The sequence below is a fragment of the Pseudomonas sp. B19(2017) genome, from assembly GCF_002113165.1.
Taxonomy (GTDB): Bacteria; Pseudomonadota; Gammaproteobacteria; order Pseudomonadales; family Pseudomonadaceae; genus Aquipseudomonas.
On record NZ_NEJR01000025.1, the window covers coordinates 1 to 53,906 of the forward strand.

52 protein-coding genes, 6 tRNA genes and 2 pseudogenes are annotated in these 53,906 nt (G+C 62.9%); 33 read left to right on the forward strand and 27 right to left on the reverse strand.

Annotation, left to right across the window (positions count from 1 at the left end):
- Positions 1–171: 171 nt before the first annotated feature.
- Together CAF70_RS24135 and CAF70_RS24140 are read right to left on the reverse strand one after the other, a co-directional pair.
- Positions 172–954 carry a hypothetical protein gene (locus CAF70_RS24135; protein WP_085627114.1) on the reverse strand — a complete coding sequence of 261 codons (783 nt, stop codon included), beginning with the start codon at positions 952–954 and terminating at the stop codon, positions 172–174.
- A gap of 201 nt (positions 955–1,155) precedes the next feature.
- On the reverse strand, positions 1,156–2,118 hold the full coding sequence (locus CAF70_RS24140; RefSeq protein ID WP_085627116.1) for an alpha/beta hydrolase: 963 nt from the start codon (positions 2,116–2,118) through the stop codon (positions 1,156–1,158).
- A 236-nt stretch (positions 2,119–2,354) separates the two neighbouring features.
- On the opposite strand from CAF70_RS24140, the gene aroC reads away from it, so the two are divergent.
- The 3 genes from aroC to CAF70_RS24155 all read left to right on the forward strand — a co-directional run bounded on the left by aroC (position 2,355) and on the right by CAF70_RS24155 (position 5,270).
- The gene (gene aroC, locus CAF70_RS24145) at positions 2,355–3,446 is read left to right on the forward strand and encodes a chorismate synthase (RefSeq protein WP_085627118.1); all 1,092 of its coding nucleotides are present in this window, start codon (positions 2,355–2,357) and stop codon (positions 3,444–3,446) included.
- 133 nt (positions 3,447–3,579) lie between these two features.
- A complete protein-coding gene (locus CAF70_RS24150; RefSeq protein ID WP_085627120.1) occupies positions 3,580–4,734 on the forward strand; it encodes an MFS transporter in 1,155 nt (384 codons plus the stop codon).
- Entirely contained in the window at positions 4,734–5,270 is a 537-nt protein-coding gene (locus CAF70_RS24155) for an oxidase (protein WP_085627122.1), read from the forward strand. The genes CAF70_RS24150 and CAF70_RS24155 overlap by 1 nt, the downstream gene beginning before the upstream one ends.
- 62 nt (positions 5,271–5,332) lie before the next feature.
- Here CAF70_RS24155 and CAF70_RS24160 read toward each other — a convergent pair whose 3' ends face one another.
- On the reverse strand, positions 5,333–5,605 hold the full coding sequence (locus tag CAF70_RS24160) for a DUF3509 domain-containing protein (RefSeq protein WP_085627123.1): 273 nt from the start codon (positions 5,603–5,605) through the stop codon (positions 5,333–5,335).
- A gap of 265 nt (positions 5,606–5,870) precedes the next feature.
- Between CAF70_RS24160 and CAF70_RS24165 the strand changes: the two genes are divergently transcribed.
- Complete coding sequence (locus CAF70_RS24165; RefSeq protein WP_085627125.1) at positions 5,871–6,395, forward strand: ankyrin repeat domain-containing protein; 525 nt, start codon at positions 5,871–5,873, stop codon at positions 6,393–6,395.
- A gap of 60 nt (positions 6,396–6,455) precedes the next feature.
- The gene (locus tag CAF70_RS24170; RefSeq protein ID WP_085627126.1) at positions 6,456–6,986 is read left to right on the forward strand and encodes a hypothetical protein; all 531 of its coding nucleotides are present in this window, start codon (positions 6,456–6,458) and stop codon (positions 6,984–6,986) included.
- A 124-nt stretch (positions 6,987–7,110) separates the two neighbouring features.
- Here the strand turns inward: CAF70_RS24170 and CAF70_RS24175 are convergent, their stop codons facing one another.
- Positions 7,111–8,046, reverse strand: a complete 936-nt coding sequence (locus tag CAF70_RS24175) for a ZIP family metal transporter (protein ID WP_085627128.1) — start codon at positions 8,044–8,046, stop codon at positions 7,111–7,113.
- Positions 8,047–8,170: 124 nt separating this feature from the next.
- Between CAF70_RS24175 and CAF70_RS24180 the strand changes: the two genes are divergently transcribed.
- The 4 genes from CAF70_RS24180 to CAF70_RS24195 all read left to right on the forward strand — a co-directional run bounded on the left by CAF70_RS24180 (position 8,171) and on the right by CAF70_RS24195 (position 11,598).
- The gene (locus tag CAF70_RS24180; protein ID WP_012271091.1) at positions 8,171–8,362 is read left to right on the forward strand and encodes a PLDc N-terminal domain-containing protein; all 192 of its coding nucleotides are present in this window, start codon (positions 8,171–8,173) and stop codon (positions 8,360–8,362) included.
- A 227-nt stretch (positions 8,363–8,589) separates the two neighbouring features.
- Positions 8,590–10,665: an LTA synthase family protein gene (locus CAF70_RS24185; RefSeq protein ID WP_085627130.1), complete on the forward strand. Its 2,076-nt coding sequence runs from the start codon at positions 8,590–8,592 to the stop codon at positions 10,663–10,665.
- Between the two features lie 187 nt (positions 10,666–10,852).
- A complete protein-coding gene (locus tag CAF70_RS24190) occupies positions 10,853–11,089 on the forward strand; it encodes a hypothetical protein (RefSeq protein WP_085627132.1) in 237 nt (78 codons plus the stop codon).
- Positions 11,090–11,265: 176 nt separating this feature from the next.
- Entirely contained in the window at positions 11,266–11,598 is a 333-nt protein-coding gene (locus CAF70_RS24195) for a ribonuclease E inhibitor RraB (protein WP_085627134.1), read from the forward strand.
- 114 nt (positions 11,599–11,712) lie between these two features.
- On the opposite strand, the gene CAF70_RS24200 is transcribed toward CAF70_RS24195, so the two are convergent.
- Positions 11,713–12,513 (reverse strand): cytochrome c, encoded by an 801-nt coding sequence (locus CAF70_RS24200; RefSeq protein ID WP_085627136.1) that lies wholly within the window; start codon positions 12,511–12,513, stop codon positions 11,713–11,715.
- Between the two features lie 66 nt (positions 12,514–12,579).
- Positions 12,580–12,822: a hypothetical protein gene (locus CAF70_RS27435; RefSeq protein ID WP_128637193.1), complete on the reverse strand. Its 243-nt coding sequence runs from the start codon at positions 12,820–12,822 to the stop codon at positions 12,580–12,582.
- Positions 12,823–13,040: 218 nt separating this feature from the next.
- On the opposite strand from CAF70_RS27435, the gene CAF70_RS24205 reads away from it, so the two are divergent.
- On the forward strand, positions 13,041–13,772 hold the full coding sequence (locus tag CAF70_RS24205) for an amidotransferase (RefSeq protein ID WP_085627138.1): 732 nt from the start codon (positions 13,041–13,043) through the stop codon (positions 13,770–13,772).
- Between the two features lie 32 nt (positions 13,773–13,804).
- Here CAF70_RS24205 and CAF70_RS24210 read toward each other — a convergent pair whose 3' ends face one another.
- From CAF70_RS24210 to CAF70_RS24220, 3 genes are all read right to left on the reverse strand, one after another.
- Positions 13,805–14,776 (reverse strand): magnesium and cobalt transport protein CorA, encoded by a 972-nt coding sequence (locus tag CAF70_RS24210; RefSeq protein ID WP_015269363.1) that lies wholly within the window; start codon positions 14,774–14,776, stop codon positions 13,805–13,807.
- Between the two features lie 64 nt (positions 14,777–14,840).
- Positions 14,841–15,560, reverse strand: a complete 720-nt coding sequence (locus tag CAF70_RS24215) for a 1-acyl-sn-glycerol-3-phosphate acyltransferase (RefSeq protein ID WP_085627139.1) — start codon at positions 15,558–15,560, stop codon at positions 14,841–14,843.
- Positions 15,561–15,741: 181 nt separating this feature from the next.
- Positions 15,742–16,431, reverse strand: coding sequence for a crotonase/enoyl-CoA hydratase family protein (locus CAF70_RS24220; protein ID WP_085627141.1), 690 nt, complete (start codon positions 16,429–16,431; stop codon positions 15,742–15,744).
- A 198-nt stretch (positions 16,432–16,629) separates the two neighbouring features.
- Here CAF70_RS24220 and CAF70_RS24225 point away from each other — a divergent pair.
- Positions 16,630–16,719: transfer RNA gene (locus CAF70_RS24225), tRNA-Ser, on the forward strand.
- Between the two features lie 73 nt (positions 16,720–16,792).
- Here CAF70_RS24225 and CAF70_RS24230 read toward each other — a convergent pair.
- The 4 genes from CAF70_RS24230 to CAF70_RS24245 all read right to left on the reverse strand — a co-directional run bounded on the left by CAF70_RS24230 (position 16,793) and on the right by CAF70_RS24245 (position 21,628).
- Positions 16,793–18,925, reverse strand: a complete 2,133-nt coding sequence (locus CAF70_RS24230) for a TonB-dependent siderophore receptor (RefSeq protein ID WP_085627143.1) — start codon at positions 18,923–18,925, stop codon at positions 16,793–16,795.
- 140 nt (positions 18,926–19,065) lie between these two features.
- Positions 19,066–19,446, reverse strand: a complete 381-nt coding sequence (locus tag CAF70_RS24235; RefSeq protein ID WP_085627145.1) for a hypothetical protein — start codon at positions 19,444–19,446, stop codon at positions 19,066–19,068.
- 64 nt (positions 19,447–19,510) lie between these two features.
- Entirely contained in the window at positions 19,511–20,719 is a 1,209-nt protein-coding gene (locus CAF70_RS24240) for an MFS transporter (protein ID WP_085627146.1), read from the reverse strand.
- A 159-nt stretch (positions 20,720–20,878) separates the two neighbouring features.
- Complete coding sequence (locus CAF70_RS24245) at positions 20,879–21,628, reverse strand: 3-oxoacyl-ACP reductase family protein (protein WP_085627149.1); 750 nt, start codon at positions 21,626–21,628, stop codon at positions 20,879–20,881.
- Between the two features lie 118 nt (positions 21,629–21,746).
- On the opposite strand from CAF70_RS24245, the gene CAF70_RS24250 reads away from it, so the two are divergent.
- Positions 21,747–22,685: a LysR family transcriptional regulator gene (locus CAF70_RS24250; protein WP_085627151.1), complete on the forward strand. Its 939-nt coding sequence runs from the start codon at positions 21,747–21,749 to the stop codon at positions 22,683–22,685.
- Between the two features lie 115 nt (positions 22,686–22,800).
- On the opposite strand, the gene CAF70_RS24255 is transcribed toward CAF70_RS24250, so the two are convergent.
- Together CAF70_RS24255 and CAF70_RS24260 are read right to left on the reverse strand one after the other, a co-directional pair.
- Entirely contained in the window at positions 22,801–23,271 is a 471-nt protein-coding gene (locus CAF70_RS24255) for a GreA/GreB family elongation factor (protein ID WP_085627153.1), read from the reverse strand.
- Positions 23,272–23,273: 2 nt separating this feature from the next.
- Positions 23,274–23,672: a hypothetical protein gene (locus CAF70_RS24260; RefSeq protein WP_085627154.1), complete on the reverse strand. Its 399-nt coding sequence runs from the start codon at positions 23,670–23,672 to the stop codon at positions 23,274–23,276.
- 130 nt (positions 23,673–23,802) lie between these two features.
- Here CAF70_RS24260 and earP point away from each other — a divergent pair, with 130 nt between their 5' ends.
- Together earP and efp are read left to right on the forward strand one after the other, a co-directional pair.
- On the forward strand, positions 23,803–24,930 hold the full coding sequence (gene earP, locus CAF70_RS24265) for an elongation factor P maturation arginine rhamnosyltransferase EarP (RefSeq protein WP_085627156.1): 1,128 nt from the start codon (positions 23,803–23,805) through the stop codon (positions 24,928–24,930).
- A 48-nt stretch (positions 24,931–24,978) separates the two neighbouring features.
- Positions 24,979–25,548 carry an elongation factor P gene (gene efp / locus CAF70_RS24270; RefSeq protein WP_013971530.1) on the forward strand — a complete coding sequence of 190 codons (570 nt, stop codon included), beginning with the start codon at positions 24,979–24,981 and terminating at the stop codon, positions 25,546–25,548.
- 231 nt (positions 25,549–25,779) lie between these two features.
- On the opposite strand, the gene CAF70_RS24275 is transcribed toward efp, so the two are convergent.
- The 3 genes from CAF70_RS24275 to CAF70_RS24285 form a co-directional block, all read right to left on the reverse strand.
- A complete protein-coding gene (locus CAF70_RS24275; protein WP_085627158.1) occupies positions 25,780–26,208 on the reverse strand; it encodes an organic hydroperoxide resistance protein in 429 nt (142 codons plus the stop codon).
- A 141-nt stretch (positions 26,209–26,349) separates the two neighbouring features.
- Positions 26,350–26,805: a MarR family winged helix-turn-helix transcriptional regulator gene (locus CAF70_RS24280; protein ID WP_085627160.1), complete on the reverse strand. Its 456-nt coding sequence runs from the start codon at positions 26,803–26,805 to the stop codon at positions 26,350–26,352.
- Between the two features lie 56 nt (positions 26,806–26,861).
- Positions 26,862–27,815: a LysR family transcriptional regulator gene (locus tag CAF70_RS24285; protein WP_085627162.1), complete on the reverse strand. Its 954-nt coding sequence runs from the start codon at positions 27,813–27,815 to the stop codon at positions 26,862–26,864.
- A 113-nt stretch (positions 27,816–27,928) separates the two neighbouring features.
- On the opposite strand from CAF70_RS24285, the gene CAF70_RS24290 reads away from it, so the two are divergent.
- Positions 27,929–28,678 (forward strand): sulfite exporter TauE/SafE family protein, encoded by a 750-nt coding sequence (locus CAF70_RS24290; RefSeq protein ID WP_085627164.1) that lies wholly within the window; start codon positions 27,929–27,931, stop codon positions 28,676–28,678.
- A 29-nt stretch (positions 28,679–28,707) separates the two neighbouring features.
- On the opposite strand, the gene CAF70_RS24295 is transcribed toward CAF70_RS24290, so the two are convergent.
- On the reverse strand, positions 28,708–29,559 hold the full coding sequence (locus tag CAF70_RS24295; protein WP_085627195.1) for a LysR substrate-binding domain-containing protein: 852 nt from the start codon (positions 29,557–29,559) through the stop codon (positions 28,708–28,710).
- A gap of 96 nt (positions 29,560–29,655) precedes the next feature.
- Between CAF70_RS24295 and CAF70_RS24300 the strand changes: the two genes are divergently transcribed.
- Positions 29,656–29,874 (forward strand): DUF1127 domain-containing protein, encoded by a 219-nt coding sequence (locus CAF70_RS24300; RefSeq protein ID WP_085627166.1) that lies wholly within the window; start codon positions 29,656–29,658, stop codon positions 29,872–29,874.
- A gap of 60 nt (positions 29,875–29,934) precedes the next feature.
- On the opposite strand, the gene CAF70_RS24305 is transcribed toward CAF70_RS24300, so the two are convergent.
- A complete protein-coding gene (locus tag CAF70_RS24305) occupies positions 29,935–31,281 on the reverse strand; it encodes a class II 3-deoxy-7-phosphoheptulonate synthase (protein ID WP_085627167.1) in 1,347 nt (448 codons plus the stop codon).
- 114 nt (positions 31,282–31,395) lie between these two features.
- Between CAF70_RS24305 and CAF70_RS28000 the strand changes: the two genes are divergently transcribed.
- Positions 31,396–32,151, forward strand: coding sequence for a spermidine synthase (locus CAF70_RS28000; protein WP_085627169.1), 756 nt, complete (start codon positions 31,396–31,398; stop codon positions 32,149–32,151).
- 388 nt (positions 32,152–32,539) lie between these two features.
- Positions 32,540–34,253 (forward strand): annotated as a pseudogene (locus tag CAF70_RS24315) (DEAD/DEAH box helicase).
- A 151-nt stretch (positions 34,254–34,404) separates the two neighbouring features.
- On the opposite strand, the gene CAF70_RS24320 reads toward CAF70_RS24315, so the two are convergent.
- A complete protein-coding gene (locus CAF70_RS24320) occupies positions 34,405–35,172 on the reverse strand; it encodes a class III extradiol ring-cleavage dioxygenase (protein WP_085627173.1) in 768 nt (255 codons plus the stop codon).
- 101 nt (positions 35,173–35,273) lie between these two features.
- Between CAF70_RS24320 and CAF70_RS24325 the strand changes: the two genes are divergently transcribed.
- Positions 35,274–35,924: a thiopurine S-methyltransferase gene (locus CAF70_RS24325; RefSeq protein WP_085627175.1), complete on the forward strand. Its 651-nt coding sequence runs from the start codon at positions 35,274–35,276 to the stop codon at positions 35,922–35,924.
- A gap of 174 nt (positions 35,925–36,098) precedes the next feature.
- On the opposite strand, the gene htpX is transcribed toward CAF70_RS24325, so the two are convergent.
- Together htpX and CAF70_RS24335 are read right to left on the reverse strand one after the other, a co-directional pair.
- Positions 36,099–36,986: a protease HtpX gene (gene htpX / locus CAF70_RS24330; protein ID WP_003259721.1), complete on the reverse strand. Its 888-nt coding sequence runs from the start codon at positions 36,984–36,986 to the stop codon at positions 36,099–36,101.
- Between the two features lie 274 nt (positions 36,987–37,260).
- Positions 37,261–38,472 (reverse strand): pyridoxal phosphate-dependent aminotransferase, encoded by a 1,212-nt coding sequence (locus CAF70_RS24335; protein WP_085627177.1) that lies wholly within the window; start codon positions 38,470–38,472, stop codon positions 37,261–37,263.
- A gap of 167 nt (positions 38,473–38,639) precedes the next feature.
- On the opposite strand from CAF70_RS24335, the gene msrB reads away from it, so the two are divergent.
- Positions 38,640–39,035 (forward strand): peptide-methionine (R)-S-oxide reductase MsrB, encoded by a 396-nt coding sequence (gene msrB / locus CAF70_RS24340; RefSeq protein ID WP_075044107.1) that lies wholly within the window; start codon positions 38,640–38,642, stop codon positions 39,033–39,035.
- A 13-nt stretch (positions 39,036–39,048) separates the two neighbouring features.
- Entirely contained in the window at positions 39,049–39,537 is a 489-nt protein-coding gene (locus CAF70_RS24345) for a glutathione peroxidase (RefSeq protein ID WP_085627179.1), read from the forward strand.
- On the opposite strand, the gene CAF70_RS24350 is transcribed toward CAF70_RS24345, so the two are convergent.
- A complete protein-coding gene (locus CAF70_RS24350) occupies positions 39,527–41,884 on the reverse strand; it encodes a response regulator (RefSeq protein ID WP_085627181.1) in 2,358 nt (785 codons plus the stop codon). The genes CAF70_RS24345 and CAF70_RS24350 overlap by 11 nt on opposite strands.
- Positions 41,885–42,087: 203 nt before the next feature.
- Here CAF70_RS24350 and CAF70_RS24355 point away from each other — a divergent pair, with 203 nt between their 5' ends.
- Together CAF70_RS24355 and CAF70_RS24360 are read left to right on the forward strand one after the other, a co-directional pair.
- Complete coding sequence (locus tag CAF70_RS24355) at positions 42,088–42,975, forward strand: ATP-binding protein (protein ID WP_085627182.1); 888 nt, start codon at positions 42,088–42,090, stop codon at positions 42,973–42,975.
- Positions 42,976–43,458, forward strand: coding sequence for a GAF domain-containing protein (locus CAF70_RS24360; RefSeq protein ID WP_085627184.1), 483 nt, complete (start codon positions 42,976–42,978; stop codon positions 43,456–43,458).
- A 129-nt stretch (positions 43,459–43,587) separates the two neighbouring features.
- On the opposite strand, the gene CAF70_RS24365 is transcribed toward CAF70_RS24360, so the two are convergent.
- Positions 43,588–44,355 carry a hypothetical protein gene (locus CAF70_RS24365; protein ID WP_085627185.1) on the reverse strand — a complete coding sequence of 256 codons (768 nt, stop codon included), beginning with the start codon at positions 44,353–44,355 and terminating at the stop codon, positions 43,588–43,590.
- Positions 44,356–44,681: 326 nt separating this feature from the next.
- Here CAF70_RS24365 and CAF70_RS24370 point away from each other — a divergent pair.
- The 5 genes from CAF70_RS24370 (at position 44,682) to CAF70_RS24390 (ending at position 45,245) form a co-directional block, all read left to right on the forward strand.
- Positions 44,682–44,757 (forward strand) — tRNA-Glu (locus tag CAF70_RS24370).
- A 4-nt stretch (positions 44,758–44,761) separates the two neighbouring features.
- Positions 44,762–44,837, forward strand: a tRNA-Gly gene (locus tag CAF70_RS24375).
- Positions 44,838–44,928: 91 nt separating this feature from the next.
- Positions 44,929–45,004: transfer RNA gene (locus CAF70_RS24380), tRNA-Glu, on the forward strand.
- A 3-nt stretch (positions 45,005–45,007) separates the two neighbouring features.
- Positions 45,008–45,083, forward strand: a tRNA-Gly gene (locus CAF70_RS24385).
- An 86-nt stretch (positions 45,084–45,169) separates the two neighbouring features.
- A tRNA-Gly gene (locus CAF70_RS24390) sits at positions 45,170–45,245 on the forward strand.
- A gap of 109 nt (positions 45,246–45,354) precedes the next feature.
- On the opposite strand, the gene CAF70_RS24395 is transcribed toward CAF70_RS24390, so the two are convergent.
- Positions 45,355–46,437 (reverse strand): fimbrial protein, encoded by a 1,083-nt coding sequence (locus CAF70_RS24395; protein WP_085627186.1) that lies wholly within the window; start codon positions 46,435–46,437, stop codon positions 45,355–45,357.
- Complete coding sequence (locus CAF70_RS24400; RefSeq protein WP_085627187.1) at positions 46,434–48,959, reverse strand: fimbria/pilus outer membrane usher protein; 2,526 nt, start codon at positions 48,957–48,959, stop codon at positions 46,434–46,436. The genes CAF70_RS24395 and CAF70_RS24400 overlap by 4 nt, the downstream gene beginning before the upstream one ends.
- 507 nt (positions 48,960–49,466) lie before the next feature.
- Between CAF70_RS24400 and CAF70_RS24405 the strand changes: the two genes are divergently transcribed.
- The 5 genes and pseudogenes from CAF70_RS24405 to CAF70_RS24425 all read left to right on the forward strand — a co-directional run bounded on the left by CAF70_RS24405 (position 49,467) and on the right by CAF70_RS24425 (position 53,903).
- A complete protein-coding gene (locus CAF70_RS24405; RefSeq protein ID WP_085627188.1) occupies positions 49,467–50,531 on the forward strand; it encodes a hypothetical protein in 1,065 nt (354 codons plus the stop codon).
- Between the two features lie 287 nt (positions 50,532–50,818).
- On the forward strand, positions 50,819–51,184 hold the full coding sequence (locus CAF70_RS24410) for a hypothetical protein (RefSeq protein ID WP_085627189.1): 366 nt from the start codon (positions 50,819–50,821) through the stop codon (positions 51,182–51,184).
- Positions 51,185–51,373: 189 nt separating this feature from the next.
- Positions 51,374–51,919: a hypothetical protein gene (locus tag CAF70_RS27450; RefSeq protein ID WP_143491676.1), complete on the forward strand. Its 546-nt coding sequence runs from the start codon at positions 51,374–51,376 to the stop codon at positions 51,917–51,919.
- A pseudogene (locus CAF70_RS24420) lies at positions 51,858–52,400 on the forward strand (autotransporter outer membrane beta-barrel domain-containing protein); the annotation flags it as partial. The gene CAF70_RS27450 and the pseudogene CAF70_RS24420, both read left to right, overlap by 62 nt.
- 51 nt (positions 52,401–52,451) lie before the next feature.
- Positions 52,452–53,903, forward strand: coding sequence for a hypothetical protein (locus tag CAF70_RS24425; RefSeq protein WP_143491677.1), 1,452 nt, complete (start codon positions 52,452–52,454; stop codon positions 53,901–53,903).
- Positions 53,904–53,906 lie beyond the last annotated feature (3 nt).

Consider the following 53,906-nt stretch of genomic DNA (forward strand, 5'->3'; position numbering starts at 1 on the left):
TCTTTTTCAAAATGTCAGCGCTGCTGCAGAACTGAAGCCGTACATCTCATGTTTGCTGCGCGACAGCGCAGCCCGGAAGGGCTGGGTGATCTCCCACAGGTACAGCGCCGTCCTCAGGCTTTGCGCAATACCTGTGGGAGCGGGCGCGCCCGCGAAGCAGGCAACGCGGTGTCAGCGCGTGGCAATCCAGATCAGCAACCCCGCCTGGAACACTGCAAACGCCACCAGGCAGGTAATGGTAAAGCGCAACCCGCTGTCTTCACGCTGGTACTTGGCAACCCGTTCATCGCGCTCACGCAGTTGCCCTTCCTTTTCCTGCAACTGCTGGTCAGCCTGCTGCAGCAGGCCGGCAGCATCCAGTATCCCCACTCGCTGCAAGCGCTCGCTGTTCCATGCCCCCTTGAGCTCGCCCACCGTCATTTCCACGGTACGGCCCTTCAGATGCTGGCTGTCCTCGTACTCCACCTCGATACCCATCCCGCGCAGGCAGTGGTCACGACGCAGGCGTGAGTCTTCGTTCAGCGCATCCTTGCTCGGCAGCGCCATGCCCTCGATCCGGTAGTGCGACCACTTGCGCTGCAGCCACTGCGCGGCCTGAGCCAGCAGGAAGCGGCCGATGCCACGGTTCAGCGGCTCCAGTTGCAGGCCATGTTCATTGCCGATGCGCACCAGGCGCGCGGAGTGGTCGACGCGAATGTCCAGGCGGTTCTGTTCCTTGTGCACCTTCTGCCCGGGCAGCTGGATTTCCATGCGCAGCAGGCTGTGCGCCTTGTCGTGGCGCTCGGCATAGCCGAACTGCACAAAGCGCAGCGGCCGTGCGCCGGTGCTACGGTCAGTCGGCAGGGCGGCCAGGCGCAACAGCTGGAAATGTTCGGCGGCCAGCTCGGCCCAGGGCAGGGCGGTGCTTTCCTCGGGCTCTTCGGCCGGCTCTACGGCGGCGGGGGCGGTTGTCATCAGGGCTTGTCCTTGGGTTCGGGCATGCGGCAGGGGCTGCTGCGCAGCCCATCGCCGGCAAGCCAGCTCCCACAGGGACCGCACGGCATTCAGGCCTGTGGTATTCCTGTGGGAGCTGGCTTGCCGGCGATGGGGCGCGCCAGCGGCCCCAATGTTCCGCTATTACCGAAATTATCGGCCGTACCGGCCAAGACCTGAGGCTCAGGCAGAAGGCAAATGCTGGATAAACGTCACAATCTGCTCGCCAAGCTCCCTTGCCAGCGGCAGTTCCGGGTTCAGGTAGCTGTCGCGCTGCTGGCTCATCGCCTTGGGGCTGATACGCAGCATGTGGTTCATGCCATCGATCAGCACCAGCTGCGCATCCGGCTTGGCCGCCTTCAGCCGTTCGGCGTCGATCACGCCCACTTGCACGTCGTTGCGCCCTTGCACGATCAACGCGGGCATGGGCAGGCGGGCAAAGGCCGCCGCCGGGTTCTGCCGGAACAGTGAAATCAGGTAGGGCTGTACGCTGGGGCGAAACACCTGGCGCAGCGGTGCCGGCACTTCCAGGCTGGTCTGCCCGGCCTGCAGGCGGTCGAGCAGGGCGCTGCCACCCGCCAGTTGTGCCGGCGGCAGGCGCTGGGCCAGCTGTTCGCGCAGCACCTCGGCCAATGGCCGGCCGCTGCCGGCCAGGGTGATCACCGCACTGGCGCCGGCCTGCTCGGCGGCCAGGCTGGCGATCAGCGCGCCTTCGCTGTGGCCAACCAGTATCAACGGGCCGAAGCGTGGATCGGCCTTGAGCTTGTGGCTCCAGGCGACTACGTCGGCCACGTAACGCTCCACGCTGAGGTCACGCTCGTCGGGCGTGGCCGGCTGGCTGGCGGCCACCCCGCGCTTGTCGTAGCGCACGCTGGCGATGTGCGCGTTGGCCAGCAGCAGGGCCAGGCGCTTGAGGTTGTCGACCCGGCCTGACGCCGGGTTGTTGCCGTCACGGTCGGTGGGGCCCGAGCCTGCGATGATCAGCACTACCGGTGGCGGGGTGGCCTGTTGCGGCAGCAGCAGGCTGCCATGCAGCACGCCCTGGCCGGTGTCGAGGTCGATCGGGCGTTGCAGCACGGTGGGGGCGGCGGCCTGGGCCAGGCCGGTGCACAGCAGGAAGAAGAGGGCGACGAGGCGCGACATCATGCGGTACTACATGGGGAGATGACGGTTTGACCCAGTGTTTGCGGGAAGGTTCTCGGGCTTTGTATAGCAGGTTCGGCCCCTTCGCGGGTGAACCCGCTCCCACAGGTACCGCAAATTGCCCAGGCCTGTGGTGATCCTGTGGGAGCGGGTTTACCCGCGAAGAGGCCAGCACAGGCAACCCAACCATCTGTATACTGCCGCTTTCGTTCACTTCAGGCAGATCTCGCGGAGCGTCCATGTCCGGCAATACCTACGGCAAGCTGTTCACTGTCACCACCGCTGGCGAGAGCCATGGCCCGGCGTTGGTCGCCATTGTCGATGGATGCCCACCGGGCCTGGAAATTTCCCTCGCCGACCTGCAGCACGACCTCGACCGGCGCAAGCCCGGCACCAGCCGGCACACTACCCAGCGCCAGGAAGCCGACGAGGTGGAAATCCTCTCCGGCGTGTTCGAAGGCCGCACCACCGGCTGCTCGATCGGCCTGCTGATCCGCAACACCGACCAGAAGTCCAAGGACTACTCGGCGATCAAGGACCTGTTCCGCCCGGCTCACGCCGACTATACCTACCACCACAAGTACGGCATCCGCGACTACCGCGGCGGTGGCCGCAGTTCGGCCCGCGAAACCGCCATGCGCGTGGCCGCTGGCGCCATCGCCAAGAAGTACCTGGCCACCCAGGGCATCACCGTGCGCGGCTACATGAGCCAGCTGGGCCCGATCGAGATCCCGTTCAAGACCTGGGAGTCGGTGGAGCAGAACGCTTTCTTCAGCCCTGACCCAAGCAAAGTGCCGGAGCTGGAGGCCTACATGGACCAGCTGCGCCGTGACCAGGACTCGGTGGGTGCCAGGATTACAGTGGTCGCCGAAGGCGTGATGCCGGGCCTGGGCGAGCCGATCTTCGATCGCCTCGACGCCGAACTTGCCCACGCGCTGATGAGCATCAACGCGGTCAAGGGCGTGGAAATCGGCGCCGGCTTCGCCAGCGTGGCCCAGCGCGGCACCGAGCACCGTGACGAACTGACCCCGGAAGGCTTCCTCAGCAACAACGCTGGCGGCATCCTCGGCGGTATTTCTTCGGGCCAGCCGATCGTTGCCCACCTGGCACTGAAGCCGACCTCCAGCATCACCACCCCGGGCCGCTCCATCGACATCGACGGCAACCCGGTGGACGTCATCACCAAAGGCCGCCACGACCCGTGCGTGGGCATCCGCGCCACGCCGATCGCCGAGGCGATGATGGCCATCGTGCTGATGGACCACCTGCTGCGCCACCGCGCGCAGAATGCCGATGTGAAGGTGAATACCCCGGTGCTGGGCCAGCTCTGATTCGCCAGTACCGGCCTCTTCGCGGGCATGCCCGCTCCCACAGGTTCATCACCGCTGTCAGAATCTGTGGGTTCCCTTTGGGAGCGGGCGCGCCCGCGAAGAGGCCGGCACAGGTCCCCACAAGGCCACCCCCATGCAACCAATCCCCTACTGGCGCCTGTCCAGCTTCTACCTGTTCTACTTCGCCCTGCTCGGTTCCACCGCCCCGTTCCTGTCGCTGTACTTTGACCATCTGGGCTTCTCCCCGGCGCGTATCGGCGAGCTGGTGGCCATCCCCATGCTCATGCGCTGCATCGCCCCCAACCTGTGGGGCTGGCTGGGTGACCGCACCGGCCAGCGCCTGTTGATCGTGCGCCTGGGCGCGCTATCTACCCTGGCCACCTTCGCCCTGATCTTCCTGGGCAAAAGCTACGCCTGGCTGGCGCTGGTCATGGCCTTGCATGCCTTCTTCTGGCATGCGGTGCTGCCACAGTTCGAGGTCATCACCCTGGCCCACCTGCACGGGCAGACTGCGCGCTACAGCCAGGTGCGCCTGTGGGGCTCGATCGGCTTCATCCTCACCGTGGTCGGCCTGGGCCGGCTGTTCGAGTGGCTGAGCCTGGATATCTACCCGGTGGCGCTGGTCACGATCATGGCCGGCATCGTCGCCGCCAGCCTGTTCGTGCCCAATGCCCAGCCGGTGGAGCAGGGCGAGCGCAGCGGCGCGGGCGGCTTCCTGCAGCAGCTGCGGGCACCGGGGGTGATCGCGTTCTACGCCTGCGTGGCGCTGATGCAGCTCAGCCACGGGCCGTACTACACCTTCCTCACCCTGCACCTGGAACACCTGGGCTATGCCCGGGGTGCCATCGGCTTGCTGTGGGCACTGGGGGTGGTAGCCGAAGTGTTGGTGTTCATGGCCATGAGCCGCATCTTTGCGCGCTTTTCCGTGCAGCGGGTACTGCTGGCCAGCTTCGTGCTGGCGGCGCTGCGCTGGCTGTTGCTGGGCAACCTGGCCGGCGAGCCGGCGGTACTGGTGTTCGCCCAGGTACTGCACGCGGCCACCTTCGGCTGTTTCCATGCCGCCAGCATCGCATTCGTCCAGGCCAGCTTCGGTGCCCGTCAGCAGGGTCAGGGCCAGGCGCTGTATGCGGCGCTATCGGGCACCGGCGGTGCGTTGGGGGCATTGTATTCGGGCTACAGCTGGAAACTGTTGGGGCCCACCTTCACCTTTGGTATGGCCAGTGCCGCAGCCGTGGCTGCAACCGTTATCATTGCCCTTTGTTCGCAACCGACCAGGACCCGCCCCTGATGAGCATTCTCAGTGTTTTCCATTTCTCCAGCCCGGAACTGCCGAACAAGGTGCTGACCCACAACGACGACATCGCCGCTACCCTGGCCGAGCAGGGCGTGCACTTTGCCCATGCCGTGCATGGCCTGCGGGTGCGCCCGGGCACGGCTCAGGACGAGGTGCTGGAGGCCTGCCGCGGGTACCTGGACCAGTTGATGACGGCGCATGGCAGCAAGGCGTTCGTGGTGCTCAACCGTGACGGTGAGGCCCCGGCGCAGGTGGATGTGCGCGATGAGCATGTGCATGACACCGATGAGGTGTTCGCCGTGGTCAGCGGGCGGGCGCAAGTTGGCCTGCGGGTGGGGGAGTGGGTGTATTCGGTGCTGTGCGAGAAGGGTGACCAGTTGGTGGTGCCGGCGGGTACCCGGCGCTGGGTTGAGCTGGGCGATGTGCCATTTTGCCTGGCGTTGCGGTTGTATGGCAGCGAGCAGGGCATGCAGCCGAGGTTTACCGGAGACGTGACTGCGCGGGCGTTCCTGGGCGTTGATGAGCTGTAATTGCTTTGCCGGCCTCTTCGCAGCCTTGCGCTGCGAAGAGGCCAGATCAGCCAACACAGAACTCAGCGATAAGTCGGCAAGGCAAACCGCTGCTGGCTCTGCAGCATCGAAATCACCGGCAATTCACTGGCCTGTTCGGCCAAGTCCCGGCGAATCGCACTGATCGCCCACGAAAGCTGCTCGGCACTGTGCAGTTGCGCATAGGTCAGCACCCGGCGGGTGACCTTGCCGTCAGCGGCGCGCAGGGTCAGCATGACACCGCCGTCGGGGCGGGCCTGGGTATTCACCTGATAGGCCGAAAATACCGAAACGAACTTTTCCTGGATGAGGTCCATATCAACTCCTGGCTGTTGCGTGGCAGACATGAGTTGATGTTTGCAGTGACCGTGCCAGAACGCATTTTTCGAAAAAATCCTTTAAATACAGTTGGTTAAGTGTGTATTCCGAAGGCGTTGTCGTGCAACCTGCACGGTCGTGCATTTTGCACAGTGCATATTGCACGACCTGGCGCCAGCTATCGGCCCGATAGAATCTGAACCTTTGACCCGGCAGCCTTGCCTGACAAAGACTTGGGCAACGATTTCTGCCAGGAGGTTCCAGATGTCCAGCCAACCCACGCCCGCCACCATGACCGCCGACGAAACCGCTGCCTTCGCCGAGCAGGTATTCGAACGTGCCCGCCAAGGCGATGCCGAGATGCTCGGGCGCCTGTTGGCCAGCGGCCTGCCACCCAACTTGCGCAACCACAAGGGCGACACCCTGCTGATGCTGGCCAGTTACCACGGCCACCACGACGCGGTGCGTGTATTGCTGGCGCACGGCGCCGACCCGCTGATTGCCAACGATAACGGCCAGCTGCCCATCGCCGGAGCCGCGTTCAAGGGCGACCTGGCCATGATCCGCCTGTTGCTGGAGCACGGCGTGCCGGTGGACGCAGCCGCACAGGATGGCCGCACCGCGTTGATGCTGGCGGCCATGTTCAACCGCAGCGAAATTATCGAGTACCTGCTGGCCCAGGGTGCCGACCCGGCCCGCCAGGATGCCCGCGGGGCCACCGCGCTGATGGCAGCGCAAACCATGGGGGCGGTGGACGCCGCCGCGCGCCTGCAAGTGCTGGCCGGCTAACCGCAAGGGGGCATTTGCGGCTATCCTTGGCGACTTTTCACCCGTCGCAGGCCCCCTTTCATGAAAACTCAGTTGCTCGAATTCATCAGCCTCATTGGCGCTGGCTGCATGCGCGAGGAAGACATCGAGCGCATTGCCGACGAGGCCGCCCAGGCTTACGCCGACCCCGCCGCCTTCCTGGCCGCCAACCCCGACGTCAACTACGATGACAGCTTCCCCATCCCGCTGGGCGAATGGGTGGTGCTGGGCAGCCTGCCGGACACCGTGGTGTTCCAGGCCGACAGTTACCAGGCGCTGTTCCAGCAGATCAGCGACTCGTTCGACCAGAGCGTGCCGTTCACCCTCAAGCCCAAACAACTGGCCCGCACCGAGCCGCTGACGGCACTCAACCGCATTCAGGTGCAGATGGGGGCGCTGAACAAAGAGGCGGGTGGTTATGTGCTGCTCAACTTCAGCCAGTTGCTGGATGACGAGCTGCAGATGGTGATGGTGGGGCAGAACGAGCTGGCACGGGTGCTGGAGCTGGGGGCAGAGGTGGGGATCAGGGTCGAGCCTGCCCTGGAAGCTCTGAAGGTCGCCGTACACGTCTGATTTCAGTGTTTGCTTCTTCGCGGGCATGCCCGCTCCCACAGGATTTTCACTGGGCCTGAGGGCAGTGGAGTACCTGTGGGAGCGGGCGAGCCCGCGAAGAGGCCGGCACAGGGAGCTTCAAGCTTCAGCCCAGCGCAGTATCCAGGAACATCATCACCGCAAACCCACCCATCAGCCCCAGGGTCGCCGCCGTCTGGTGCCCATTGCGGTGGGTTTCGGGAATCACCTCGTGGCTCACCACAAAGATCATCGCCCCCGCCGCCAAGCCCATGCTCACCGGGTAGGCCACGGCAAAGCCGGTCGAGATCCCCAGGCCGATCACGGCACCCAGCGGCTCCATCAGCCCCGACCCGATCGCCACCAGCGCGGCCTTAAGGCTCGACAACCCGGTAGCGCGCAAGGCCAGCGCCACGGCCAGCCCTTCGGGGATGTCCTGGATAGCGATGGCGCTGGTCAGCGGCAGGCCGATGTTCATGTCGCCATTGGCGAAGCTCACGCCAATCGCCATGCCCTCAGGCAGGTTGTGCAGGGTAATCGCCAGCACGAACAACCACACCCGGCTGATGCGCTCGGCTTCCGGGCCGCACGGGCCGGTGCTTTCGTGTTCGTGCGGGGTGAAGCGGTCCAGGCCCAGCATCAGCAGCACGCCCAGGCCCATGCCCAGCACCACGGTAAAGGCCGCGGCCGGGCCGTTGCCGGTAATTTCACGGGCGGCATCCAGGCCCGGCAGAATCAGCGAGAACGAACTGGCCGCCAGCATCATGCCGGCGGCAAAACCCAACATCACGTCCTGGGTGCGTGCCCGGATATCGCGCAGCACCACCGCCAGTACCGCGCCCAGCGCCGTGGCGCCAAAGCCGGACAGCCCGCCCAGTGCGGCCAGGTGAAGATTATCGGCGTGGTCGCCGTTCACCGCGTTCCACAGGCTCGCCCCCAGCAGTACCAGTACCACCAGCAGGCTCAGGGCCAGGCCGGCGCCGATCCAGGGGTTGTCGTGCATCTGTTGGCGCCAGGCGCTGACGGGCGAAGGCAGGGCTACGCTGTGGGTGTGTGCGGGCATGGCAACCTCGAAATCGGTGGATGAAGCAGTTTAAGCAGTGACACGTGCAAACGGCCAAGGATTCCCTTCTATCGACGTGATAGCTGGCTATGCTGTGGCAAAGCCTCTGGACAGGAGTTTAGGCATGGGTTCGACGTTCAACAGCCTGGTCGGGCTGATCATCCTGGCGCTGGATATCTGGGCCATCCTCAATGTGATCAAGAGTGGCAGCGAAGTGGGCATCAAGGTGTTGTGGATCCTGCTGATCGCCTTGCTGCCGGTGGTGGGCCTGGTGATCTGGGCGATTGCCGGGCCGCGGGGGAATGTGCGCATCTGAATGCCTGTGCTGGCCTCTTCGCGGGCACGCCCGCTCCCACAGTCGAGAGCGGTGATATCCCTGTGGGAGCGGGCATGCCCGCGAAGAGGCCGAAACAGACAAAACCCGCAACACCCCCGTGACAAAATTTTCACATTGGTTTAAACAGAATCCGCACCCGCACAATGCTGCGTTGGTATACACCTGCGCCATCTCCGCAAACCCGCAATCCTAGGACCTTCCCATTCATGGCTAACCCGGACGCCTTGAAGCAACGGGGCGCGCGAGCGTCGTTCTCGCCCACCCTGAAATCCCACCTGGCCTACACGCTGCTCAGCGCCCTGGTGATCATGCTGATGCTCAGCCTCGTGCGCCTGGCGCTGCTGGTCTACAACAGCGACATGATTGGCGATACCCCCGGCGCGACTGTCGCCGAAGGCTTCCTCAACGGCTTGCGCTTCGACCTGCGGGTGGTGGTGTACATCAGTATTCCGCTGCTGCTGGCCATTCTCAGCCCCTGGGCCATGGCCCGGCGTGGCCTGTTCCGTTTCTGGCTGACCATCACCTCGAGCGTGGTGATGTTCCTCGGCCTGATGGAGCTGGACTTCTATCGCGAGTTCCACCAGCGCCTCAACGGCCTGGTGTTCCAGTACATCAAGGAAGACCCGAAAACCGTGCTGAGCATGCTCTGGTACGGCTTCCCTGTGGTGCGCTACCTGCTGGCCTGGCTGTTCGGCACCTGGCTGCTGAGCCTGCTGTTCAAGGGCATCGACCGCATGACCCGTGGCAATGGCGCCGACGAAGTCACCCTGCAGCGCCGCGCGGCGCCGTGGTACAACCGCCTGGCGGTGTTCATGGTGATCCTGCTGGTAGCCGTGGTCGCTGCCCGTGGCACCCTGCGTCAGGGCCCGCCGATGCGCTGGGGTGATGCCTTCACCACCGACTCCAACTTCGTCAACCAGCTGGGCCTGAACGGCACCCTGACCTTGATCGATGCTGCCAAGAGCCGCTTCGGCGAGGACCGGGCCAATATCTGGAAACCGGTGCTGGAGCAGGACGTGGCCACGCAGAGCGTGCGCGAGCAGCTGCTGACCGCCAACGACACCCTGGTCGATGCCGACGAGGCTGCCATCCGCCGCGACTTCGTGCCGCCGGCCGAGCGCACCCTGCCGATCAAGAACGTGGTGGTGATCCTGATGGAAAGCTTCGCCGGCCACTCGGTGGGCGCGCTGGGCAGCCCCAACAACATCACCCCGTATTTCGACAAGCTGGCCAAAGAGGGCCTGCTGTTCGACCGCTTCTTCTCCAATGGTACCCATACCCACCAGGGCATGTTCGCCACCATGGCCTGCTTCCCCAACCTGCCAGGCTTCGAATACCTGATGCAGACCCCGGAAGGCGGCCACAAGCTGTCCGGTCTGCCGGCCTTGCTCAGCGCCCGCGATTACGACGACGTGTACGTCTACAACGGCGACTTTGCCTGGGACAACCAGTCCGGGTTCTTCGGCAACCAGGGCATGACCACCTTCATTGGCCGTAACGACTTCGTCAACCCGGTGTTCTCCGACCCGACCTGGGGCGTTTCCGACCAGGACATGTTCGACCGTGGCAACGAAGAGCTGGCCAGGCACGATGGCAAGAAGCCGATCTACGCGCTGCTGCAGACCTTGTCCAACCACACCCCGTATGCGCTGCCCAAGGACCTGCCGGTCGAGAAGGTCACCGGCCAGGGTCGCCTGGACGAGCACCTGACCGCCATGCGTTATTCGGACTGGGCGCTGGGCCAGTTCTTCGAGAAGGCGCGCAAGGAGCCGTACTTCAATGAAACCCTGTTCGTCATCGTTGGCGATCATGGCTTTGGCAACCACCAGCAGGTCACCGAGCTGGACCTGGGCCGCTTCAACGTGCCGCTGCTGCTGATTGCCCCGGGCATCCAGGAGAAGTTCGGTGCGGTCAACCACACCGTGGGCACCCAGGTCGACATCGTGCCGACCATCATGGGCCGCCTGGGTGGCCAGGCCCGTCACCAGTGCTGGGGCCGTGACCTCCTCAACCTGCCTGAAGGCGACCAGGGCGTGGGCATGATCAAGCCATCGGGCAGCGAGCAGATCGTCGGCCTGGTGCAGGGCGACCGCATCCTGATCGAGTCCAAGGACATGACCCCACGCATGTACCGCTACCAGCTGGGCAGCGAGTTCAAGGCCGAGCTGATCGAAAGCCCGGACCAGCCGGAAATGCTGAAGAAGCTGGAAGCGTTTATCCAGACGGCGACCAAGAGCCTGCTGGATAACACGGCCGGTGTGGTGCACGGCACGCCGAAATAAATCGGGGCCGCTTTGCGGCCCATTCGCGGGCACGCCCGCTCCCACAGGTACAGCACAGGTCCTGTGGGGGCGGGCGTGCCCGCGAATGGGCCCAACACAAATCCCCGGACTGAACATTCTCCCCACCCCAAGGTCACTTGTTCAGGCATCACACACCTGGTTTTCGTTGACTGAGAGGGGTCGTTCGATGAAAGAGTGGGAAGTCATCTTTGCCGATCAGAAAGGCGTGCTCACCACCCTGACGTTGCGTGGCGAGCAGTGCCCCAGTGAGGAGGACGCCGCGCGGGCCATCCGTTCGCACCTGTTCCCGGTGATGGACGAGCTGGACCTCAACGACTTCCAGGACCGCGCCGTTTCCCCCACCGCTCGCTGGCTCAAGGAACAGAGCGGCGTGACCATCACCAGCATCCACGAAGCGCCCTGAATCGCAGGTTTGCGTGGCGCCCTGGCAGGCACTACGCTGCATGAAGGTGCCAGCCTGTTCTGCGGGTTGGCACCGCATCCCTTCGCGTCTTGCATCAGCTCGAACTGCCCGGTCGCTGCCGGCAGGTGCGTAGTGCACGGAAAGTCTATCCATCGCATTATTCAGGAGGACGTTTCATGAGCAGCCAGAACGACGATATCAGCAGCAACGTCCTGCGCCAGATGAAGGCAGGCGGTTTCGACTTCACCCAGATCCACCCCATCGAGTTCTACGCCATATTCCCAGACGAAGCAGGAGCCCGCCGCGCGGCCAGGCAGTTTCGCGGTGAGTCACTCAATGCCCAGGTGAAGGAACTGGACGATGGCGCCTGGCATCTGGAACTGAGCAAGGTCATGTATGCCACCCATGGCGGGATTGGCGACTTCGAAGAGGCCTTCGAGCAGCTGGTGACACCTTATGGGGGTGAGGTGGAAGGGTGGGGGGTCAAGCAGGAGCGGCCCATAGCCTGAGCGTTTTGTGTTGCCTTCTTCGCGGGCTTGCCCGCTCCCACAGGTATCTCACGGCATTCAAGCCTGTGGTGACCTGTGGGAGCGGGCAAGCCCGCGAAGAAGCACACACGGCCCTCAAGGCCTGCGCCCAGCCATATGCCTCAAATAAGCCAGCAATTCATCCAGCTCCGCTTCACTCAAGACACTTTCGGCAAACCCCGGCATCTTCGCCTGCGGCCACTGCCGCAGGCTCTGCGGGTCACGAATCAGCTGGCGTAGATACTCAGGGCGAAAATACTCGGTCGGGTTATGCGGCACATTCAGGTCCGGCCCCACCTGCGCATCCCCCGCGCCGTTCAGCCGGTGACACGCCAGGCAGTTCTGCTGGAACAAGGCAAAGCCCCGGCGCACCGGGCTGTCGGCTGGCAGCTTCGGGTCGGGCAGCAGCGCCGGGAAACGCGCTTCGACAGAAGCCAGCCTGCGAATCGTGGAAATCTGGAACGGCCACTGCTCCGGGCGGATACCGCTGGCCTGCGGTGCAGTCCACACCAGGTAGAACGGCCCTGCACTCGGCTGGCCCTGGCCCAGTGGTGGCCATGGCCGGCCCGGATCCTCCACGGCCAGCCAGGCCTGTGCCGGGCCTGGCTGCAACAGTGGCGCTGCGGGCATTTCCGCAGCAAAGCCGTCCAGTGCCACCGCCTGCAGGTGGTCGCTGGCGCTCACGCCGTCCAGCAGCGCAGCCAGCGGCACTGCGCGATAGTGCATGGGCCGCTTGTAGGAAACGTCCTGGTCGATGCTGATGTCCCGTGCCTGCGGGTGGTCCAGCAGTTCGGCACTGCTCCACTGGCGCGCCGTGGCGCCCAGTTCAAGGTGCAGTTGCGCCGCCGACAGCGGCAGGCTCAGGATCAACACTAACAGTGCGAGGCATTGGCGCATGGGTAATCTCCGACCATCAAGGCCAGCAGGTTACCTGTGCGTTGCCTGTTGGCGCCACAGCCGCATTCAGCCGAACAACCGTGTCAGGTTCGGCAGGATCAGCAGCAAAGTCGTGGCGAAGAGAATGAGCCCAGCTTGGCGAATTTTCGATTGTCTGAACATGGCGGACCGCCTTCTTGTTGTTATTCCTGAATACCCGTTGGCTTCCCTGTCGCGCTTCGGGTCGATCGCAGTGGCGTTGCGTGACGCCTGAACTGCCTGCCTCTTGAAAGTGGATATACAACCAACAGTAGGGTGTGCGTCATCCATGTTTGAGAACCCTTTGTTCTAATGATGTGATTGTTTGATCTCGTCTGGCTATGAGGCCAAGTGCCAGCCGGCTGGCATGCTCTCGCTAGACAGTGGCGCAAGTGCCAGCAGGGCAGTGGCTGAATATGACCGTTCGTCAGGCCGCCTACTTGCTTGTACGTGCCTTTCGCGTCAGTCTCTACAGCAGATTCCCACCCATGTCGTTCAGGACTATCCCTATGTCGTTACGCATCTGCATCCTTGAAACCGATGTCCTGCGACCGGAGTTGACCGCGCAGTATCAGGGCTACGGCAGGATGTTCGAGCAGCTCTTCTCGCGTCAGCCGATCGCCGCCGAATTTCGTGTGTACAACGTGATGAACGGCGATTACCCCGCCGACAACGAAAGGTTCGATGCCTACCTGGTGACAGGCAGCAAAGCCGACTCGTTTGGTGCCGACCCGTGGATCCAGACCCTGAAGGCCTATCTGCTGAAACTGTACGAGCGTGGCGAGAAGCTGCTGGGTGTGTGTTTCGGCCACCAGTTGCTGGCGTTGACCCTGGGCGGCAAGGCCGAGCGTGCCGAACAGGGCTGGGGCGTAGGTATCCATCGCTATTCGCTGGCGGCCCATGCGCCGTGGATGGACCCGGAGGTGTCGGAGCTGACCTTGCTGATCAGCCACCAGGACCAGGTGACCGAGCTGCCGGAAGGCGCCACGGTGATCGCCTCCAGCGATTTTTGCCCGAACGCGGCGTACCACATTCGTGACCAGGTGCTGTGCTTCCAGGGGCACCCCGAGTTCGTGCACGACTACTCCCGTGCCCTGCTCGATGCGCGCCAGGCGTATCTGGGTGATGAGGTGTACCACAAAGCCGTGGCCAGCCTGGCCACCGAGCACCAGGGCGACCTGGTGGGGGAGTGGATGTTGCGGTTTATCCAGCAGCCGGTGAGCAAGGATACCGCAGCGTGATGCCTGGGGGCCGCAAAGCGGCCCCGACAATCTCAAAGCCAGCCCGATTTCTTGAAGCTGGCATACAAAGCGGTGCAGCCCAGCCCGATCACCCCCAGCACCCCGAAATACCCATAGTGCCACCCCAGCTCCGGCATGTTCTGGAAGTTCATCCCGTAAACCCCGGCAATTGCCGTGGGGAATGCCAGGATCGCCGCCCAGGCCGCGAACTTGCGCTGCACGATGCTCTGCCGTGACGATTCCAGCAGCATGCCGATCTCGATGGTCTGGCTGGCGATGTCACGGATACCGGCCAGGTCTTCCATCTGCCGCGTTACGTGGATCTGCACATCACGGAAGTACGGGCGCATGTTCTTGTCGATGAACGGGAAGCTCAGGCGTTGCAGCTCCTCGCTCACCTCCACCATCGGCGCCACGTAGCGGCGCAGGCGCAGGATGTCGCGGCGCAGGCTGTGCAGGCGGCGGATGTCGTCCTCCTGCAGCGAGCCGCCAAGCACGCTCTGCTCCAGCTCTTCGATCTCGCCGTGAATGGCCTCGCTGACCGGCTGGTAATTCTCGGTGACGAAGTCGAGCAGGGCGTACAGCACGAAGTCTTCGCCGTGCTCCAGCAGCAACGGCCGCGCCTCGCAGCGTTGGCGAACCAGGGCGTAGGATTTGGAGTGGCCGTTGCGGCAGGTGATGATGTAGCCGTTGCCGGCAAAGATGTGGGTTTCGATGAACTCCAGCTTGCCTTCGTGGCGCACCGGTGAGTAGGTGACGATGAACAGGGCATCGCCGAAAGTTTCAAGTTTGGGCCGGCTGTGCTTTTCCAGGGCATCTTCGATGGCCAGTTCGTGCAGGTTGAACTGGCACTGCAGGTTGGCCAGTTCCTCGGCGTTGGGCTCTTCCAGGCCGATCCACACAAAGTGCCCCGGCTTGCGCGCCCACTCGCTGCCTTCATCGATGCTGATGTTGGTGACCTTTCTGCCGGCGCTGTACACCGCCGATGCCACGACTCGACCCATGGTTGTTCGCTTATTCCGGTTGGACACGGGTTACAGCTTGGGCCGTAGTGGGCACAAGAGCAACCTAGCGCTTGGCCAGCTCCCTTTCCATGCGGTCGATGCATTGCTGCATCTGCCCCCGGCACTGATCGATCAGCGCCGGCAGGTCCTGCAGGGTCATGCCGGCCGTGTCGATAGGTGGCAGCGAACGCACGATCACCGTGCGCCGGCGCCAGCTGTTCAGGCTCAGGCGCCTGGCATAGCGGCTGACGCATACCGGCACGATCGGCACACCGGCTTCGATGGCCATGTGAAACGCGCCCTTCTTGAAGGCCAGCAGGTGCTCGCCGGGATTGCGCGTGCCTTCGGGGAAAATCCAGATCGAGGTGTCGTCCTGCAGTACCCGGGTGGTCTTCTGCATGGCCTTGCGTGCCTGGTAGGCGTTCTTGCGGTCAACCAGCACGTTGCCACCCAGCCAGAACAGCTGGCCGAACAGCGGGATCCAGCCCAGGCTTTTCTTGCCGATGGCGACGGTGCGCCGGGGCACTACCTGGCCCAGCACGAACAGGTCGAAGTTGGACTGGTGGTTGGCGACGATCACGCAGCCGGGCGGCTGGTCCCACAGCGGGCCGACTTCGGCCTTGACCCTGATGCGCATCAGCCAGGTGGCCGGCAGGCTGTACAGGCGGGCGAACACGCGGCTGTTGTCGGGGTTGAAGGGGCGGCACAGGCCAATGATCAGGCCCAGGGTGCCAACCATAAGGAAATGCAGCGCCAGCAGGAACATGCGCAATGAATAAAGCATGGTACGACTCACACCAGACAGTCGCCGGGCAGTGTACGGATGTGCACTGGTTGGGGCAAACCCTGGTGCGAGCCTGTTGGGGCCTCTTCGCGGGCTTGCCCGCTCCCACAGGTACTGCGCTGCCCTCGGCTCTGGCGCTGTCCCTGTGGGAGCGGGCATGCCCGCGAAGAGGCCCGCCCGGTTAGCCCATATGCTGCTGGTCCAGCTCGATCGCCTTGTCCAACGCTTCCAGCAGCCCTTTGCGCACCTTCAGCTTGGTGTTCTTGTGGGCCAGCATGTTCAGCTTCTTCAATTCCCGCGCCGCTGCCAGTGCGGCATCCTGCAACTGCTCGGCCGGCACCACCTTGTCGAGGAAGCCGGCGTCCACTGCGCCCTGCGGGTCAAACACCTCGGCATTGATCACCGAGCGGTGAAAGGCCGAGCGGCGCAGGCGGTCGCGGGCCAGCTCGATGCCGGCATGGTGCATTGTCATGCCGATCTGCACTTCGTTCAGGCATACCTTGTAGGGCCCGTCGACGCCAATGCGGTAGTCGCCCGACAGCAGCAGGAAGGCGCCCTTGGCCACGGCATTGCCCGGGCAGGCAACCACTACCGGGAACGGGTGCGACAGCAGGCGGCGGGCGAGAGTGGAGCCGGCGGTAACCAGGCTGATTGCCTCTTTCGGGCCGCTGGTCATCACCTTCAGGTCGTAACCGCCAGACAGAATGCCCGGCTGCCCGGTGATGATCACCACCGCACGCTCTTCGGTGGCGCGGTCGAGCGCGGCGTTGAAGGCGGTGATGACATCCGGCGAGATGGCGTTGACCTTGCCGTTGTTCAGGGTCAGGGTGGCGATGCCGTCTTCGGCGTGGTAGGTAATCAGCTCGCTCATGGCAGAGTCCTTTTGTTGGCGTGGCGACGACGTTACCCAGCGCCAGGGGCGAGGTAAAGCAGTAAGGCTGACCGGTCGGTCAGCGTTCGCTCTGGCTCAAATGCAAATGCATGAAAAAATTGAAAAAAATGCTTGCCAAAGAGAAGCTCTTTCACTAAATTAGCGCACCTCGACAGGCTGCAAGGCTTGAAGAGAAACGGTGAAGTGTCCGAGTGGTCGAAGGAGCACGCCTGGAAAGTGTGTATACGAGAAATCGTATCAAGGGTTCAAATCCCTTCTTCACCGCCACATTCTACGAAGAGCCCCCGAGCTGAAAAGCCGGGGGCTTTTTGTTTTTGGGCCGCTTTGCGGCCCCAAAATTCTAGAAGCTGACCGAAGCCGACAGCCGAGCCGTCCGCGGTGCCCCCTGGAACAGGTAGTTATCCCCCAGGTAATCCCCCACATCGCGCCAATAACGCTTGTCGAGCACGTTATCCACACTCAGCCGCAGCACCGTGTCATACCCGCCAATGCGCGTGCGGTAGCGGCTACCCACATCGAACACCGTATACCCACCAACTTTCACATTTCCCGCCTGGCTCGCATACTTGCTGGCGCTGTAACGTGCCCCGCCCAGCAGTGCCAGCCCCGGTACCGGCAGGCTGTACTCCGCCTGCAGCGCCGCGCGGAACCTGGGTACGTTGATCGCCTGGTGGCCTTCATAATCATCGGTACCACTGTTCTGCAGCCGCGCCCGAATGGCCGCGGCGCTGGCCTGCAGTTGCAGGTTCGAGGTCACCCAGCCACTTGCCCCCAGCTCCAGACCAGTATTCTTCTGCTGGCCCTGCTGCACGTAGGTGAAGTGGCCGGCGCCGTCCGGGCGGGCGTACTGGTATGCCTGGCGGATCTGGAACAGCGCGGCGCTGAAACTCAGGCCTTGCCAGTCGTGCTTGAGGCCCAGTTCCAGCTGGTGCGAGGTCGTCGGTGCGAGGATTTCGAATTTGTTCTCGGTGAACCACGGTGCGGTACCGCCTGCTGACAGGCCCTTGGCGTAGCTGGCGTACACCGTGGTATCCGGCTGGGGCTTGTAGATAAGCGCAGCGTCAGGCAGCAATTCGTACTGCCGGGTATGGCGGCCGGATATGCCGTCCTCATTCCAGGTTTTCTCGTCCAGGCGTACTTCACGGGCACCCAGTACGGTCTGCCATTGCTCGTTGAAGCTGATGCGATCACTAACGAACAGCCCGTACTGGCGGCTGTCCAGGCGACGTTCGCCAGACCTGACGGATTTGTCGGATGGATCAAAGGCGGGCGCACCGGTGTGGATGTTGCCTGTACCTACCCATTCCATATAGCTGGGGCGCTGATCCAGCGTGCGCCGCTGCGCGCTGGTGCCCACAGTCAGCTCATGCCCTACGCCCAGCGCATCGAAGCGCCCGTTGAGCATGGCCTGCGCCTCGTCGGTGCGGCGGGTGTCGTCGGGGCTGCGGAAGTCGTAAATGTCGTAGTCGCCGTTGCCGCCGAAGAACGCACCTTCGCTCGAGCCCCAGGCAAACGAGCTGTAGTCATCGATCACCACCTTGCTGCGCGAGGCACTCAAGGTTCCTGTCCAGGCTTCGTTGAAACGGTACTCGAAGCGCCCGCCCAGGTTCAGCGAATCGTTCTGCACCGGCTTGGCCCAGTGCTGGTAGGCCAGGCGGTCGTCCGGGTCGATGCCGTGGGGCACTTCGCTGCCACCGAGCAACTGGTAACCGGGTACCGAGCGCTGTTCACGGTGCTGGTATTCGGCATCCAGTTGCAGGGTGGCATCCGGGTTGATCTGCCAGTCGAAGGCCAGCGAGGCGAAGTCGCGCTTGCCATCGGCGTGGTCGACGTAGGAGCGGATGTCTTCATGGGCCAGGTTGGCACGCAGGCCGAACTGCCGTTCGCTGCCGAACCAGCCGCCGAGGTCGGTGGCCAGGTAGCGTTCGCCTTGTTCGTTGGTCGACAGCGTGACGCTGCGCACGTCTTCGGCGCGCTTGGTCACATAGTTGACCAGGCCGCCCGGCTCCGAAACGCCGCTCTGCAGCCCGGACAGGCCCTTGAGCAGCTCCACCTGCTGCTTGTTCTCCAGGGCCACGTTCTGCTCGCCGGCGATGGTCTGGCCATTGATGCGGTAGCTGCTGGCGGCATTCAGCTCGAAGCCGCGCACATTGAAGTTTTCGTAGTAGCCGATGGGGGCGTAGCTTTCGCCCACCGAGGCGTCGCTTTGCAGCACTTCGCTGAGCTGGCGCACCTGGCGGTCTTCCAGCAGTTGCTGGCTGAACACGCTGATCGAAGCAGGGGTGTCGAGCAAGGGGGCGGACTGGAAGCCACCTACCGCTGCCTGGCGTGCCTGGTAGCCGTCGTTGGCGTAGGTGTCAGACACCTGCAGCGGGGCCAGTAACACGCTGTCTTCGGCAAGCACATGGGGGCAATGCAGGGCCAGGCCCAGGCTGAGCAGGCTCAGGGGCAGACGAGGGTGACGCGGGGGCATGCGGTGGGGCTCCTGGATGCGCGACACCTGTGCCGGCCTCTTCGCGGGCGAGCCCGCGAAGAGGCCGATACAGGCCATGAAAAAGGCGGCATCTTACCGCCGCCTTCAACATAAAACGATCCGGGCCCTGCGATATCCAGTCAGCCTTTATTGGCCGGCCGCCTGTGTTGCCGCCAGTTGTCATCGATTTTCGACCAGGTCTTGCCATCGGTAATGGCCATGAGCTTGCGCCCGTCCTTGAAGGTAGCCAGGAAGGTAGCTTCTTCTTCCTTGCCACCCAGCCACAGCCCGGCCAGCAACCCCACCGGCCCGGCCACCAGCGCCCCGGCCACGCCCCAGCCCAGGGCGCTGCCCAGGCTACGGCTTGATTCCAGGCTGGCCAGCCGCAGGTCGCTGATGCGTGCCAGGGAAATCCGCTCGCCCGGGGAGGGGCTGCGCGGGGTCTTGAGCGTGAGCGACCCGTTGCGATACTCGCCTTCACCTTGCAAGAAATCGCCGGATTGCACCGTGAGTCTTGTCATAACGTCGTCCTGTCAGGGAAAGGGCATTGACCAGCGCCTACTCAGCGCTGCCCGGGCGGGCAAGTCAACGGCCATGCGACGGAGGGTCGTGCGGAGCTGCCTGCAAAGCATTGTTGCGCTCGGCCAACCCCCACGCCAGCAACGCCAGCCCGCCAATCACCAACCCCGCCACCACAATCCCCATCCAGCCCTGGTACTGGAACAACTGCGTGCCCAGCAGCGACCCCAGCGCCCCGCCAATGAAGTAGCAGGTGATATACCCGGCATTCAGCCGCGTACGCGCCTCGGGCCGCAAGGCAATCACCGCATTCTGGTTGCTCACGTGCACCAGTTGCACTGCCAGGTCGAGCATCAGCACGCCCAGCAGCAAGGCCGGCAACGACTGTTCGGCAAAGCCCAGCGGCACCCACGACAGCAGCAGTACCACCAACCCCACGGTAGTACCCAGCGAGCCCTGGCCACGGTCGGCCAGGCGCCCGGCCCAGTTGGCCGACAGCGCACCTGCTGCACCGGCCAGGCCAAACAGGCCTATCACGGCGTCCGAATAGTGGTACGGGCCTTGCGCCAGCAGGAATGCCAGTGGCGTCCAGAACAAGGCGAACAGGCTGAACGCCAGCAGACCGAGCAGCGAGCGCAGGCGCAGCACCGGTTCTTCGAGGAACAGGCGGAACACCGAGCCGATCAGCGCCGGATACTTCAGCCCGGCATGGCTGTGGTGTTGCGGCAGGCTGCGGTACAGCGCCACGGCGGTGATGGCCATCAGCGCCGCGGCAAGTACGTAGATGCTGCGCCAGCCACCCAGCTCGGCCATGAAGCCGGCGGCGGTACGCGCCAGCAGGATGCCCAGCAGCAGGCCGCTCATCAATGTGCCGACCGCGCGCCCGCGCTGGTGTGGCTCGCTGAGGGTCGCGGCCATGGGCACGAGGATTTGCGCCACCACCGAGAACAGCCCGGTCAGCGCCGTGCCAAGGATCAGCCAGGGCAGGCTCGGTGCGCAGGCACTGATGACCAGGCCCAGGGTGGAAATGGCGGTCATTACCGTGATCAGCCGGCGCTGCTCGAACAGGTCGCCCAGCGGCGCCAGCAGCAGCAGGCCGGCGCCATAGCTGAGCTGCGCGGCAATGACGATGCTGCCGGCACTGGCGGTGCTCAGGCCGAACTGCTGGGCGATGCTGTGCAGCAACGGTTGCGCGTAGTAGTTACTGGCGACGGCCAGGCCGGTGGCGGTGGCCATCAGCAGGATCAGGGCACGGCTGAGCGTGGGGGTATGCATGCAGTTCTCGTGGCAGACGGAAGGTAGGAGCGGGTTCAACCTGTGCCGCCCCTATCGCGGGCTTGCCCGGTCCACAGAATTATCACAGGGTTCGATACCGGTGAGATACCTGTGGGAGCGGGCGTGCCCGCGAAGAGGCCGGAACAGGCAACCCTTCAATCAGGCAGCAAACCCGCCATCGACAGTCAGGCTGGCGCCGGTAATGTACCCCGCTTCGGGCCCTGCCAGGTAAGCCACGAAGCTGGCAATTTCATCCGCCTCGCCATACCGCCCGACTGCCATCAGCGGGATCAGGCTGTCAGCGAACTCGCCGCTGGCCGGGTTCATGTCGGTGTCCACCGGCCCAGGCTGCACGTTGTTCACGGTAATGCCTTTCGGCCCCAGGTCGCGGGCCATGCCGCGGGTCAGGCCGACCAGCGCCGACTTGCTCATGGCATAGGGGGCGCCACCGGCAAACGGCATGCGCTCGGCGTTGGTGCTGCCAATGTTGATGATGCGCCCCCCTTGGCCCATGTAGCGTGCCGCTGCCTGGCTGGCGACGAACACGCTGCGCACGTTCACCGCCAGCATGTGGTCGAAGTCGGCCAGGTCGAATTCGCTCACCGGCGCTACCGCCAGCACACCGGCGTTGTTGACCAGGATATCCAGCCGGCCGAAGGCCTTCACGGTGTCATCCACGGCCAGTTGCACGGCCGCCGCGTCTGCACTGTCGGCCCTCAGGGCCAAGGCCTTGCCGCCGTTTTCGGTAATTTCCTGCGCCAGCGCCTGCGCCGGGCCGGCGGAACTCACATAGGTGAAGGCCACGTGTGCGCCTTCGCGGGCCAGGCGTCTCACGATGGCTGCGCCGATGCCGCGGGAACCGCCCTGTACCAGGGCTACTTTGCCTTCGAGGGTATATTGCTTGGACATGCTGATCTCCTGCTGGAAGCCAGGCCGGAATGCCTTGGATGGGCGCAGTATCGGCGTTTGATTACCTGCTGATAAGATGGCAATCACTATCAGCAGAGTAAACCTTGGGTTGCCAATCATGGCCGTGGAATCGTTCAACGCGTTGGAGTGCTTCATCCGCAGTGCCGAGGTCGGCAGCTTTGCCGAGGCCGCCAGGCGCCTCAGCATTACCCCGGCTGCCGTAGGCAAGCACGTTGCCCAGCTGGAAGCGCGTCTGGGGGTGCGGTTGTTCCAGCGTAGTACCCGCAAGCTGACCCTGACCGAGGCGGGGCAGCGATTTCTGGGCGAAGTCAGTGACAGCTTCCGCACCATCCAGTATGCCGTGGCCAACCTGGCCAGCAGCGAAGGCCAGCCGGCCGGGTTGTTGCGGGTGAGCATGGGCACGGTGTTCGGGCGCTTGTATGTGTTGCCATTACTGTGTGAGTTTCTGCGTCGCTACCCGGCCATCACCCCGGACTGGCATTTCGACAATCGCCAGGTCGACCTGATCGGCCAGGGCTTCGATGCGGCGATAGGTGGTGGCTTCGATCTGCCGCCTGGGGTGGTGGCGCGCAAGCTGACCCCGGCGCACCGGGTGCTGGTGGCGGCGCCGGCGTACTTGGGGCGACACGCGCCGATTGACGACCCACAGCTGCTGCAACGGCATGATGGCATCCTGATCCGCTCGCCGCAGACCGGGCGAGTGCGCTCATGGCCGTTGACCAGCCGCTGGCAGGTGCAGCAACCCTTGCAGTTGCGCCAGACGATGACCATGAGCGATTCGGATGCAGCTTGCGCGGTGGCCGAGCAGGGGTTGGGGATTGCCCTGGTGAGCCTGCCGTTTGCTGTGCCGTACCTGGAAGGTGGACGCCTGCGGCGGGTGCTACCGGACTGGTATGTGGACGATGGGCATATCAGCCTGTATTTCGCCGAGCACAAGCTGCTACCGGGCAAGACCCGGGCGTTTATCGACTTTGTGGTGGAGCAGTTCGCCGAACAGGGGTTGGCGCGGCGGTTCGATGCCTTGCAAACCCTTTAGCTGTGTATTGCCTGTACCGGCCTCTTCGCGGGCACGCCCGCTCCCACAGGTACACCACAGATCTCAAGTGCTGTGATATCCCTGTGGGAGCGGGCGTGCCCGCGAAGAGGCCCGGTCAGACAACGTCGACAATGAACAATGCCTGCGCCCCCAGGCTCACCTCATCATCAACCCTCTTGCCGATCAACTGCTGCCCCAGCGGCGAGCGCGGGGTAATCACCGTCACCAGCCCATCTCCCTCGCCAATCTTCAGCCCCGCTGCCTCAGGCCCAAGAAACAACCGGCGCTGGCTACCATCCTCGTCTTCCAGGGTTACCAGGTTGCTGATCTGCACACCACGTGCCGGGTCATAATCACGCAACAGCAGTTGCTGGTAGGTCAGCAGCGCCTTGCGGATCTCGGCGCTGCGGCGGGCCTGGCCGGTGGCCAGGTACGAGGCTTCCAGGCCCAGGGTGTCGTACTTGTTCTCGGCGATGTTCTCTTCGGCAGTGGCGGCTTCGTACGCGGTTTGCGCTGCGCGGGTCAGCACATCCAGGTCATGCTCGAGGGTGGCGACGATCTGCGCCAGCAGGCGGGGCTTGTCCATGGTCAGTAACAGAACTCCAGCACGTTGGCCTGGCTTTTATCGGTGGGCGCGGTGCGGTTCTGCTGCAGCCAGAACCGGCACTTGGGGCTGTTGAGGTTGCGCGGGTTGCCTTGCGCGGCCTCGGCCGCCTGTTGCAGTTCCTGCTTGTGCAGGATGTCCTTGTAGCGCTCGAACATCTCCGCCTGGGCATCCGCCGCAGGGGCTGGCGCCGGCGGCGTGGCAGGCCGGTCGGCACCGGGGGCCACGGCCTGGGCCAGTGGCTGTACCTGCTGCGGCCACAGTTGCAGGGCCAGCCACAGGCTGGCGGCGATGGCCACGGCGCCCAGCCACAGGCCAAAGGCAACGCACAGGATCAACGGCAACGGCTTGAGGGTGATCTTCAGTTCACGGTGGCGCGGCATGGCAGCCTCCTGGCAAGGTGGTCGGGAGGCATTGTCGCATGCGCCCGGGTATTTTTCCGCGCAGGTGCTTTTGTCAGCGACAATTTATGCGCAGAATGCGCGGTTTTTCCGCCGGGCGAGGGCAGGGCACATGAAAGCCACCTGGGACATCTTCTGCAGTGTCGTCGACAACTACGGCGATATAGGCGTGACCTGGCGCCTGGCCCGGCAGCTGGTAGCCGAGCACGGCCTGGCTGTACGCCTGTGGGTGGATGACCTCAATGCGTTCACGCCCATGTGCCCGGGTGCTGATGCCAGCGCCCCGCAGCAGTGGCAGCACGGTGTGGAGGTGCGCCAGTGGCCGGTAACCTGGTCGCCGGTGGCGCCGGCCGATGTGGTAATCGGTGCCTTCGCCTGCCAGTTGCCAGTAGCTTATGTAGAGGCGATGCGTGCTCGCGCCACGCCGCCGCTGTGGCTGAACCTCGAATACCTCAGTGCCGAGGACTGGGTGGAGGGCTGCCATGGCTTGCCTTCGCCGCAGCCCAATGGCTTGCGCAAGGTGTTTTTCTTTCCCGGCTTTACCGAAAAAACCGGTGGCCTGCTGCGCGAGCGCTCGCTGCTGGCGCGGCGTGATGCGTTCCAGCAGGGCGAACGGCAGGCATTTTTGCAGGGGCTTGGCGTAAACCCTGAAGCGGGGACGTTGCTGGTTTCCCTGTTCGCCTACGAAAACCCGCAACTGGGCAACTGGCTTGATGCCTTGGCCTCAGGCGAGCAACCCTGTCACCTGCTGGTACCGCAAGGCCGCGTTGTCGCGGGGCTCAGCCAGTGGCTTGGCGAGGCGGCGCTGCCCGTGGGCTGCGTGCGCAAGCGAGGAGTGCTGACCGTACAGGTACTGCCTTTCGTCAGCCAGGACGACTACGACCGGTTGCTGTGGAGCTGCGATTTCAACGCCGTGCGCGGCGAGGACTCGTTCGTGCGCGCGCAGTGGGCCGGTCAGCCGATGCTGTGGCATATCTACGTGCAGGACGAGAATGCCCATTGGGAAAAGCTTGAAGCGTTTTTGGCGCATTATCGTCACGGTTTGTCAGACGATGCCGATGCCGCCCTGCTTGGCCTTTGGCGTGCCTGGAACATGGACCGTGACATGGGCCAGGCCTGGCAGGCGGCCCGCCGGCACTGGCCGGAACTGCAGCAGCATGCCCGGCTTTGGGCCGCGCGACAGGCCGCTCAGCCGGACCTTGCCACAGCGCTAGTACACTTTTACCGAAATTCGCTATGATACGCGGCCTCGATTTTTATAAATCCATCCAGATTCGGATACTTCGTAATGAAAACTGGTAAAGAGCTGAAACCCGGTACCGTCCTGCGGATCGACAACGACCCGTGGCTGGTTCAAAAAGCTGAGTTCACCAAGTCGGGCCGTAACAGCGCGATCATGAAGACCAAGCTGAAGAACCTGCTGACCGGCTACAAGACCGAAACCGTCTACGGTGCAGACGACAAGCTGGACGACGTGATCCTGGATCGCAAAGAAGCGACCCTGTCGTTCATCAACGGTGACGAATACACCTTCATGGACACCACCGACTACACCATGTACGAACTGAACGCCGAGGACATCGAAGCCGTTCTGCCGTACATCGAAGAAGGCATGGAAGACGTCTGCGAAGCCGTATTCTTCGAAGGCCGTCTGGTATCGGTTGAACTGCCGACCACCATCAGCCGCCAGGTTGTCTACACCGAGAACGCTGCACGCGGCGACACCTCGGGCAAGGTCATGAAGCCTGCCAAGCTGAAGAACGGTACCGAGATCTCGGTTGCCGACTTCATCCAGATCGACGAGTGGATCGATATCGACACTCGCGACAACAGCTTCAAAGGCCGCTCCAAGAAGTAATCCTTCTTGTGAAACGCAAAAAACCCGGCCTTGGCCGGGTTTTTTTTGTGCCTGCTGATTTTCAAACCGTGCAAGGCAGCTCTCATTGAGCTGCACATAACTCACTGAATTAGCAGGGGCCTTGTGGGAGCGGGCATGCCCGCGAACACCGGCGCAGCCGGTGCCAGCCACCGTGTTGAATTCTTCGCGGGCGCGCCCGCTCCCACAGAGGCCGCGTCGCGTTCACCTTCGTCAGACGGTCACGTGAAGGCGCACATCCACATTGCCGCGGGTGGCGTTGGAGTACGGGCACACCTTGTGTGCCTTTTCCACGAGCCCTTCGGCATCGGCCTGGGCCAGGCCCGGCAGGTTGATGTGCAGGTCGATGTCCAGGCCGAAACCACCCGGGATCTGGCCGATGCCCACCTTCGCGGTGATCGAGGCGTCCGCCGGCAGGGCTTTTTTCTCTTGCCCGGCCACAAATTTCAGGGCACCGATGAAGCATGCCGAGTAACCAGCGGCGAACATCTGCTCGGGGTTGGTGCCGTCACCGCCTGCGCCGCCCAGTTCCTTGGGGGTGCTCAGGCTGACCGCCAGTTTGCCGTCACTGGAGCGGGATTTGCCGTCGCGCCCACCGGTGGAGGTAGCTTCAGCGATATACAGCGGAGTGACCTTTTGCATCTTGAGCCTCGCTAATGTGCTGTGCGCTCCCTGTCTGGAGGAGGGCACGGGTTGGTGTGCGATTTAAATTAGCGCGCAATTAGTTAGTGCGCAAGATAAATCGTCACCGTTCATCCGAACGGCCATTGCACAGCTTAGCTGTCAGAGGTTGTTCTGCAGGTTCTCGCGCAGCGCCAGCAGGTCGGCCTGCAACTGTTGCAGCTGTTCCAGGCTGCGGCCGCTGGCCTTGAGAATGCACTGCGGCACTTCCCTGGCCTGCTGCTGCAAGGTGCGGCCCTTGTCGGTCAGTTGCACCAGCACTACCCGTTCGTCCTCGCGGCTACGGTTGCGCTGCAGCAGGCCCTCGCTTTCCAGGCGCTTGAGCAGCGGCGTCAGCGAGCCAGGGTCGGTGAGCAGGTGCTGGCTGATCTCGCCTACGGTCAGGCCGTCATGCTCCCACAGCACGAGCATGGCCAGATACTGCGGGTAGGTCAGGCCCAAGGCCTGCAGCAGCGGTTTGTAAACCTTGGTCATCAGCAACGAGGTGGAGTGCAGGGCGAAACAGACCTGGTTGTCCAGCAGCAGCTCGTCACAGGAGGCTTGGGTGTCGGCGTTCATGCAGGTCCTTGAAGATAATCAGTGGGAAAGTCTGGCGCGCTTATCATTAGCGCGTGTTACTCGTGCATTTCACTGCGCAAGGCCAGGTCCCAGGGTGGAATCGGGCTGAAGCGGCTCTTGAGGAATTCGAGCAGCAAACGGCTGCGAGAGTTCGTTTCATGTTCCAGGCGTAGCGCGTAAATACCGCTGGTTTCGGCTTTGGGCAAGCCTCCATCGCAAAACAACGGTATCAGTTCGCCGCGCAGCAGGTATTCGCTGATCAGCCAGGTGGGCAGGTGGGCGATGCCCAAGCCAGCGAGGGCGCCGAACAGCAGGGTTTCGGCGTTGTTGGCGGCCATACGCATGCGCGACGGGCGATAGAGACGGGTTTGCCCGGCCACGTTGAAGCGCCAGGCGAATGGCGGCGCCAGGCCATCCCAGTCCAGGCCATCGTGCCCGGGCAGTTCGCTGGGGCAGGTGGGCACGCCGCGGCTGGCCAGATAAGCCGGGCTGGCACAGGCGACGCGCACCATGTAAGCCAGTGGCGTGGCGACCAGCCGGGTGTCGGCCAGGGGGCCGGCACGCAGCACCAGGTCGACCTCGCCCAAGTGGCTACCATGCAGGTCGACGAAGCTATCGATCAGGCGCAGTTGCACATCCAGGCCTGGGTAAGCCACCAGGAAATCGGCGATGGCCGGGGCCAAGTGGCGGCGGCCGAACGCGGCGGGGGCGTCGATGCGGATCAGGCCTTCGGGGGCATTGCTCAGTGACACCGCCTCGGCGCGAGCCAGGCGCAGTTCCTCGATGATGCGCCTGGCCCGTTCGGCAAACGCATTGCCTGCAGGTGTGGCGCGCACGGCGTGGGTGCTGCGGGTGAACAGGCGGCTGCCCACGGCACTTTCCAGGTTGTCGATGCGCCGGGCCACGGCGGACGGGGTCAGCGGGTGGCGGCGTGCGGCGGCAGAAAAGCTGCCGGTTTCCAGCACATCGAGGAACAGGCTTAGCTGGTCGGTCAGGGTATCGGGGCTCATGGCTGCGTTGCTTTTGCGAAAAACGCACAGCCATTGTGCGCTGCTGTGCGTTTCCCCGCCAGCCTGCAATCGTTAGCATACTCGCATTATGTGCATAGACGGATGAGGCCCTGATGATCGAGTGGTTGTTGTATATCGTGCTGGGCGCGGCCCTGGGGACCATGGGTGGCCTGTTCGGTATAGGCGGTGGCCTGATCGCGATTCCGGCGCTGGGTGTGCTGTTCGGCCTGGACCAGCAACTGGCGCAAGGCACGGCGCTGGTGATGGTGGTTCCCAACGTGCTGCTGGCGCTGTGGCGTTACCACCAGCGCAACCGCATCGAGTTGCGCCATGCGCTGCCGTTGTCGCTGTGTAGCTTCGTGTTCGCCTGGCTGGGATCGATCTGGGCGGTGGGGCTGGATGCGCATTCCATGCGCCTGGGCTTTGTCGGCTTCCTGGTGGCTCTTGCAGTGTGGAACGTGGCGCGGATGTTCATGAAGGTTACACCGCCCAGCGCCGAGTTGCGCTATGCCTGGCCGTGGCTGGGTGTGCTGGGCAGCTTTGCCGGGACCATGGGCGGCTTGTTCGGGGTGGGAGGGGCCGTGGTGGCCACGCCGATCCTGACCAGCGTGTTCGGTACCACCCAGGTGGTGGCGCAGGGGCTGTCGCTGGCGCTGGCGGCGCCGAGTACCTTGGTGACCTTGGTTACCTACGGAGTGCACCACAGTGTTGACTGGGGGGTGGGGATTCCGTTGGCGCTGGGGGGCTTGCTCAGCATCAGCTGGGGCGTGAAGTTGGCCCATGCGTTGCCGGAGAAGGTGTTGCGGACGATGTTCTGCGTGTTTTTGGTGGTGTGTGCGGTGATGCTCGGGTTTGAGCTTTGAGATTTTTGGGGCCGCAAAGCGACCCCAGGTTACTTGAACCCGTCGACAATGTAGTCGGCCATGCAATCGGTAATCGGTGAAGGGTTCTGGGTACTGCGCACCAGCATCACATTGGCCACGGGCAACTGTGGCAGCCCTTCGCTCTCGCCCAGAATACGAATGTTCCCGCCAATCAGGCTCTGCAACTGCGCGGTCACCGCCAACCCTGCGGTGACAATGGCAAAGATCGCCGCCAGGCTCGGGCTGGTATAGGCAATGCGGTAGTCGATGCCCTGGGCCTCCAGGGCATTGCAGGTCCAGGCCCGGCAAAAACAGTCGGTGTTGAACAAGGCCACCGGCATGGGGCGTTGCTCCTGCGGGCAAAAGCCTTCGGCAGCGGCCCATACCAGGCGTTCCTGGCGCAGCAGCTGGCCAATCTCGTTGCCCGGTTCACGGGTGACGATGGTCAGGTCCAGGTCCTGGCGCAGCATCAGTTGCTTGGACGAGTCGCAATGCACTTCAACCTGCACCAGCGGGTAGGCCTGGGCAAAGCTCGACAGGATGGTCGGCAGGAAGCGCATGGCATAGTCATCCGGCGTGCCGATGCGTACGACCCCGACCATGTGTGGCATGCGCAGGGTATTGAACACTTCCCCATGCAGCTTGAGGATGCGCCGGGCATAGCCCAGCAACACCTGGCCCTCGGCGGTCAACCGCACCTGGCGGCCGTCGCGCTCGAACAGCTGGCGCTGCAGGATGTCCTCCTCCAGGCGTTTCATCTGCATGCTTACTGCCGACTGGGTGCGGTTTACCACCTCACCGGCGCGGGTGAAGCCGCCTTGTTCGGCGATGGCGACGAAGGTGCGCAGTACGTCCGCGTCGAGGCTCTGGTACTGGGACATTGCATCAATCTCCGAGATGCATGGCATCAGAAACATTCGTTGGATTGATCTTATGCCTGGCGGGAGACTGGAGCCATCAACACGGAGGGCTTCACGATGAAAGGTCATGTCAGCAGCATCCAGCAAACTGCCTTTTCCCTGAACCACCTGTGGCATGCAGCTCTGCAGCGTCCGGCGCGCTGGCTGCAGCTGTACCGCCAACGCCAGCAACTGGCCAGCCTCAGTGATGCAACCTTGCACGATCTGGGGTTGAGCCGGGCGGACATCCAGCAAGAGGCCGAGCGGCATTTCTGGGATGACCCGTTGAAGAAGTGAGTGGGAGCGCAGGAGTGCCTTGCTGGAGTTCGCAGCGCCTGTGCCGTGCACATCCAAGATTCAGCGCCGCACTTGTTTCAGCGTCTCGGCTATCAAAAACGCCAGCTCCAGCGACTGATCAGCATTCATCCGCGGATCACAATGGGTGTGATACCGGTCCGACAGCGCATCCTCGGTGATCGGCCGGGCGCCGCCGATGCATTCGGTCACGTTCTGCCCGGTCATCTCGATGTGGATGCCGCCGGCATGGCTGCCCTCGGCCTGGTGCACCTGGAAGAACTGCTTCACCTCATCCAGGATCTGCGCAAAATCGCGGGTCTTGTAGCCGCTGCTGGCCTTGATTGTGTTGCCGTGCATCGGGTCAGAGCTCCACAGCACCTTGCGCCCTTCGCGCTCGACGCTGCGGATCAGCCCCGGCAGATGGTCGCCGACCTTGCCGGCACCCATGCGCACGATCAGGTTCAGGCGCCCGGGGTCGTTGGCCGGGTTCAGCGTGTCGATGAGGCGGATCAGTTCTTCAGGGTTCATGCTCGGGCCAACCTTGACCCCGATCGGGTTGTGCACGCCACGCAGGAACTCCACATGGGCACCGTCCAGCTGGCGGGTGCGGTCGCCGATCCACAGCATGTGCGCCGAGCAGTCGTAGTAATCGCCGGTCAGGCTGTCCTGGCGCACGAAGGCTTCTTCATAGTTCAGCAGCAGCGCTTCGTGGGCAGTGAAGAAGCTGGTTTCGCGCAGCTGCGGCGCGCTGTCCAGGCCGCAGGCGCGCATGAATGCCAAGGTTTCGTCGATGCGGTTGGCCAACTGGTGGTACTTGTCGGCCAGCGCCGAGTTGGCGATAAAGTCCAGGTTCCACTTGTGCACCTGGTGCAGGTCGGCAAACCCTCCCTGGGCAAAGGCCCGCAACAGGTTGAGGCTGGCGGTGGCCTGGTGGTAGGCCTGCAGCAGGCGCTCCGGGTCGGGAATGCGGCTTTTCGCGTCGAAGCCGATGCCGTTGACGATGTCGCCACGGTAGGCGGGCAGGGTGATGTCGCCGATGGTTTCATCGCCCGATGAGCGCGGCTTGGCGAACTGCCCGGCCATGCGCCCGACCTTGACCACGGGGCAGCCGGCGGCGAAGGTCATGACAATGGCCATTTGCAGCAGCACCTTGAAGGTGTCGCGGATTTTCGCCGCCGAAAATTCGGCGAAGCTCTCGGCGCAGTCGCCACCCTGCAGCAGGAAGGCGCGGCCTTCGGTGACCTCGGCGAACTGCCGGCGCAGCTCGCGTGCCTCGCCCGCGAACACCAGCGGCGGGTAGCTGGCCAGCGTCTGCTCGACCTTCAGCAGGTGCGCGGCGTCGGGGTAGGTCGGTTGCTGCTGGATCGGCAGGGCGCGCCAGCTGTCGGGGCTCCACGGTTGGTTCATCTCGGGCTCGGTCTTGTCGGTTGTAGGCTATGGGTCATGGTAACAGTTGGCGCTGCGCTTGTTGCATCGAGGGTGTTGGCGGACAATGCGCGTTTTTGCGCGGGTGGGGTGAGCATGGCGGCGGAACGGGAAGAGCGGCTACTGGCACGGGTGGAAGATGCCTTTGGCGTCATCAGCGTGTATGAAGTCGACGACTACCGCTTTCTGGAATTCGGCGATGCGATCGAGCAGAGCTGCGTGTTCACCGCCGACCCCAGCTGGCTGGAGTACGACTATACCCGCGCCATGCTGGTGGGGGCGCTGTGCCACGAGCAGCCGGAGAGCGCGCTGTTTCTCGGCCTGGGGGCCGGCACGCTGACCCAGGCCTGCATGAAGTTCCTGCCGCTGGACGACATCGAGGCCATCGAACTGCGCCCGGATGTGCCGCGCCTGGCCATGGAATACCTGGGCCTGGACGACGACCCGCGGCTGTATGTGCGCATCGGCGATGCCCTGGAGCTGTTGCCCACGGCCGAGAAGGCCGACCTGCTGTTCGTCGACCTGTACACCGACCATGGGCCGGGAGTGGGCCACCTGGCCTGGAACTTCCTGGAGAACTGCCAGCAACAGCTGAACCCGGGTGGTTGGCTGGTGATCAACCAGTGGGCCACCGACGATGGCAAGCCGCTGGGCGCGGCGTTGCTGCGCGGCTTGTATCACCGGCATTACTGGGAGCTGCCGGTGAAGGAGGGCAATGTGATCTTGCTGGTGCCGGCGGACCTGGAGCAGACGCTGGACCTGGATGGGCTGAGGGCCCGGGCCGAGGCGCTGGCGCCGCGCCTGGGGTATAGCCTTGATGGGCTGATCCGCGAGATTCGCCCGGCTACCTGAGTTTGCTTCTTCGCGGGCCCGCCCGCTCCCACAGAGATATCACTGTGCTCAAGGGCGGTGTGTATCCTGTGGGAGCGGGCGTGCCCGCGAATCAGGCGACGCGGTATCGCAGGCAGGAATCGTTTCAGCCGCCTATTGCTGATGGCCTGATACTGGCTTTGCACCCTGAAAATATTCCTCACGTACCCGCACGATTTCGGGTATAGTACGCGCCGGTCTTTTAGCGGACCGCAAAATCAGGTGGTGCAAACCCTCCGAGTCCAGCTTCGGCTGCACGTCCGCTAGGCGGACTTTCCCACGTTTTTTTTTCAATCGTTTTCGCAAATCCCCGCCGCCAAAGCTGCCTGGGTGACCTGTCGGTCTTTCATGGCTTGTGCAGCTTTGGAGCATGGGTCTTTGCGGATGCACCTAGAGGCAGACCCATGACCCAGGAAACCGGCGGCTTCGCCGCTCTCGATCTCAACGCGAATATTGTTGCTGCCGTTCTGGCGACCGGCTACGAAGAGCCGTCCGCCATTCAGCAACAATCGATCCCGATCATCCTCGCCGGTCACGACATGATCGGCCAGGCGCAGACTGGCACCGGCAAGACCGCTGCCTTCGCCCTGCCGATCCTCAACAAGATCGATGTGAGCAAGCGCGAACCGCAAGCCCTGATCCTGGCGCCAACCCGTGAGTTGGCGCTGCAAGTTGCTACCGCTTTCGAAACCTACGCCAAGCAGATGCCGGGCGTGAATGTGGTCGCCGTCTACGGTGGTGCCCCGATGGGCCCACAGCTGCGCGCGATCCGCAACGGCGCGCAAATCGTCGTGGCCACCCCGGGCCGCCTGTGCGACCACCTGCGTCGTGACGAAAAAGTCCTGTCGACCGTGCAGTACCTGGTACTGGACGAAGCCGACGAGATGCTCAAGCTGGGCTTCATGGACGACCTCGAAGTGATCTTCGATGCCATCCCGGCCAGCCGTCAGACCGTGCTGTTCTCCGCCACCCTGCCGTCGTCGATCCGCTCGATCGCCGAACGCCACCTGCGCGAGCCCAAGCACGTCAAGATCCAGAGCAAGACCCAGACCGTTACCGCGATCGAGCAGGCCCACCTGATGGTCCACGCCGACCAGAAGATCCCGGCTGTGCTGCGTCTGCTGGAAGTGGAAGAGTTCGACGCGCTGATCGCCTTCGTGCGTACCAAGCAAGCCACCCTGGACCTGGCCGCCGCGCTGGAAGCCAAGGGTTACAAGGCTGCCGCGCTGAACGGCGACATCGCCCAGAACCAGCGTGAGCGCGTGATTGACTCGCTCAAGGATGGCCGCCTGGACATCGTCGTTGCTACCGACGTTGCTGCCCGTGGCCTGGACGTACCGCGCATCACTCACGTGTTCAACGTTGACATGCCGTACGACCCGGAGTCCTACGTACACCGTATCGGCCGTACCGGCCGTGCCGGTCGCGATGGCCGTGCGTTGCTGCTGGTTACCCCGCGTGAGCGCCGCATGCTGCAGGTGATCGAGCGCGTTACCGGGCAGAAAGTTGCCGAAGCCCGCCTGCCGAATGCCCAGGCCGTGCTGGACGCCCGCATCAAGAAGCTGACCAACAGCCTGGCGCCGCTGGTAGCCGAAGCAGAAGCCACCCATGGCGAGCTGTTCGACCGCCTCACCAACGACCTGGGTTGCAGCGCCCGTGCCTTGGCCTCGGCCTTGCTGCGCAAGGCCACCAATGGCCAGGCGCTGGACCTGGCCGCGGTAGAGCGTGAGCAGCCGCTGGTACCAACCTTTGCCCCGCGTGGTGAGCGTACCGAGCGTGGTGAGCGTGGCGAGCGTCCGGACCGTGGTGACCGCGAGCGCCGTGCGCCGATGCCGCTGGCCGAAGGCCGCGTGCGTTGCCGTACTGCCCTGGGTGCCCGTGACGGTATCGCTGCCAAGAACCTGTTGGGCGCGATCCTCAACGAAGGTGGCCTGGCCCGTGACGCCATCGGACGCATCCAGGTGCGCGACAGCTTCAGCCTGGTCGAACTGCCGGAAGATGGCCTTGAGAAGCTGCTGTCCAAGCTCAAGGACACCCGCGTGGCTGGCAAGCAGCTGAAGCTGCGTCGCTACCGCGAGGATTGATCCTGGCGCAATGAAAAAATCCCCGGCCTCGGTCGGGGATTTTTTTGCCTGTCAGGGCCTCTTCGCGGGCTTGCCCGCTCCCACAGGTACATCGCAGCTCTCAAGGCCTGTGGAGGACCTGTGGGATCGGGCAAACCCGCGAAGAGGCCTTTCAGCCGAACCGATAAATGTCCATCCCCAGTGCCCCCAAAGTGAACCCTTGGTGCACAACCCCAAACTTGCCCCCAGCCCCAAGGGCAAAGAACAGCGGCAGGAAATGCTCATCACTGGGATGGTTGCGCACCGCAAACGGCGCCTGCTGCCGATAACCCAGCAAGGCTTGCTGGTCATCCACCCGAAGCTTTTCCACCACCCAATCCCTGAACGTCAGTGCCCAAGGCTCGATCAGATCCGGCCCGGCATGCCAGTCCAGTTCACCCAGGTTGTGGGTAATGCTGCCCGAACCAATCAGCAGCACACCCTCGGCACGCAACCCCGCCAGCGCCTGGCCCACCTTGACCTGCAGCGCCGGCCCCATGTGGCTGGGCAGTGAAACCTGCAACACCGGAATATTCGCATCCGGATACATCAGCGACAGCGGTACCCAGGCGCCGTGGTCGAGTGGCCGCTGCGGGTCCAGCCGTGCTGACAGCCCGGCAGCCTGCAACAGTTCGCTGACCTGGCTGGCAAGGGTCGGGTCACCCGGCGCCGGGTACTGCACCGCATACAAAGCAGGTGGGAAGCCATAAAAGTCATGCCAGGTCTCCGGCTGCACGCTGGCGGTGACCAGCAGTTCGCGGCTTTCCCAGTGCGCCGACACCACCACGATCGCTTTCGGCCGGGGCAGGGCGTTGGCCAGCCCGGCCAGCGCTGGCCCGCTGGCGCCGGGTTGCAGGGCAAGCATGGGGGAACCATGGGAAATGAACAGGCTGGGCAGCATGGCGGGGTCCTGACGGTTAAGATGCACTCATCTTCGATCAACTACAGATCGAAATCCAAACCAGTTTTTACCGACAAACCATCTAAAAATCGGGAGTGATCATGGAGCCAGCGTTCTGGCAGCAGCGGTGGGCCGACAACCAGATCGGCTTTCACCAGGCGCAGGTGAACCCTTATCTGCAGAAGTATTGGCCAGCCCTCGGTCTGGTGCCGGGCAGCCGCGTGCTAGTGCCGTTGTGCGGCAAGAGCCTGGACCTGGCCTGGCTGGCAGGGCAGGGGTATCGGGTGTCGGGTGTAGAGCTGTCGCGGCGGGCGGTGGAGGACTTCTTTTGCGAGCATGGGTTGCAGCCCGAGGTGCAGCAGCGCGGGGCTTTCGAGGTCTGGCGCAGTGGTGACGTGGAATTGTGGTGCGGCGATTTCTTTGCCTTGCAGGCAGGGGATATTGGCGACTGCGCGGGGTTTTATGACCGGGCGGCGGTGATTGCCTTGCCGCCGCATATGCGTGGGGCGTACATGCAGTTGTTGTCGGGTTTGCTGCCGGCGGGGTGCCAAGGGGTGGTGGTGACCCTGGATTACGACCAATCCTTGCTGGGCGGGCCGCCGTTTTCGGTAGGGGATGAAGAGCTGCGGCAGGGGTTTGCCGGGTGGCAGGTGGATGAGCTGGAGGTTGTGGAGGTGATTGAGGAGAGCCCGAAGTTTTTGCAGGCCGGGGTATCGAGCTTGTTGGAGCGGGTTTACCGAGTCAGCCGCTGACGGATAGGTAGCCTGCACTGGCCCTTTCGCGGGCTTGCCCGCTCCCACAGGTCCTCCAAAGGCCTTGATAGCTGTGGGGTACCGGTGGGAGCGGGCGAGCCCGCGAAGAGGCCGGTGCAGCCAGTACAAAAAAGGGCGACCGAAGTCGCCCTTTGTTTTTTTTTACCGGTTGGATCAACCGCGACGGCGCAGGGCCTCGATACGGTCTTCCAGCGGCGGGTGGCTCATCAGCAGCCCGGCCAGGCCGTGCTTCAGGCCGCCATTGATGCCGAACGCCTTCATGGTGTCGGGCATGTGCACCGGCAGGCCTTGCTCCACGCGCAGGCGTTGCAGGGCGCCGATCATCGCTGCGGTACCGGCCAGTTGCGCACCGGCCTCGTCGGCGCGGTATTCGCGGCGACGCGAGAACCACATCACGATCATGCTGGCCAGAATGCCCAGGATCAGCTCGGCAACGATGGTTGCCACGTAGTAGGCAATGCCTTGGCCTTCTTCGTTCTTGAAGATTACCTTGTCGACGAAGTTGCCGATGATACGGGCGAAGAACATCACGAAGGTGTTCACCACGCCTTGCACCAGCGCCAGGGTGACCATGTCGCCGTTGGCCACGTGGCCGATCTCGTGGGCCAGCACCGCGCGCACTTCATCGGGCGAGAAGCGCTCCAGCAGGCCCTGTGACACGGCTACCAGCGCGTCGTTGCGGTTCCAGCCGGTGGCGAAGGCGTTGGCCTCGTATGCCGGGAAGATACCCACTTCGGGCATTTTAATGCCCGCTTCACGGGACAGCTCTTCGACCGTTTGCAGCAGCCACTGCTCATGGCGGGTGCGCGGCTGGCTGATGATCTGGGTACCGGTGGTCATCTTCGCCATCCACTTGGAGATGAACAGCGAGACGAGGGAGCCGGCAAAGCCGAACACGGCGCAGAACACCAGCAGGCTGCTGAGGTTCAGGTCGACCCCGTTGGCGGCCATGAACCCGTTGAAACCGAACAGGCTCAGGGTAATGCTTGCAACCAGCACCACCGCGAGGTTGGTGGCTACAAACAACAGAATGCGCATCATGGTTGTTACGTTCTCCTGACGGATGAGTTGTCGCTTACTGCGGGGTATATAAGGTGCCGGCCGTGCCGATTCAATCGGGCGACTATTTCAAACTGTGTACGGCGGAGTATGGCAGAGGATGGCGCGGGGGCTGTGGGATAGAGCGTTGCAGGATGTAAGAAACATCCTGGGGGATTTCGGGGCTGCTTTGCAGCCCATTCGCAGCACAAGGCTGCTCCTACAGGGGCGTGCGTTCTTCTGTAGGAGCAGCCTTGTGCTGCGAAGAGGCCTTCACTTACTGCGAATAACCCTTCAGGAAATTCCCGATCCGGCCAATCGCCGCTTCCAGGTCATCCACCCGCGGCAAGGTCACCACGCGGAAGTGGTCCGGCCATGGCCAGTTGAATGCCGTACCCTGAACGATCAGCAGCTTCTCCGACAGCAGCAGGTCAAGGGCGAACTTCTCGTCGTTGAGGATCGGGCATACCTTCGGGTCGATCCGCGGAAACGCATAAAGCGCACCCATCGGCTTCACGCAACTCACGCCCGGGATATCGTTGAGCAGCTCGTAGGTGCGGTTGCGCTGTTCCAGCAGGCGGCCCGGTGGCAGTACCAGGTCGTTGATGCTCTGGTAACCGCCCAGCGCGGTCTGGATGGCATGCTGGGCCGGCACGTTGGCGCACAGGCGCATGTTGGCCAGCATGTCGATGCCTTCGATGTAGCTTTGCGCGTGGTGCTTGGGCCCGGAGATGATCAGCCAGCCGGAACGGAAGCCCGCCACCCGGTACGACTTGGACAGGCCGTTGAAGGTGAGGCACAGCAGGTCGGGCGCCAGCGAGGCGGTGCTGATGTGCACGGCTTCGTCGTACAGGATCTTGTCGTAGATCTCGTCGGAGAACACCACCAGGTTGTGCTGGCGGGCCAACTCCAGCATGCCCAGCAGCAGCTCCCTGGAGTACACCGCACCGGTCGGGTTGTTCGGGTTGATGATCACCAGCGCCTTGGTGTTCGGGGTGATCTTGGCCTTGATGTCCTCAAGGTCGGGGAACCAGTCGGCCTGCTCGTCGCACAGGTAGTGCACCGGCTTGCCGCCAGCCAGGCTCACGGCGGCGGTCCACAACGGGTAGTCGGGGGCCGGGATCAGCACTTCGTCGCCGTTGTTGAGCAGGGCCTGCATCGACATGACGATCAGCTCGGACACACCATTGCCGAGGTAGATGTCTTCGATAGTGACGCCTTCGATGCCCTTCTGCTGGCAGTACTGCATTACCGCCTTGCGCGCGCTGAACAGGCCCTTGGAGTCGCTGTAGCCCTGCGCGGTAGGCAGGTTGCGGATCACATCCTGGAGGATTTCGTCAGGCGCCTCGAAGCCAAACGGCGCCGGGTTGCCGATGTTCAGCTTGAGGATGCGGTGGCCTTCCTCTTCCAGGCGCTTGGCGTGCTTGAGCACTGGGCCGCGAATGTCGTAGCAGACATTGGCGAGCTTGTTCGATTTGCTGAACTGCATGATGGGATCCCGATTGAGAAAACGCGCTACGCCCCGCCGAAAGGTTTGAAAGGGCAGGAAGCGGGTGCCAGACTGAACGCCTGGCACACGAAGCCAACTAATATACGTGCCACCTGCGCCCCGGAAAAGACGGCGCGCAGTGAAATTCAGCCTGCCGAGGTTTCTGCATGAAAAAGATCGAAAAAACCCTGGACGAATGGCGCTCGATGCTCGACCCCGAGCAGTACCAGGTCTGCCGCCTGAAGGGTACCGAGCGGCCGTTCAGCGGCAAGTACAACAGCGAGCGCCGCGACGGCATCTACCACTGCATCTGCTGCGGGCTGCCACTGTTCGATGCGCAGACCAAGTTTGATTCCGGTTGCGGCTGGCCGAGCTTCTACGCGCCGATCGAGGAAAGCGCGATGATCGAAATCCGCGACACCTCCCACGGCATGATCCGCACCGAAGTCACCTGTGCCCGTTGCGATGCGCACCTGGGCCACGTGTTCCCCGATGGCCCGCCACCGACCGGCCTGCGCTACTGCATCAACTCGGTGTGCATCGACCTGCGCCCGCGCGACTGACCGGAGCCCGACCATGGCTGGATCGCTACTGGACATCCCCTGCGTGACCTTGGGTGGCGAGCACAAGAAGCTCGGCGACTTCCCCGGTAAAGCGTTGCTGGTGGTCAATACCGCCAGCCAGTGCGGCTTTACCCCGCAATACAAGGGCCTGGAGCAACTGTGGCAGGCCTACCGCATGAGCGGTCTGGTGGTGCTGGGCTTCCCCTGCAACCAGTTCGGCAAGCAGGAGCCGGGCGATGCACGGGAAATTGCCCAGTTCTGCGAGCGCAATTTCGGCGTGAGCTTCCCGCTGTTCCGCAAGGTCGAGGTCAACGGCCCCGGCAGCCACCCGTTGTTCGTCGAACTCAAGCAGCGCGCGCCAGGCATTCTGGGCAGCCAGAAGATCAAGTGGAATTTCACCAAGTTCCTGGTCGACCCGGCCACCGGCCAGGTAACGCGCTATGCCCCCACCACCAAGCCGCAGGCCCTGGAAGCGGACATCGAGCGCCTGCTCAGCCGTTGACGGGCACCCAGTGGTCGACCAGCGCCAGCAGCTCTTCGCGGCGGAACGGCTTGGCCAGGTAGTCGTTCATGCCCGCTGCCCGGCAGCGCTCGCGCTCCTCGGGCATGGCGTTGGCGGTGAGGGCGACAATCGGCAGGTCGGGCCAGCGGCCGCTCTGGCGGATACGCCGGCTGGCCTCGTAGCCGTCCATCACCGGCATGTTGCAGTCCATCAGCACCAGGTCGAACTCGTCCTGTTCCAGTAGCTCCAGGGCCTCGGCGCCCTGGGTGGCCAGCTGCACCTGGCAGCCGAGCTTGGCCAGCATGCCCTTTGCCACCAGCTGGTTCACCGGGTTGTCCTCCACCAGCAGGATGCGCGCGCGGCCTTGTTCCCGGGTAATGGCCGGGGTGGCCAGCGGGTGCTCGGGCTCATGGCCCTGCAAGGTACGGCGCAAGGTCTGGTACAGGGCGTTGCGCGCCAGCGGCCGGGCCAGTTGGTGCAGGGGGGCGAGGGCAACCGACTGTTCGCTGGGCAGGAAGTTGCCGTAGGCGGTTACCAGCAGGATCGGTGTCTTCAGTGCGCAGCGCAGTTCGAACAACTGGTCCAGACGGTCGGTGATCAGCAGGTCGATGGCCGAGGCGTCCAGCCCCGCGCTGCTGTCATGATGCTGGTAGGCAAGGCCCCAGCCAGGCAGCTGGTCCTGCAACAGCTCGTCGAGCCCGCTGCCGGCCGTGCACAGTGCGGCCACGCGCCCGTGCAAGGGGGCCGGCGGAATGGCTTCGGTGTGCACGGCCAGTGGCAGCTCGGCGCTGAAGCGGCTGCCGAAGCCCGGCTCGGATTTGATATGCAGGCGGCCCTGCATGGCCTTGCACAGGTTGTGCGTCAGCGTCAGGCCCAGGCCGGTGCCGCCGTACTGGCGGGTGATGCCGGCGCCGGCCTGGGTGAACGGCTGGAAGATCCGTGCCTGGGCTTCCTCGGGGATGCCGATGCCGGTATCGCGCACCTCCAGGCGTACACCGCCCACCATGGTCGTCAGGCGCACATCCACACGGCCAAAGCGGGTGAACTTGAGGGCATTGGACAGCAGGTTGCTGACGATCTGCCGTACCCGCGTGGGGTCGCCGAGCACGCTGCTGGGGAAGTCGCGGGCGATCAGGCAGGTCAGCTCCACGCTTTGCGCGGTGTTTTGCGACAGCAGGTTGGCGGTGTCCTCGACCATCGAGCCCATGTCGAACGGAATGCGTTCCAGCTCCAGTTGGCCGGCATCGAACTTGGACAGGTCGAGGATATCGTTGAGCAACTCCACCAGCACCTTGCCGGAGTCATGGGCGATCGCCAGTTGCTGGCGTTGCTCGCTGGGCAGTGGGCTGTCCAGTGCCAGGGCGATCATGCCGAGCATGCCGTTGAGCGGGGTGCGGATTTCGTGGCTCATGTTGGCTAGGAAGGCGGCGCGCGCCTGGGCCATGTCCAGCGCCCGGCGGCGGGCTTCTTCCAGCTCCTGGTTGGACAGGCTCAGGCTGTTGTTGCTGGCCTTGAGTTCATTGGTGCGTGCCGAGACGATGTCTTCCAGCTCGTTGAGATACTGGGTCAGGCGGTTTTCCGCAGTGCGCCGTTGTTCGATCTCGGTGGCCATGCTGACGAACTGCTGGTTGGCGACCTTCACCAGCACGCCGATCTCGTCATGTTCGTGGCCGTGCGGGCAGGCCAGGCGGGTTTGCCGGGGCTTGCGCGGGTCGCTGCCGCTGAGCGCGCCGATCACCGTCACCAGCGGCTTGGTCAGCATCATGTAGAACAGCGCCAGGAGGATGCCGGTCAGCACCAGGCTGCGGGCAAAGCCGTTGAGCAGGGTGACGCCGGCACGGTCGAGAAAGCGGCTACCGAAGGCGTAGGTGTCCACTTCAAGGTACAAGGTGCCGAGGTATTCCTCGGGCATGTGGGTCAGGTACAGGCGTTCCTTGAACTGGCGCTGATCGCCAAACAGGAAATCGCTGAGTGGCCGGTAGCGGTCCTGCAGGCGCGGCCGCTCGACGTCGGCCAGCACCGTTTGGTTGTTGTCGATCAACCGCGCACGAATCACTGCTGGCGATTCCAGCAGGCCGCGAGTCAGCTCCAGGGCCAGTTCCGAGTCGATGTTGTAGGCGATGCGCGAGGCCGGGTTGTGGCTGATTTGCAGCAAGGCGCGCACTTCGCGGTTGATGGACGCGTCTTCGCTGGCATAATCGATGCCGATCTGGATGAGACTGAGCAATGTTCCCAGGATGAAGCCGACCAGGACTGTCAACCGGGCTTGCTTGTATGACAGGCGATTGGTGAACTTGATATCCATGTGTCCCGAGCCGGTTTCACGTCCCTTGCGCTGCGCAAGCATAGCCGAATAGCCCCGGCTGCTGGTGGGTCTGTCTGTTCATTTCAGTTGATTGCCAAGCGGGGGCCGCTTGGCGCCCCTTCGCGGGCTTGCCCGCTCCCACAGGATACAGCGTAGCCCCAGGCTGAACGCGACCCTGTGGGAGCGGGCAAGCCCGCGAAGGGGCGCGCAGCGGCCCCAAAAAACTGAAATTCGTAGGAGTCGTCATGGACGCTCGCTTGATTGCTTTCCTGGACCGCGCCGAATCGGTACTGGCACGCCTCGAACCCCTGTTGCCCGCGCAACGCCCGGACATCGACTGGGCAACCACCCTGGCCGCGCGCTGGCAGCGCGATGGCCGCAGCGGCTACCTGCTGCCGCTGGACGTCAGCCTGGACATCCGCCTGAGCGACCTGATCGGCGTCGACCAGCAGCGTGACCAGTTGGGCCGCAACACCCACCAGTTCATCAACGGCATGCCGGCCAACCACGCCCTGCTGTGGGGCTCGCGCGGCACCGGCAAATCGTCGCTGGTCCGTGCCCTGCTGGCCGAGCATGCAGGCAAAGGCCTGCGCCTGATCGAAATCGAACGCGACCACCTGGCCGACCTGCCACGCGTGGTCGAGCAGCTGCAGAAGCTGCCGCAGCGCTTCATCCTGTTTTGCGATGACCTGTCGTTCGAAGCCGGGGAGGGCGACTACCGGGTGCTCAAGAGCGTGCTCGACGGCTCGCTGGAGCAGGCCCCGGACAATGTGCTGCTGTACGCCACCTCCAACCGCCGACACCTGGTGCCGGAGAAGGAGAGCGACAACGAAAACTGGAAGCGGGTGGACGGCGAGCTGCACCCCAGCGAAGCGGTGGAGGACAAGATTGCCCTGTCCGACCGTTTTGGCCTGTGGCTGTCGTTCTACCCCTTCACCCAGGAGCATTTCCTGAACGTGGTCGAGCACTGGATCGGCCAGCTCGCGCAAACTGCGGGCCTTGCCTGGCAGCGCAGCGAAGCACTCGATATCCTCGCCGTGCGCTGGGCCACCGGCCGCGGTAACCGTAATGGCCGTTGTGCCTATCAGTTCGCCCGCTACTGGGTCGGGCTGCAATTGCTGGAGCAAAAGTAAATGATCGACCTCAATGCCAGTGGCGCCGGCCTCGACGGCTACAACCTGCTGGCTGCGCAAGTGCAGGCGCTATTTGCCGACGAGCGTGACTTCATCGCCAATGCCGCGCAGTTTTCGGCGTTTCTCTATAACCAGGTGGACGACCTGAACTGGGCGGGGTTCTACCTCAACCGCAACGAAGAGCTGGTGCTGGGCCCGTTCCAGGGCCAGGTGGCGTGTGTGCGCATCCCGTTCAGCAAGGGCGTGTGCGGGGCGGCGGCAGCCACCCGGCAGACCCAGCGGGTAGAGGACGTGCATGCGTTCCCGGGGCACATTGCCTGTGACAGCGCGTCCAACAGCGAGCTGGTGATCCCGTTGGTGAAAGAGGGCAGGTTGATTGGTGTGCTGGACCTGGATAGCCCGAAGCTGGCGCGGTTCAGCGAGGCTGATCAGGTGGGGCTGGAGCGGTTGGCGGCGATTTTTCTGGAGCTGACTGACTGCTGAGTGCTGTGGCGCCTGTGCATGCCACTTCGCGGGCTTGCCCGCTCCCACAGATAATGCACCGACCTCAGGCCTGGTGCGATCCCTGTGGGAGCGGGCGAGCCCGCGAAGAGGCCGGCACAGGTTCAAACATCAGTCGTACATCACCTTCTTCTTCCAGGTCTCGTCCTCATCGGTCTTGAGCCCCTGGGTCAGTTCGTTCTGCTCATCGTCCGCCGGGGCCATGCGGTCCAGCACCTGCGCGTTGGCACGGGCCAGCAGTTTTTCCAGGTACGTAAGCTGCTCTTCATACACCTTGGGCTCCGGCTGCTTGCGCAGGTACTGCACGCCGCGCTCGAAGGCCAGGCGCGCCTGGCCTGGCTGGTTCTTCTGCAGGGCCTGCTGGCCGAGGTTGTTGAAGAACTCGATATGCAGCAGCACCAGGATATGGCGGATTTCCTTGATCCATTGCTTGGCCTCGGGCGTCGGCAGGAAGCCCTCTTGCGCGGCGCGGGTCACCTGATTGTGCAGGGCCTCCAACAGGAAGCGCACATCCTTGGCCTTGATCTCGGTCTGGATCGGGTTGGGCGGGTTGTTCACCGGAATCTGCGTGCCCTGGGCAATCAACCCCTCCAGTTCGGCAATGCGCGCCTTCAGTTCGGCGTTATGCTTGTCCATCGCCAGTTGGCGCTGATTGAGGTTGAGCTCCAGGCGAGTCAGCAACAGCTTCAGCGCCGGGGTCATGAACTGGCCGGGGAAGGTCTCGGTGATTTCGCCACAGCGGCGCAGGCGGTCGGCCAGTTCGACCTTCATCCGGGCACGCTCGAGCTTGCCGTTCTCGACCACGTTGTTGAGGTAGCCGATCACGATCAGCAACGCGATACCCGCCACGATGAGCAGGGTGATCAGAAGTGGTGTCACCGTTAATGCCTCATTGAAGAAGAATTACAGCTTTGAGTGTAGTGAGTTTGCCTGGGGGCGAATAGCGGCTATATGCCTGTGCCGGCCCTTTCGCAGCACAAGGCTGCTCCTACCGGTACTGCATCGCCTTCAGGCTCCCCTCTCTCTATATCGACAACCCCGCCAGCATCTGCACCCCAACCCAGCCGGAAGTCATTGATTTAAATAAATTTCTACAAAGGGGTTGACGCCTGTACGAACCCTCCATAGAATGCGCGCCACTTGCAGCGTAAAGCGCACAGCGAATCGCGGCAGGGAGTGAAAGCAGGCAGTAATGCCAGCAGCGTGTCCCCTTCGTCTAGTGGCCTAGGACACCGCCCTTTCACGGCGGTAACAGGGGTTCGAGTCCCCTAGGGGACGCCACATTGCGGGAATAGCTCAGTTGGTAGAGCACGACCTTGCCAAGGTCGGGGTCGCGAGTTCGAGTCTCGTTTCCCGCTCCAGTTTCTCCGGCACTGCTTAACGGCGGGGCAGGAAAAGAAAATCCAGGTTGAATCGTGAGGTTCTGTTCTGGTGCACTGAAAAGTGTTGTGTGTCCCCTTCGTCTAGTGGCCTAGGACACCGCCCTTTCACGGCGGTAACAGGGGTTCGAGTCCCCTAGGGGACGCCATTTGCGGGAATAGCTCAGTTGGTAGAGCACGACCTTGCCAAGGTCGGGGTCGCGAGTTCGAGTCTCGTTTCCCGCTCCAGTTTAAATACTGTGGCGTTCGCACGGTGCAGTGGTGGTGAAGGTCGTCAAGGCGCTTCACGCCGATTAGCGGTAAAGCTTCAAATTGCGGGAATAGCTCAGTTGGTAGAGCACGACCTTGCCAAGGTCGGGGTCGCGAGTTCGAGTCTCGTTTCCCGCTCCAAACATGTAACGCAAAAAGGAACCTTCGGGTTCCTTTTTGCGTTTTTGCGTGCCTGGTTTACTGCTCCTGGCTGCACGAATACGGCATTCGCGCTGCCAGGGCAGGCCGTTCAGCGATAACTGATGGTGAAGTCGAGTGCGCCTTTGGCCACGCCAGGGGTGACCCGGTCGTCCGTTTGATAGAAATGCGCACGATAGGGCAGGCGGGTGACCGGCAGCTCAAGTTTCTTGTTGGTCGAAACGTGCTCTGCCAACGGCACAGGAATGCCCAAGTCATCGGTGATCTGGATGCCGATGCCTTTCGCTGTCGAGCCATTGCCCAGGCTGAACAGGCCCTGTTTCGGGTCGAGCGCGACCGAGCCGTCGGTGCCTGTCAGGTAGATATGGGCCGTGGCCGTGCTTGAAGCTGGGTCGTCTTCGCAGTCACTCAGGGTGATGTGGAACGGCATGCTGGCGGTGGTGGTGCCCTTTACCGGGAAATCCGCCACGGTATGGCTGCCCAGATCAACCGGGTCGGCACTGACTGCATCGCTTTTCAGCGTGCACTGCGCCTGGTTCAGGTTGCCGCTGATGCGCAGGCGGAAGGCATCCGCTGCATCCGAGGTGCTGCCGCGAGCCACCTCTTCATCGAGCATGATCGGCCCGGCTGCGATTGACCCGATCTTGACCAGTGTGACGCTCATGCTGATCGGGCCGATCTGGATCGGTACGGCCATGCTGGTCATGTTGGTGCCGCTGTAAGGTAGCAGGGTGCTGCCCGTGCTCGGCGTGAAGGTGTTGGGCGCTCCGCCACTGAACGGGTGGTCCAGTTCGACCACGGCGCCAACCCCCGGTATGCGGGTTCTGATGACCCGGTTGGCAAATCGCCCGTTGCCGAGCCGCACTGGCACGTCGTGGGCGAACGGGGTGGTGTAGTCGGCGTGGGCTTCCAGCAGGCGGTCGGCGCTGTTGTGGCACTCGACGACCCGATTGCCCGGGTCGTCCACGACGGGAACCCGCAGGTGGGTAATCGGTTCGCCGACCGGCAGATCCCTGGGGACCCACACGTCATTGAAATTTGCCGTGAATGTAGCGGGGCCAGGGCCATTGATGATTTTACAGCCTGACGCGGCGTAGGCGGCCGGCAGGTGAATGAGCGGCAGGCTGGCCAGCAACAAGGTTGGCAACAGGGGGCAGCGAGGGAAGGCGTTCATTGGCTTTTCCAGTCGGGTGTGGCTTGGCAGTGCAAGGTCTGCAGGCGGTAGCCTTGTTCAAGTGGCAAGGTGGTAGGGGTGATCATGAAGCGGCACAGCTGCTCGCTGCCTGAGGTCCACCTGGCCTGCAGTTGCTGCTGCTCAAGGTCGGTGGCCACCAGTGCCTGGCCCCCTTGGCCGACAACCGCCAGTACCTGGCCCTGGGCATCGCTGACCTGTGCGCCAAACGGCAAGGGCTGGCCGTCGGCTTGCAACAGGGTCAGCACCAGGCGGTTGACCCGGCGCGCCGGGAATTCGGCCAGCACCACCGCACCGCGGCGTGGCACCACCTGGGTGGCGCCGTTGTCGATTTCGATTTCCGGGTCGAGCTGGTCCAGTTGCAGCACCAGCTGGTTGGCGCGATAGGGCCGCATGTACGGTGCCAGTGCATAGCCTGCGTGGTTGGTTTTGCCCTGTTGTGCCTGGCCAACGCCAACCCCGGCGATGTCCGGCACGTGCACCACGGCGTTGGTTTCGCCCATGAACGGTGCCAGCAGCATGCCGCCGCGGTGTGCCAACAAGGCACCGCTGGCGCTCAGCGACAGGTTGCGGTAGTCGGCGGCTTCGCTGTAGCCCATGCTGTAGTTGGCCTGGTTGCCCTGGTAGGCCAGCGACAGGCTGCCGCTGCGCTGGCCGTCGTTGGCCAGCGTGGCTCGGTAATTCAGGCGCCGCTCGTCGAAGTGGCCGTTGAGGCTGGCGCGTTCGCTGTGTTTGCCGGCGCTGTGCTGCAGGTCGAAAGTGGCGCTGGAGGCGTGGGCGAAGTCCAGCGGCAAGGTAATGCCCAGGCCGATGATGCGGTCGTTGTTCCGTGACGAACTGAGCGATTGCGAGGCAAACAGGTTGAGGCTGATGTTGTGCGGCAGTTGCGTGTTGTATTGCAACTGATACTGGCGCCGTTGCAGGCTGCTGTGCCAGTAGTCGTCCTGCGACAGGGTCAGGCTGAGCGCGCCAGCGCTGCCCAGGTGATGGTACACCGAGGCTTCCAGGCGGCTGCGGCGGTTGCCCAGGTACAGGTCGGAAGCATTTCGCTGCTGCACGGCTTCGTCGTAGTCGCGGTAACCGACGGTGGAGTAGCGATAGCCGGCAAAGCGCAGGCTGGTGCCGTTGTCGAAGGCCTTGCCGTAGCGGGCCGAGAAGCTGTTGCCCTGCACTTCACCCAAGGCCGGGCCAAGGTCGCTGGTGGCCTGGGTAATGTCCAGCGACAGTGCGCCGAGCGCGCCAAAGTCCCGCCCCAGGCCGAGAGTGGTGGCGCGGTAGTAGTCACCGCCGAGCACACCGGCGTACAGCGTGCTGTCCCAGCCGATGCCGCGGGCCAAGGTGGCTTGCCACAATGCCGGCGCGTCGGCCTGGTAGGCGCCGTGGTAGCGGCCCACGGCCAGGTCGTAGCGCCACACGCCGGCGCGCATCAGGTTGCTGAGGGTAGAGTAGGGCTGGATGAAGCGGCGCACCTGGCCATCGGCTTCAGTCAGCACTACTTCCAGCTCGCCGCTGCTGGCACCTACCGCCAGGTCGTCGATTTCGTAGGGGCCGGGTGCGACGAAGGTGGAGTACAGCGGGTAACCGTTCTGCAGCACTTCCAGTTTGGCGTAGGTTTGCGCCACGCCGCGCAACACCGGGGCGTAATTTTGCATGGCGTCGGGCAGCATTTCGCTGTCGGAGGCCAGCTTCACCCCCTTGAATGGCAAGCTGCGGAAGATTTCGCCCTGGGTGAAGGTTTCGCCGAGGGTGAGGGTGCCCCAGCGGGCTGGCAGGTCGCGCTGGGCGTAGGTATTGCTGCGCGTCCAGCGCATATCGCCTTGCTGGTTTTCGCGCAGCGCCTGCTGGCTGCGAAGGCGCCAGCCGTACAGGTTGACGCCGCTGTTCAGGTACAGGTCCTGGCTGTTGCGGCTGCCGCTGCCGCGCCGGTTGCTGTGCTGGGTGGAGGCCTGGTAGTTGACGAAGGCGGCGTTGATGCCGTGGTCCCAGAGGCTTTCGGCGACGGTGCCGCTGCTGTCGCGGCGCAGGTACGACTGCGGGATCGACAGGTGCAGGCGCAGTTTGCCGGTATCGAGGTCGGCACTGGCGCCGGGCAGTTGCGTGGCCAGGTCGATGCAGCCGCCAGCGGTGCCGGCTTGCCTGGCGGTCAGGTTTTGCTCCCGCACGCCGAGTTCGCCCAGCAGCCCGGCGCTCAGGCAAGGCACCAGGGCCTGGCCATCGCCGCTCTCGTCGAGGTTGATTTCGTGTTTGCCCTTCGGGCTGAGGTTGATGTACAGCTCCAATGCATAGCGACCGGCGGCGAGCGGCCGCTGCTCGGCCAGGGCCCGCAAGGCGAGGGCACCGGCATCGGCCGGTTGCCCTGGGCTTTGGCGGATGAAACCGGGCTCGAACTGCAGGTCGGGCGGGGCGGCCAGGGCTGGCAGGCTCAAAAGGCTGGCGCCAAGCGCGGGGAGGTGGAAAAAGCGCAGGCGTGACAGCGCCTGCCGGCGTATGTGGGGCTTGAGCATGACGGATGCCTGGGTTGGACGTTGGAGCGCGGCGGTCAGGTGGTGCCGACGGTGGCAAGCGAGGCGTAGTTGGCTTGGGCGAGGCGGTCGCTTGGTGGGGAGGGAGGATAAGGAGCAGTGCGGGGTAGGGCTGTAGGGTTAGTCTGGGGACGAGGGGGATAAGTCTGCGGGCGGGGTTAAATTAGAGAGAAGATGAATTGGTTAAGAAAAAAGGTGATGCAGATAATATCTGCATCACCTGAGCGGTTAATATTCCTTAACCTCTAAAGGCGATCAAAAACGGCTCTGGCTTCGTCGTGGCTTTCGAATTGTTTTCGAATTAATCCTTTCTTTTTAGACAACACAGTAATCGTATTGTCCTCTAGTTTGAATGAGCGTCCTGGATTGGCGGCAGGTTGCTGCGGGGCAACGGGTTCCCAGCCGGTGTATGAGCGTTCAGAGCCACTGATTGACGAACGATCATAGTCTGCGGGCGGAGTAGCTGCGCCATCACGCGCGCAAAAATTCGTGATCAGCGGCCCGACGGACCCCGGCACGCTACTGCCTGCACCGCAAGTGGGCGATGGCAGTGACCCCATCGATCCTGGCAGCTACCCCGACGGTGTGCAGGTGCATATCAAGGGTTATCCGAACGCTGCGGTGGGTGATTACCTGCTGCTGGCCTGGGTTATGCCATCAGGTGAGGCACATGTGCAAGTTACCCGCCTGGATGAAAGTAGCCTTGTGGCCAGACAGTTTACGCTGCGTATTGAACCGGCTGTGTTGTCCGCCAGTATCGGCGCGGTGCAGGTGTATTACCAGTATGGCCGGGAAGGTGCCTCGTTGACCTCACAGGTGCAGTCACTGGTGGTGAGGGCGCCCCGTGTCGTGCCTCCCATGCCAACAGTGAGGGGTAGCAAGTATCTGGAGGGCAACGAGTATGACATCGATGCCTTCGGCATCCGGAGAAATGGCGCTGAGGTCATCATTCCCGCAGAGGCCGATTTACTCCCGAATGAAGACTTTGAAGTGCACTGGCAAGGTGACCCGAACGGTGGCCGTACAGTGATCTACCGCCCAACTACAGAGGGCCCGCGGGTGTTTAACGTTCCGGCTGAATTCATCGGGGCCAATATGGGCAATGAGGCGTCGAAACGTTTCGACGTGTTTTATCGGATCGTGGACCGTGAAACGCCGCAGCATTGGGATAGCAAGCCGGTAAAACTGCTGGTGCTGCCATTGGAGAAGTCTAATTACCCGATTATTGATTCCCCTGATGCGGATTTGCAGGGGAATCTGCAACTGAAACCTGAGGGGGCGAGGCTGAATTTGAAACCGTGGGCGTTCATTAAAAAAGATCAACTATTGAGTATCCACGTCTCAGGGATAGGCCTTGAGCCAGCCGACGAATTTGTGCGAAAGGACGTGCCGGTTAAAGAGGCGGAAGTCACGGAGGGTGTCGTCGATATGCTGAGTTATGACCTGCTGAAAAAGCTGGAACCGAATAAAGAATTCAGAGTGTGGGCCAGTGTCAAGTTTGATGGCGTCACCCCCTGGGAGTTCCCGTGGCGTGGTCTGACGGTGAAGGCATGAGGATAAAAAATACCTGCATGCCATCGGCTATGGGTGCTGACGCAGCAGGGGAAACATGGCCAGTCACTAAACGTTATTCACGTTTGTTTACAGGGCCGCACACGCCCAGTACTTCGAGGTATTGAACATGTTAGACCTTACCAAAGAACAAATCGTCCAGCGCCTGTCGGGCGGCACGGTAATGCGGGGCTGGTCGGCTACTGAAGGAACATAATGGCTGGCTCCGGAACGAAAGTTATGCTTACGATAGTCGCGGTCGCCTGTATGACTACAAGTGCAGTGGTACCTTGTCACCGGTCGACCCGCAAGGGCACGAAATTCGCACCCAGGCATTTGAGTTTGATCCGTTGGACAATATTATTTTGGTTATCACCGAACTGACGGATAAAGTCACACAACAACCGGGTGAGAATGTGGCCGAGTACTTCTTCGAGAATCGAGACCCCGCGCAGCTCAGCAGGATAACCAACAGCTATCTAGGTTATACAGCCGAGGCGCATTTGCATTACGACGACGACGGCAACCTCGAAGATGATGGTGAGGGCATGCAGATGCAGTATGACCCCACTGGCCGCCTGAGGTCTGTGGTCAAGGCAGGGGTAGCCTCGCAATATTATTATGATGGCGTGGATCGTTTGAGTGGGCAAAGTTGACCCTGAGCTTGTAGCAGCGTTACCCGCTGAAAGCCCGCGCTAGCGCGGGCTTTTTATTGTTTCAGGCAGTATACGGATTGTACAAAGGCCGTGTTGGCAACTGACAAAACTGCCAGTTGTGCGGGAGGGGGGCGAGGGTTTCAATAACCCTGTACCTGTGTCCCATAGCCCCTATAACGTTGAGGCGCCATGATGAAAGACGATAATGTTGTTCTTGCGCCTGTCGCGCCTGAAATAGACCCGGACCTGTTGGCAGACGCCACCGACAATACGATGTGCAGTGAGGTATTGACCGACGATTCAACTTCGATTGAGTTGACCGTCCAGAACTGGAATGCCGCAGGTGACCCCAGTTACGGGGAGTTTGACCAGATGTGGCTGTATCATCTGCCAGACGGTGGAATCGAAGAGGAACTGCACAGCGGTCAATATGATCGAGACAGTGATTTTCCCTTCCAGGTACCACTGGAAAAAGAGAAGGTAAAAAAATGGGGTGAAGGCAAGCATGCCTTTTTTATCAGGGTTATCCCTTACAACAGCCCGCTGCCTGTAGATTTCCCTCCGTTGACCCTGATCTTCGACCGTGTCCATCCTTACCCCAATCAACTGCCGACGGCATTCCCGGCTATTGCCCCTGTGCTGGAAGCCAACCTTGATACCGTCGAACTGACCTTACCTGGACAGCGTGGTCAAGCTCAACCGCTTCGACAACCAGGCCAAGGTCAGCCTCAGTGATGGCCAGCGCACCGAGGGCGACTACGACAATGTCGGCCTGGGGGCGTCGGTAGAATTCGGCCGCCATTTGGGCTTGGCGGATGGCTACTTCGTCGAGCCGTTCGGGCAACTGTCGGTAGTGGGTATCCAGGGCAAGGATTATCACCTGGACAATGGCCTGAAGGCTGACGGTGACACCACCCACTCGGTGCTGGGCAAGGCCGGCGCCACGGCGGGCCGAACCTTGAAACTTGAAGGTGGGCAGGCGGTGCAACCCTATGTGCGGCTGGCCTACGTGCACGAGTTCGCCAACAACAATCAGGTCAAGGTCAACAATCACCGGTTCGACAATGACCTGTCCGGTTCGCGTGGCGAGCTGGGCATGGGGGTGGCGGTGTCGCTGATGGACCGCCTGCAGGTGCATGCCGATTTCGACTACAGCAACGGCAGGGCCCTGGAGCAGCCTTGGGGCGTAAACCTGGGCGTGCATTACAGCTGGTAAGGCGTTGCGAGCCTTTCATTGCATCCGACCGGACATTTTGGAGCGTAGGCTATGGGTAATGTGGAACAAGATCCAATTTTTCCTCCTCCATGGGTGGTAGGCTCGCTGAAAAACCTGGAGGGTGGCGCGCAGAACGTCATCCCTCTGCACCTGCTGGACAAGCCGTTGCGGGTATATGTCACCCCTTGGCCGGGCTCCAGCCCTGCTCCCGGCACGCCAGAGACCCTGAAGCTGATGTGGGACGGGGAGCAGGTAGGTGAAACCAGGGAATGGGTGGCGCCCATTGCCCCGGACGACTACTACGTCGATATTCCTCTGCAGCACCTGAAGGATGACAGCACGCCTGCATTGACCTACTGCGTCAAGGCTTACAACGGTGCCGAAGGGGACTCGAAACCACTGACCATCACCGTGGACCTGACCGGGCCCAGGTTGGGTGGGGATCGCGGTGCCTTGCTGTTCGACGATGAGGTGCTCGCCGGTGGCGTAACGGCGGATTACCTGGACAATCACGACGACGTGCTTGTCGCCCGTGTGCCGGATTATCAAACCTTCGTGCCTGGCGACCGTATTCGCTGGTACTGGGATGTGCAGCTGTACGAAGACCATCTTGTTGGTGAGAAGGTACTCGAAAAGGGCGACTTTCCGGTGACCCTGGAAATAGAGGGCAAAACCATCCGAGAGCGAGGGAAGGGGCAACGTTTTGCGCATTACCGGCTTTATGACTATGCCGGTAACAAAAGTGAGCCCGAAGAACCGAAAGTGGTACCGCTGGAGGTTGATGCAGAACCGCTGCCCAGGGATTTGAGCTGGCCGGCCATCAGCCACGCTAATGGTACCGGCCAACAGGTGACCCTGGATCTTAACCCCAAGATCAACTACATGAGGGTTGCAGTCCCTGCGGGGGCTGTATACCCCGGGGAGCAGGTAGCGGTGTTCTGGGGGGCGCCGGGCAGTGTCGGTAGCTACCTGGCGACTGAAGAGGCATCAGGCTATCCGGGTGAGTACGAAATCCCGCTCGACCGGCTTGCACAGCACAGTGGCAAACTGTTGAAGGTGTACTTTGAGGTGACGGATAAAAATGGCAAGGCTCATCCGTCGCAGCCGCTGAATGTGACCGTCCTTGCGCTGACGCAGGGTTTTCCGCCACCGGACGTTCCATCAGCCACGGTGTCTACGGTATTCCTGTCCAGTGTGCCGGCAGATGGCCTGGTCATTACCGTCAAGCCCTGGCGCTTCATTCATACCGATCACAGGGTAACGTTGCTCGTCAGCGGTGTCAGCTTGCAAGATGGCAAGGGTGTGGCCGAAGAGGTACTGAAAGAGCATGCCTTGACTTCGTCAGAAGTAAAAAATGGCCTGGCAGTCAAGGCGACCAAGGCCTTCTTGCAATCGCTGAAGCGTGACACGGTCACCTTCAGGGTCATGGTCGGTTTCGACCAAGGCCAGACCCAGCCACCACCGGCCCATTTTCCACTGCTTGACCTTGCCCTACGCGACTGAATG

What these genes read in the sequence shown, in the direction of transcription:
- CAF70_RS24205 (WP_085627138.1), top strand. Translation starts at nt 13,041, where the DNA reads ATGTCGTTACGCATCTGCATCCTTGAAACCGATGTCCTGCGACCGGAG.
- CAF70_RS24295 (WP_085627195.1), bottom strand. Translation starts at nt 29,559, where the DNA reads ATGTCCCAGTACCAGAGCCTCGACGCGGACGTACTGCGCACCTTCGTC.
- CAF70_RS24425 (WP_143491677.1), top strand. Translation starts at nt 52,452, where the DNA reads ATGGGTAATGTGGAACAAGATCCAATTTTTCCTCCTCCATGGGTGGTA.
- CAF70_RS24210 (WP_015269363.1), bottom strand. Translation starts at nt 14,776, where the DNA reads ATGGGTCGAGTCGTGGCATCGGCGGTGTACAGCGCCGGCAGAAAGGTC.
- msrB (WP_075044107.1), top strand. Translation starts at nt 38,640, where the DNA reads ATGAAAAAGATCGAAAAAACCCTGGACGAATGGCGCTCGATGCTCGAC.
- CAF70_RS24255 (WP_085627153.1), bottom strand. Translation starts at nt 23,271, where the DNA reads ATGGACAAGCCCCGCCTGCTGGCGCAGATCGTCGCCACCCTCGAGCAT.
- CAF70_RS24160 (WP_085627123.1), bottom strand. Translation starts at nt 5,605, where the DNA reads ATGGACCTCATCCAGGAAAAGTTCGTTTCGGTATTTTCGGCCTATCAG.
- CAF70_RS24155 (WP_085627122.1), top strand. Translation starts at nt 4,734, where the DNA reads ATGAGCATTCTCAGTGTTTTCCATTTCTCCAGCCCGGAACTGCCGAAC.
- aroC (WP_085627118.1), top strand. Translation starts at nt 2,355, where the DNA reads ATGTCCGGCAATACCTACGGCAAGCTGTTCACTGTCACCACCGCTGGC.
- CAF70_RS24240 (WP_085627146.1), bottom strand. Translation starts at nt 20,719, where the DNA reads ATGCATACCCCCACGCTCAGCCGTGCCCTGATCCTGCTGATGGCCACC.
- CAF70_RS24165 (WP_085627125.1), top strand. Translation starts at nt 5,871, where the DNA reads ATGTCCAGCCAACCCACGCCCGCCACCATGACCGCCGACGAAACCGCT.
- CAF70_RS24200 (WP_085627136.1), bottom strand. Translation starts at nt 12,513, where the DNA reads ATGCGCCAATGCCTCGCACTGTTAGTGTTGATCCTGAGCCTGCCGCTG.
- htpX (WP_003259721.1), bottom strand. Translation starts at nt 36,986, where the DNA reads ATGATGCGCATTCTGTTGTTTGTAGCCACCAACCTCGCGGTGGTGCTG.
- CAF70_RS24320 (WP_085627173.1), bottom strand. Translation starts at nt 35,172, where the DNA reads ATGCTGCCCAGCCTGTTCATTTCCCATGGTTCCCCCATGCTTGCCCTG.
- CAF70_RS24350 (WP_085627181.1), bottom strand. Translation starts at nt 41,884, where the DNA reads ATGCTTGCGCAGCGCAAGGGACGTGAAACCGGCTCGGGACACATGGAT.
- CAF70_RS24140 (WP_085627116.1), bottom strand. Translation starts at nt 2,118, where the DNA reads ATGATGTCGCGCCTCGTCGCCCTCTTCTTCCTGCTGTGCACCGGCCTG.
- CAF70_RS24245 (WP_085627149.1), bottom strand. Translation starts at nt 21,628, where the DNA reads ATGTCCAAGCAATATACCCTCGAAGGCAAAGTAGCCCTGGTACAGGGC.
- CAF70_RS24395 (WP_085627186.1), bottom strand. Translation starts at nt 46,437, where the DNA reads ATGAACGCCTTCCCTCGCTGCCCCCTGTTGCCAACCTTGTTGCTGGCC.
- CAF70_RS24300 (WP_085627166.1), top strand. Translation starts at nt 29,656, where the DNA reads ATGAAAGGTCATGTCAGCAGCATCCAGCAAACTGCCTTTTCCCTGAAC.
- CAF70_RS24150 (WP_085627120.1), top strand. Translation starts at nt 3,580, where the DNA reads ATGCAACCAATCCCCTACTGGCGCCTGTCCAGCTTCTACCTGTTCTAC.
- CAF70_RS24135 (WP_085627114.1), bottom strand. Translation starts at nt 954, where the DNA reads ATGACAACCGCCCCCGCCGCCGTAGAGCCGGCCGAAGAGCCCGAGGAA.
- CAF70_RS28000 (WP_085627169.1), top strand. Translation starts at nt 31,396, where the DNA reads ATGGCGGCGGAACGGGAAGAGCGGCTACTGGCACGGGTGGAAGATGCC.
- CAF70_RS24235 (WP_085627145.1), bottom strand. Translation starts at nt 19,446, where the DNA reads ATGACAAGACTCACGGTGCAATCCGGCGATTTCTTGCAAGGTGAAGGC.
- CAF70_RS24170 (WP_085627126.1), top strand. Translation starts at nt 6,456, where the DNA reads ATGAAAACTCAGTTGCTCGAATTCATCAGCCTCATTGGCGCTGGCTGC.
- CAF70_RS24325 (WP_085627175.1), top strand. Translation starts at nt 35,274, where the DNA reads ATGGAGCCAGCGTTCTGGCAGCAGCGGTGGGCCGACAACCAGATCGGC.
- CAF70_RS24285 (WP_085627162.1), bottom strand. Translation starts at nt 27,815, where the DNA reads ATGAGCCCCGATACCCTGACCGACCAGCTAAGCCTGTTCCTCGATGTG.
- CAF70_RS24275 (WP_085627158.1), bottom strand. Translation starts at nt 26,208, where the DNA reads ATGCAAAAGGTCACTCCGCTGTATATCGCTGAAGCTACCTCCACCGGT.
- CAF70_RS24175 (WP_085627128.1), bottom strand. Translation starts at nt 8,046, where the DNA reads ATGCCCGCACACACCCACAGCGTAGCCCTGCCTTCGCCCGTCAGCGCC.
- CAF70_RS24185 (WP_085627130.1), top strand. Translation starts at nt 8,590, where the DNA reads ATGGCTAACCCGGACGCCTTGAAGCAACGGGGCGCGCGAGCGTCGTTC.
- CAF70_RS24280 (WP_085627160.1), bottom strand. Translation starts at nt 26,805, where the DNA reads ATGAACGCCGACACCCAAGCCTCCTGTGACGAGCTGCTGCTGGACAAC.
- CAF70_RS24335 (WP_085627177.1), bottom strand. Translation starts at nt 38,472, where the DNA reads ATGCAGTTCAGCAAATCGAACAAGCTCGCCAATGTCTGCTACGACATT.
- CAF70_RS24220 (WP_085627141.1), bottom strand. Translation starts at nt 16,431, where the DNA reads ATGAGCGAGCTGATTACCTACCACGCCGAAGACGGCATCGCCACCCTG.
- earP (WP_085627156.1), top strand. Translation starts at nt 23,803, where the DNA reads ATGAAAGCCACCTGGGACATCTTCTGCAGTGTCGTCGACAACTACGGC.
- CAF70_RS24215 (WP_085627139.1), bottom strand. Translation starts at nt 15,560, where the DNA reads ATGCTTTATTCATTGCGCATGTTCCTGCTGGCGCTGCATTTCCTTATG.
- CAF70_RS24360 (WP_085627184.1), top strand. Translation starts at nt 42,976, where the DNA reads ATGATCGACCTCAATGCCAGTGGCGCCGGCCTCGACGGCTACAACCTG.
- CAF70_RS24180 (WP_012271091.1), top strand. Translation starts at nt 8,171, where the DNA reads ATGGGTTCGACGTTCAACAGCCTGGTCGGGCTGATCATCCTGGCGCTG.
- CAF70_RS24230 (WP_085627143.1), bottom strand. Translation starts at nt 18,925, where the DNA reads ATGCCCCCGCGTCACCCTCGTCTGCCCCTGAGCCTGCTCAGCCTGGGC.
- CAF70_RS24400 (WP_085627187.1), bottom strand. Translation starts at nt 48,959, where the DNA reads ATGCTCAAGCCCCACATACGCCGGCAGGCGCTGTCACGCCTGCGCTTT.
- CAF70_RS24305 (WP_085627167.1), bottom strand. Translation starts at nt 31,281, where the DNA reads ATGAACCAACCGTGGAGCCCCGACAGCTGGCGCGCCCTGCCGATCCAG.
- CAF70_RS27435 (WP_128637193.1), bottom strand. Translation starts at nt 12,822, where the DNA reads ATGGATGACGCACACCCTACTGTTGGTTGTATATCCACTTTCAAGAGG.
- CAF70_RS24355 (WP_085627182.1), top strand. Translation starts at nt 42,088, where the DNA reads ATGGACGCTCGCTTGATTGCTTTCCTGGACCGCGCCGAATCGGTACTG.
- CAF70_RS24345 (WP_085627179.1), top strand. Translation starts at nt 39,049, where the DNA reads ATGGCTGGATCGCTACTGGACATCCCCTGCGTGACCTTGGGTGGCGAG.
- CAF70_RS24250 (WP_085627151.1), top strand. Translation starts at nt 21,747, where the DNA reads ATGGCCGTGGAATCGTTCAACGCGTTGGAGTGCTTCATCCGCAGTGCC.
- CAF70_RS24290 (WP_085627164.1), top strand. Translation starts at nt 27,929, where the DNA reads ATGATCGAGTGGTTGTTGTATATCGTGCTGGGCGCGGCCCTGGGGACC.
- CAF70_RS24190 (WP_085627132.1), top strand. Translation starts at nt 10,853, where the DNA reads ATGAAAGAGTGGGAAGTCATCTTTGCCGATCAGAAAGGCGTGCTCACC.
- CAF70_RS27450 (WP_143491676.1), top strand. Translation starts at nt 51,374, where the DNA reads ATGATGAAAGACGATAATGTTGTTCTTGCGCCTGTCGCGCCTGAAATA.
- efp (WP_013971530.1), top strand. Translation starts at nt 24,979, where the DNA reads ATGAAAACTGGTAAAGAGCTGAAACCCGGTACCGTCCTGCGGATCGAC.
- CAF70_RS24260 (WP_085627154.1), bottom strand. Translation starts at nt 23,672, where the DNA reads ATGCCGCGCCACCGTGAACTGAAGATCACCCTCAAGCCGTTGCCGTTG.
- CAF70_RS24195 (WP_085627134.1), top strand. Translation starts at nt 11,266, where the DNA reads ATGAGCAGCCAGAACGACGATATCAGCAGCAACGTCCTGCGCCAGATG.